Consider the following 57,671-nt stretch of genomic DNA (forward strand, 5'->3'; position numbering starts at 1 on the left):
AATAACATAACTTTTGTATTCTCAATTCCACTTGGTAGTTTAGAAAAATACTCTACAATTTCAAGTGTATTTTCATCTCTATAAAGTCCGATATGTCCTACTTTAGCACTAGGTATAACTTCTAAAATCCCATTTAACATTCCAAGACCTGCTCTTAAAATAACCACAAATGTTATATTTTCTTCCTCTATCATTTTACCTGACGTAAATGTTATTGGTGTTTCAATCCCTTTATCCAACATTTTAATATCTTTAAGTGCCTCATAACCTAAAAATACCCCAATTTCATCACATAATTTCCTAAAATCACATGTACGTGTCTCTTTACTTCTTAACTGTGTTAACTTATGCTGTATTATCGGATGCTTTATTTCAAAAACATTTTTCATTTTATCCTCCAAATTCATTTAATTTATCTAATACTTTGTTTAATAAATAATCAAGTTTAAGTAATGTAGCCCTATATATCTCTATATCACCCATGTAAGGATCAACTATATCACAACATTCATCAACAAATTCCGAAATTGTAAATAATTTATTATCCTTTACACAAAAATTGCTTTCTATAAACTTTTTATGATCTCTTGTAACTGCTAAAATAATATCACAATTATCTATAATTTTACTATCTAATAATTTACTTTTTCTATTACTATCAAATTTCTTATTATAAAATTCTTCTAAAACCTTATTGGCATTAGATGAAATATAAGTTGATTCATCTGCCATAATACCTGCAGATTCAATTCTAAATGATTTCAAATCATTTTCACCAAATCTATCCATAATTTTTTCTCTAAGGATAATTTCAGCCATAATACTTCTACAAGTATTTCCAGTACAAACAAATAATATATTCATCAAATACCACCCCTACAAAGTAATTAACCTATGTCCAGCCGCCTTAAGAAGTCTATTCATAATAGCATTAGAAAAATCATCGCATAAACATTCACTAACTATAAAGTCACATTCTAAATCATCAAACTTCCTTATACTCTCAAATAAATTCCTACTTAATTCTAAATAACTATCTCTACTTCCAACAACTACAACTTTAAGAATATAATTTAATGTTTTATTTAATTCATCATAAAATTTATAATTTTCTCTTAAACACAGAACACCTATAATCTTATAAGAATTTACTCTCTCTTTTATATACTTACCTATACTATTTAAATCTGATTTTAGAATAATCATCTCTCCCTTAGGTGCATAATGCCTATACTTCAATCCTGGAGATATAGGTTTATCCTTAATAAATTTATCATTAATTTTACCATATAATTTTGCATTAGGTATAACATCTTTTATATCATTAATTGTAACATATCCTGGTCTTAAAACTACAGCCTCATCATTAACCATACTAATAACAGTAGATTCAAGTCCTATATAACTTTGCATACCATCTATAATAAAACTAACCTTTCCATTCAAATCATCAAAACATCTTTTTGCACTAGTTCCACTAGGTTTCCCAGAAATATTTGCAGATGGTGCTGCAATTGGAAATCCACTTTTCTCAATTAAATCAAGTGCAATTTGATGATTTGGCATCCTAAGCGCTACAGTATCAAGTCCTCCAGTAGTTTCATAGGGCATTATTTCCTTTTTTTCTAAAATTATAGTTAATGGTCCCGGCCAAAATTTATCTATAAGTTTATACGCACCATATCCTATATTCTTTGCATACCTTGAAATCTCCTTATCTGCTATATGTACAATCAAAGGATTATCTCTTTCCCTACGCTTAATGTCAAATATTTTTAATACTGCATTTTTATCTAATGCATTAGCTCCAATCCCATATACAGTTTCTGTTGGAAATACAATAATCTCACTATTCCTTAAAGCTTCTATGCATAAATTGTATTCCTTCTTATCATTATAAAAATCTACAATCTTAGTTTCCATACAAACACCCATATATGTATATGAATTTATCGCCATAAGAAAAATCTTATGGCGATAAATTCAAATACTATATACTTTCTCCCATTTGCTTCATTTTTTCTGATTGATCCTCTGTTATAAGTCCTTCAATTATTTCATCAATATATCCATCCATAAAACTATCTAACTTATAAATTGTTAACCCTATTCTATGATCGGTAACCCTACCTTGTGGATAATTATATGTCCTTATCCTCTCACTACGATCTCCAGATCCAACCTGACTTTTCCTATCTTCAGCAATAAGCTTTAATCTCTCTTGCTCCGCAATTTCAAATAATCTAGCTCTTAAAAGTTTCATTGCCTTTTCTTTGTTTTTTAATTGAGATTTTTCATCCTGACATGATATAACTATTCCACTTGGAATATGAGTAATCCTAACAGCTGAATCTGTCGTATTTACTGACTGACCACCATTACCAGATGATCTAAATACGTCTATCCTCAAATCATTTTGATTTATTTCAACATCAACATCATCAACCTCAGGTAAAACTGCAACTGTTGCAGCTGATGTATGTATTCTACCAGAAGCTTCAGTATCAGGTACCCTCTGAACTCTATGTACTCCACTCTCATATTTAAGCTTACTATAGGCCCCACTACCTTTGATCATAAATACAACTTCCTTAAATCCACCTATATCAGTATCATTTACACTTATCATTTCTATTTTCCAACGTTTATTTTCTACATATTTAGAATACATCCTAAATAAATTCGCAGCAAATAGAGCAGCTTCATCCCCTCCAGTACCTGCTCTTATCTCAACGAACACATTTTTTTCATCATTTGGATCTTTAGGGAGAAGTAAAATTTTCAACTCATTTTCAATAGTTATCTTATTATTTTGCAATTCTTTAATCTCTTCCTGAGCAAGTTCTCGAAACTCTTTGTCTTCTTCATCATCTAACATTTCTTTACTATACTCTATATCATCCAAAACTTTTTTATACTCTCTATACTTTAATGTAATAACCTCAAGTTCCGAATGATCTTTACAAAGCTTTTGCCATTCTTTCTGATTAGACATAACCTCGGGATCGCTTATTTTGATAGACAATTCTTCATATTTTTGCTCTAAAAAATCTAACCTTTGAAGCATTTAACTTTCAACTCCATGATCTTTATTTCATCTAGTTAATTATTATAAGTTTTATTTGTATAAATTTCAACAATAAATGATATTATAACCCTACTCAATTTTAGATTTATAATATCCAATTATAACCCTATCATGCTCATTAATATCTTTATAAATATCTATATTTACAAAATTATTATTAGTCATTATATACATAATATCAAACGCCTTATTATATGGTATTTCAAATGCAATAAATCCATTATCAACCAAAACTTCCTTAGCTTGCTCACAAATTTTTCTATAATACGATAAACCATCATCACCACCATCTAAAGCTTCATGAGGTTCATAATCCTTAACATCCTTCATTAAATTCTTTATATCTTTACTTTTTATATATGGAGGATTTGACACTATACCATCAAGCTCTAATCCATTTTTTATAAAAAATTCTAACAAATCACTCTTAACAACATAGCTCCTATCCTTCAAATCATGTATATATATATTTTCCTCAGTAACTTTTAGAGGAATTTCGTAATTATCTACGTATGTACAATTCACATTCTTATTATTTTTTTGTATAGATATCCCAATAGCACCACTCCCTGAACACAAATCACATATACTTAAACAATTCTCATTATTATTTAAAATTTCTAAAACTTTATCTACAAGTATTTCGCTGTCAGTTCTAGGAATTAAAACACCCTCTTTAACTATGAAATCTATTCCATAAAATTCTTTCTTTCCTACCATATAAGCAATTGGTTTCCCATTTTTTCTTTGATCAATTAAATCTAAATATTTCTTCTCATCTTCCTTAGAAACCTCAACCTCACTCGTAAATACTTGTGTTGGCGTAATACGCAAACAATATTCAATTATTAATCTAGAATCTAATGAATAAGACTCTATATTCGCATCTCTTAATATCGATCTACCCATCAAAAACAATTCTTTTATAGTATTTTTCACTTTTATACCTTCTGATATTTTCAATGCAATAATTGCAACTTCTATCTCATCATCTTTAGGTTCCTTAGTCGTAAATTGTTGAATAAGCTTTGAAATACTAAAAAGCATAGATGAAAAAATACTTTCGCTTCTTTCCATATAATCTAATATTTCATAAGATATCCCAATTACAATTGGAAAAATTATTAATTCTATCAATATATTAATTAAAAAATTATATCTCGGTATAATAAAAAACAACATTAAATAACAAATCAATATGTAAATTATAAAATTAGTTCCACATCTCTTATGAAATCTTGATGATTTTTTTACATTTTCTACAGTTAATTCACCCTTACTTTCATAACAATTAATAACCTTATGCTCAGCCCCATGATATCTCAAAATTTTAGATAATTCAGAGCTTGATGATATTCCCATAATATACGCAAATATCAAAATCAATCTAATTATAAATTTAATAAAAGATATCAATTGAATATTTTTAATAGATGGAATTATAAATACAATAAATTCAGGCAAAATAAAAAAAATAAACATCAAAAATATACTGCTTAAAACAAACATTAATACTCTATTTCTTGTAATTACCTTTATAAAACTATTGGAAATATTAGATTTACCATTTTCACTACTAATCTCCCATAAATTTAAATTTTTCACACTATCTCTTATAGTATTTATAAAATTAATCATACCTCTGATAATAAATATTTTTTCAATACCAGAAGGTTCTACAATACGTTTTTCTCTAGTTTCTATATCTATTCTCCCGCTTAATTTCCTTCGAACAATTGCACTACATTTTCTTCCAATCATGATTATTCCGTCTATAAGTGCTTGTCCTCCCAATCTTTTCAACTGTCACACCCCAAACTTTCAACAATATTAATATTATATATCATAAACTTCTCTTCTTTTAATAAAACACTTACCACACAATGGTTCATAAGTCACATCTTTTTCACCATCTATCGCACACTGATCTCCTGAAAAAACAAACTTTCCGTTAATTTTTCTTCCATTAGTTATAGCCTTTTTCCCACATTGACATATTGTTTTGAGTTCCTCTATAGAGTGAGCTATAAGTAATAATCTTTCACTACCTTCAAACCCATTCATCAAAAAATCCGTTCTAAGTCCATAACAAATAACTGGTATATCCCAAATAATACTTATCTCAAATAATTCATCAATCTGGAATTTCTTCAAAAATTGAACTTCATCTAAAATAATACAATCAACATTATCTCTAAATGGTTTCAATAAATTCTTTAAACTCTCTGTCTGTGAAATTAAAAAATCAACCTCTCTATCTATTCCAAGACGAGATACAACTTTGTTATCTCCCTTTGTATCAATGCTCGGTTTTAACAATAAAACTTTCATTCCTTTTTCTTCATAATTATGTGCTACTTGAAGCATAGCTGTAGTTTTTCCTGAATTCATTGCACCGTACCTAAAATATAATTTCGCCATAATTCATACATCCCCTCCTATAATGTTAATTATACGTACAAATCAAAATATTTAAAGAATAATTTTAAATAAATATTTAAATAAGAATACCTGCTCATATAAAATTACTTTTGCTCTTATTGACTAATTTTATTTATATATGATAGAATACAGAAAGGTGTATAATGAAACGAAAGAGGTATATGTAATGAAACAAAGTATTCACCCAAATTACAATAACAATGCCGTGGTTAAATGTGCTTGTGGAAACACATTCACAACAGGCTCTGTAAAAGACGAATTAAAAGTTGAAATTTGTTCCAATTGCCATCCTTTCTTTACTGGCAAAAATAAAATTGTGGATATTGGTGGTAGAGTTGAAAAATTCAGGAAAAAATTCAACATCAAATCTGAAGATAACTAAAAAACCAAAAGGACCTTTCTTAAAAAAATTAAGAAAGGTCCTTTTATTTATTATCATCTTTATCAATTATGGCTTTATAATAATCAATAAATTCTTTATTATTCCTAGTATTCTGGAATACCTTTATTAAACTCTCTATTATATTTTCAGAGTTCCCCTCCCTATGCATTATTCTTCTAAGATAGAAAGATATTTCCCTTTCATCATTTGTAAACAATAAATCCTCTTTTCGAGTTCCTGATTTATATATATCAATACTTGGAAACAATCTTCTTTCTTGCAATTTCCTATCTAAATGAACTTCCATATTACCTGTACCCTTAAATTCCTCAAATATCATATCATCCATCCTAGATCCTGTATCAACAAGAGCTGTCGCAAGTATCGTAAGGCTCCCACCTTGTTCAAAGTTTCTTGCAGCACCAAAAAACTTTTTAGGTATTCTCAATGATCCAGGATCAAGCCCCCCTGATAGAGTCCTACCTGTAGGTACAATTGTTAAATTACATGCCCTAGCAAGTCTCGTTAAACTATCCATTAAAATAAACACATCTTTCCCATGTTCAACCATACGCTTAGCTCTTTCAAGTACCATTGTAGCAACTTTAACATGTTGATTCGGTTCCTCATCAAAAGTAGAATAAATAACTTCCCCACCTTCAATTGTTCTTTGCATATCAGTAACTTCCTCAGGCCTTTCATCTATAAGGAGAATTATTAATTTTATATCTTCATTATTTTTCAAAATATTCTGTGCTATTTTTTTTAATATACTTGTCTTACCAGCTTTAGGTGGTGCAACAATCATACCACGTTGTCCTTTACCTATAGGACATATTATATCCATTAATCTAGTCGATAAATCACTTCCATCTCCACTCTCAAGTTTTAATCTCTCATTTGGATAAATAGGAGTAAGTTCCTCAAAATTCTTCCTCTTTATCGCCTCGTCTGGTAAAAATCCATTAATCCTCTCGACATATAAAAGAGCTCTATACTTTTCACCATCTTTAGGATCTCTAACTTTACCTATTATATGATCCCCAGTTTTTAAGTTAAATCTTCTTATTTGAGAAGGAGAAACATAAACATCTTCCATACTAGTCAAATAATTCTTTCCTCGTAAAAATCCAAAACTATTATTATCATTTATTTCCAAAACACCATTAGCATTCTCAGAATTTAAAATCATATCCTGAAATTTATCTAATTTATCCCCACTATTTTCAGTGTTAATATTACAATCTTGTTCAGTAGATTTAACCATCTTCGACTTTATTTTTTCAACCAAAATAACACCATCTTTTTCAATTATAGTTGGAGATAATTCAGAAATCCTATGAATAAGATCATCCTTTTTTAATTTAGAATAATTTTTAATATCAAGAGTCCTAGCGGATTGTCTAAGCTCTGATAAAGACATTTCTTCTAATTTCAAAATATTCATATATTTAAATATTTTACAATAATAAATTTATTGTAAAATCCTCCTCTCAATTTAAAAAATATGTCTCTAAAAACAAGGTAATTTTATAAGAAAAGATTCAAGAAAGGCATTTCTAAAAGGATATATTTTATAAAATATAATTATAAAATTACTTAAAATTTGTCAACAAATTTATCTTAAATCCTTATATTCTTTACTGTATCTTATGAAATCTACAAATAGTGGATGTGGATTATTAGGCTTTGACTTAAGCTCAGGATGGAACTGAACTGCAACAAACCACGGATGATTCTTAATTTCAACAATCTCTACCAAATCATTATCAGTATTTATACCAGATAATATCATACCATTATTTAAAAACAATTCTCTATACTCATTATTAAATTCATATCTGTGCCTATGTCTTTCGTATATTATTTCAGAATTATAAGCACTATAAGCTTTAGAATCTTTGTATAACTTACACTGATATGATCCGAGCCTCATTGTACCACCAAGATTTTCAATATTAACTTGATCAACCATTATATCTATAACTTTATGTTTTGAATCCTTATTAAACTCAGATGATGTAGCATCTTTAAATCCTAAAACATTTCTTGCAAATTCTATAACAGTACACTGCATGCCTAAGCATATTCCTAAAAACGGTATATTATTTTCCCTTGCATACTTTATTGCAGAAATTTTACCTTCTATACCTCTATCCCCAAATCCTCCAGGAATGAGTATACCATTAACACCCTTTAAGGAATCAAAAACATTTTCTTCTTTAACACAAGACGCATTAATCCACCTTATTTTCACATTAACTTTATTTAAATATCCTCCATGATTTAAAGATTCAACTATAGATATATACGCATCATGAAGCTCTACATATTTACCAACAATTGCAATTTCAACATCATCTTTAATTGACTTTATATTGTCAACAATACCAATCCACTCAGAATTATCTATGTCCTTCGTATGAATATCTAGTGATTTACAAACCTTCTCATCAAATCCTTCCTTATGCAAAAGAAGAGGTACTTCATATAAATTACTCGCATCTAAATTTTGAATAACATTTTCTTGAGATACATTACAAAATAAACCAATTTTTCTTTTAAGATCACTAGATAATTCCTTCTCCGTCCTGCAAACTATAATATCTGGCTGAATACCTATACTCCTTAATTCTTTTACTGAATGCTGGGTCGGTTTTGTTTTAAGTTCTCCAGCTTTTCCTAAAAATGGTACAAGTGTTACGTGTACATAACAAACGTTATCAGAACCTATATCAAACTTAATTTGTCTGATACTTTCCAAAAAAGGAAGAGATTCTATATCTCCAACAGTACCTCCAATCTCTATAATAATAACATCATATTTATTATCTTTAGATAAATAATAAACAAAATCCTTTATTTTATCTGTTATATGTGGAATTACTTGTACAGTTCCTCCTAAATAATCTCCTCTTCTTTCTTTTGATATAACCTCCCAATAAATTTTACCGGTAGTTATATTATTATCTTTTGTGAGACTTTCATCAATAAATCTTTCATAATGCCCTAAATCTAGATCAGTCTCAGCCCCATCATCAGTCACAAAAACTTCCCCATGTTGATATGGACTCATAGTTCCAGGATCTATGTTTAAATATGGATCAAATTTTTGAATAGATACCCTAAGACCTCTATTTTTTAAAAGTCTTCCAAGAGATGCTGCTGTTATACCTTTCCCCAAAGATGAAACAACTCCTCCAGTTACAAATACAAATTTACAACTCATAATTTCCTCCTAAAAAACTACATTTAAATAAAATAATTTGTAAGATGTATATAAATGTTTTATTTTAATTAAAATAATCTCACTACAAAAATAAAATAAAGCTATAACAATCCTAGTTTTACATTTTAATTAATTATATTGAAACTTAAATAAAATATCTATATAATTAAGCATAAAAAAGTATTTTTTTAGTGTAAATATCAAATAAACGATGCTTATAAATTATATTTTTTGAGGGATATTAATAAAATGAATATTTTAATTTTTACGTCAGATATAGGTGGTGGCCATATAAAGGCTGCCGAAGCGATTTATGAACACATTAAATATAAAAATTTAAACTATACTGTAAAAACACTAAACACAATAGATAATATTAATCCATCGTTTAACAAATTACTAACATCCTCTTATAGTGAATGTATTAAGAAATACTCAAATTTATATGGAAAAATCTATTATTATGCTGAAAAAAATCATACTCCCTTAGACGTTTTTTATTCAATTTTAAAAAGTTTATCCAAAAAACTACTTCCAATTATATTGGATTTTAAGACTGATATAATGATTTCTACTCATCCATTCTCAACTCAAATGGTATCATATCTAAAAGAGCTTGGAAATATACCCGAAATTAAATTAATTAATTTATTAACTGATTATGGACCACATAGATTTTGGATATCTAACAATGTAGATGCATATATAACGGCAAGCGAACAAATGACTGATGATATGGTACAAAGAGGAGTGGATAGAAATATAATTTATCCGATTGGTATACCTGTTAGTGTTAACTTTTTAAAACCCTATGATAAAAAAGATGTTCTTAATACTATAGGTTTTAATGAAAATTGTTTCACCATACTAATTATGTCAGGTAGTCTAGGAGTTGACTATGTAATTAAAATATTTAAGCTTCTAATAACAATAAATAGAAACCTCCAAATAATTATCATAGCCGGACGTAATGAATATTTATATAAAAAATTTAAGCGTATTATTTCAAATTATACCGGAAATTCTATAAAATTCCACCTACTTGGTTTTACTAAAGAGGTCAGTAAATATATGAGTGTTTGTGATGTCATAGTTACAAAACCTGGTGGACTTACACTTACAGAAGCCATTTCTTCAAATCTTCCTATAGTATTTTTTGATGCTATGCCTGGACAGGAAGAACTAAATGCTGATTTTATCATAAAAAATAATATAGGTATGAGAATAACACAAAATCAAGAAAGTATTAACAAATTTGTTGAATTAATAGATAACTCTGAAATTTTAACCTCACTAAAAAATAATACTAATAAGATTAAAAAATTAAATTTCATAGAGAACTTATCATCTATAATAAATAATCTTAGATAAAATTTAAGCTATACTTATTTAAATAGTGTAGCTTAAAATATTTTTTTAAAAAACCCTTTTACGATCTCAATTATTTTAAAAGATACCTTAACTTCATTCACACGACTTACCCTTGATTTATCATTTGAGCTAAAAACTTCAGAATCCTTTTTATTACTTTTTATTATAGATGGAATAGAATCTATCTTTTTATCATCACTTTGTATAAAACCTATGCTCGAAAATAACAAACTCCAAAAATTTTTACCAGATGCCTGTCCTATATTCAATATAAAATAATCATATATGCCTTCAGGAATTATATAAGATCCATACACTCTTTCATCAAAATATTTTTTACCAATATCTATGGTAACCTCATCATACACTCTATAATCATTAAGAACATTTATAGCAATTTCCCTTATTTTGTTTAAATTTCCCTTTAAATAGTCAATATTATCAGATTTACTTGATTTTAATTTTGAATCTTTTTCAAGATAATCCATAATTTCATCCTTAACAGCATTTTTAACATATTGATCAAAATCTAAATCACTATTAGCTATAAAATGAAATCTTATTATATTTTCACTCAATTCTTCATAATCAAGCTCTATTAAATTCTCTCTTGACTTAACACATACCTTGTCCATATTTAAAAAATTTAAGCTTAAAATAAATAACATAAAAAATAAAAATTTGATAAATTTCATAATTACACCTCAAGGTAATTGTTACATTTATCAAATTTTTTATTCATTAAAACGATATATTTTCTGTATTTGTTATATTATTTATTATGTTTAAATTTATACTAAAACCTTCTATCCAATTAGGATTTCTCCTAATCTCACTTCTCCAAATCTTTGGACTAAATTTATAAAAATAATTCTCTAAATTTAATATATCTATACCATTTTTATAAAATCTATCTAATAAATTCATACAATCTATTTTAATAATATTATCTAAATTATTATTTAAATCATCCATGATATTATATGAAAATATATGATTAGGATCCAAACAATTTTTTATAGTTGTATTCAAATTCAATTCCAAATTCATATTTTTATGACTTATAATATTTATTCTTCTCTTGGTACTCTCAGATTCATAATCTATATACCTGCTTTTAAAAGGAATACTATATATAATTTTATCATTATCTCCTCTTAATAAGTTAATTACCCTAGTATTTTTAAGATTAAGCTCATCTATATAACTTTCATTATCTAAAATATAACTTCCTTTTATACTCATTACATTCTTATCATTATTTAATCTTAAAACAGGTATTAATATATTCTTATTTTGAGAAAAATAATCCAACATATTACTTAATGTCACAGACTTAATTCCATTTTTCTTACTATTATATTCAATTAATTCCTCAATAAATATTTGAGAGTCTTCACCTGACTTAGATTTAAAATTTATAAAATCTTTTGAATCTCCATCTCCTATACACATGAAAATCCTCCTACTAATTTGAGGATTATGAGATAAATAGTCCAATACTTCACAAAAACTATTATTATTTTTAGCTAATTTAGAAGATATAACAACTATCTTAACATGATCAAGATCAATATTTTTTTTAGTTTTACTTACAATATCATACATAGCTTCATAAAACGTTTTACCAAACCCATCGATGCTACCTGCCCCTTTAATTTTTGAAGATTCAGGAGAAAATTCTGATATATCAGGATAAGATAAATACAAAGAATAATCACCATCATCATTTATATCAACACCTATTCCTGATACAAAAAGTCTTGTATCAATACTCTGAGAATATGTACATGATTTCATAATAACACATATAAAAATACCCCAAAATACAAACATTAATTTTTTCATTTTACACCCTCTCCTTTTACAATGCTCCTCTTTATATAAGTCGCTAAAAAAAGAACTACAGGTACAAAAAAAACTAGAATTAAAGATATATAAAATACCCACGTATTTATTATAAAATCAATATCCTCAACTCCTTTAGGAATCAAAGTTAAAATATATATAATAGGTATAAACATTGTCGATGAAACTTTATGCCTAAATAATCCTAAAGATTTACTATTTACATAACTAGCATAAAAATATAAATTTATAAAATTTACTATAAAAAATATAGTGGCTATAGTTATAACAATTCCCTCAACTCTCTCAATAAATCCTCCAGGAACATCTATCGTAGTAAATGCTATGATTATAGGCCAATTAGATTTCACAGTTTGATTTATATTAAGTATTCCAACACATGTAAGAAATAATAATGATAAAAATACAAATGATAAAATCGTCGACTTATAATTTACATTTACCTTCTCATTACCCTCACTCCTGTATCTTGGAAGAATATAATAAAGCATCATAGATCCAATAAAATAACTACTAAAAGTTAAAAACCCTTTTAAATATATATACCCACTTTCTATGTTCATAGGTAACATATTATCTAAATTTATATTTTTGCATACTATGGCAAACGTTACAAAACAACATATCAATAGAAACACGAACATTATTTCATTAATACCAGTTAGAACTTTATCCCCAAATCTAACCACATAATAACAAATTATAAGCGTCGCTCCTATCATAAACTCACTATTTATTTCTGGAAATATATATAATTTTATAGAATCAATAAAGATTCTAAGCTGCATTGATATCAAAAATATGATGCCTATACTAATTAAAAATAATAATATTCTCCCTATAAACTTCCCAAATAAATTTTCCACAATAATATTCAGTTCATTGTTATTATTTATCTTAACAGTATTATAAATTATATAAATAACAGCTAAATAAATAATTCCATATATAATGGTCGGAAAAAAAGCGTTGTTACCCAAAATTTTGCCTATATTCTTGGTATAAGTAAAAACTCCAAATCCAACTAAACTTAAAAAAAGTGTTGAAAAAACCCCAAAACTTCGTATAACCTTACGATCTGCATTATTTCTCATATATAACTCCTTTATTTCTGTCTCTTTTTATCCTGAGTATCCATATACTTAGGCCTATCCTTAAATAAATAAAGAGGATATTTCACAAATATATCTTTAAAATCCTTTTTTCTCATATTAACAATTGGTGATAAATAAGGAATCCCAAAACTATCCATTTTCAATAAATATGTAAGAAAAACAAACGTTCCTAAAATTATTCCATAAAATCCAAAAATACCAGATATTATTATATACATTATCCTAAATAATCTAATAGACAGCATAACCTCGTAGTTAGGCGACATAAACCCACTTATTATTGTTAGAGCAACAATAACTATCATAACAGGACTAACAAGACCCGCACTTACAGCTGCCTGACCTATTACAATTCCACCAACAATACCAATCGTTGATCCTATAGCTTTTGGTAATCTAACAATTGCTTCAAGCAAAAATGCTAAAAAAACTTCCATTATAACAGCCTCAAAAATCGGAGGAAATGCAATCCCTTGACGAGAACTTGCTATAGAATAGGCAAGTTTTGCTGGAATAATAGACGTATGAAAACTAGTCACCGAAACATATAATGATGGAAGTACTAAAGATATAATAAGAGCAAAAAATCTTATTAATCTAGAAAATGTACTATAAATCCATCTAAGATTATAATCATCTGGAGTTTGAAATAAATTAGAAAAAGTTGCTGGCGTTATAAGAACAAAAGGGGAATTATCAACTATAATACAAACCTTACCTTCATAAATTGCAGATGATACAACTTCTGGTCTCTCAGTTGCTTGAACCTGTGGAAATATAGACCATTTATCATTCTCAATCAATTGTTCAATATATCCACTATCTAATATTGCATCTATATCTATACTTTCTAACTTCTTTTTAACTCTTGTTAAAACATCTTCATTAACAATATCATCTATATAAACAATAGCAGTATCAGTTTTAGATCTAACCCCAACTTTAATAGATTCTATCCTAAGCCTTGTATCTCTAACTCTTCTCCTAATAAGAGCTGTATTAGACCTTATAGTTTCTGTAAAACCATCTCTAGATCCTCGTATTACAGACTCACCCGAAGGTTCCCCTACACCACGATTTGGCCATGACCTTGTTGCAATAATATAACATTCACTTTTCCCTTCGATAAAAAGAAGGGTTTCTCCAGATAATAAGTCGATAATTGAATCTCTTAAATTAGAAGATTTTTTCATATCAGAAGTAGTTAGTATATCGAATAATTGTTTTTCACTTAGATTAACTAAACTATTGTTATCTAAAAGAGTTTCCATTACAAAATTATTTGTTAAGTTTTTATCCGATATACCATCTATACAAACAAGTAAACACTTCTTACCCGACACATTAAATTCTCTAAATACAACATCTGAATTATCCTTAAGCAATTCCTTTAGATAACTATTAATTTCATTTACATTCGGTGAAATTATTTCTTTAATTTTCTCTTCCATATATACCTCCTATTTCAAAATATTGATAATAAAAATACCTAAAGTTCCAAAAGAATAAATCCAAATTAATGCTTTACATACATTTTTATCATTCTTTAATTGATTTACCTCCCTTAATTCAATAAAAGCTAATATTCCAATTACAATTATCATTAACCAATAAAAATTTTTATTCATAACATTAAGTAAATTCATCATATTAATTCCTTCCAAACTAATTAATAATTTTATTATTTACTATTTTTTTGTAATTATGCACAAAAATAAGGCATGTAAATTAAACATCTACACACCCTACTCATTAATAGTTTTTGTTAAAAATACTTCATTAAATTCTTTTTTAAATATATCATACGAGCGTTGAGCTAAATATAAATTATCAAAAACTCCATATACTGCTGACCCGCTACCACTCATAGAAGCATTAATGGCACCACTATTTATTAATCTATATTTCATATCTCGTATAACATCCATATTCTCTACATCCGAATATTCCAATATATTTGAAATATTATTACAAACATCGTAGAACTTATCATTATTCAAATAATTAATGATCATATCCTTGTTTATATTATATTTTATATTATATAAATTAAATTTATTATAAACATCTTTAGTAGAAAAACCAAAATCAGGTTTTATAATTAAAATTATTTTATCTTCAAAAGATTTTAATTTCGTTACTTTCTCTCCTATACCCTCACATAAAACACTTCCTCCTAAAATACAATAAGGAAAATCAGCACCTAATACAATACTATCCCTACATAAAACATCTATAGGAATATCTAATTTATATATATAGTTTAAGGCTTTTATTATTTCAGCTCCATTACTTGTCCCACCACCAAGGCCTGAACATACGGGTATATTTTTATGTATTTTTATATATATTTTCCCCTTCAAACCATACTTTTCTATAAACCACATACAAGCTTTATAGCACAAATTCCTATGATCTATAGGTATTTGATGATTATCACATTCGATTTCTATGTATACTCCTTCAAACTCTTTATCTACTTTTAAATATATATCATCAAACAAATCAATTCTCTGAATCAATGTTTCAATATCATGATATCCATCTTTTCTTTTCCCCAAAATATTTAAAAAAATATTAATCTTGCCATAACTCCTTAGTTTCATATAACTCTCCCATTTCTCGTATAACTTATTAAATTATATAAAAAAGAGTATTTAAAATCAAAAAATAATCAGGGATACAAAAGAAACCCTGATTATTTTTTAAGCTAATCCCTTTTTAGGAGTTATATTCTGTTTATCTAAAATCACCTTATACAACTTATCATAATCCTCATAAAAAGCTACTATTAAATCACCCTGCTTAGCATTATCAATAGCCTCACTCAAAGCTTCTCCCTCATCGAGTATTATTTTAAAATTACTGTTATTCCCAAAACCTTGTCTAATAATATTTGCAACCTCATTCTCTTGTCTTCCTCGTTTATCGCTATCTTCTTTTATATAACTAAAACTTAAATATTTAGAACAAAGTTTTCCAATTTCAAATCCAACACTATCATTCCTATCTCCTGGTATTCCTATAACACCAGTTACTTTACTATACCCCATATTCTTTATACTACTAAAAATAGCATTAAACCCTTGAATATTGTGAGCATAATCTAAAATTACTTTTACTCCTCTAACATCAAACTGATTAAATCTTCCTTTATTATGTTTATCATCACACTGAAAACTCTTAAGCCCTTTAGATATTATGCAATAATCTATTTCAAGTCCCACTAAAGATGCAGTTGCTGTAAGAACATTTTCTATATTATGAGTAAGAGCCCCATTAAAGGTAATAGGTATATCTCTTAAATCAGCAATATGAAATATCCTTCTATTTTTCTCTACATAAATAGAATTATTAGATATATATATTCCATAGTTTCCCTTATCTAAATTTTCTCTTAAAAACTCATTATCTTTATCCTTAGAAAATACTATCAAATTACCTTTTGCTCTAGACGATATCTTCCTACACATATCATCATCACCGTTTATTATTGAATATCCATCAGGTTTAACTGCTTCTATAACTAAAGACTTTACATGTGCTAATTCCTCTAAAGTGTTAACACCATCGATACCCAAATGATCATCACTTATATTTGTAATTACTCCAACGTCAGCTAAATCATAAGCCAAACCATTTCTTATAATTCCTCCACGAGCAGTTTCTAACACAGCCACATCAACATCTTTGTTTAATAATATACTCCTCGCACTAAAAAAACCAGTCATATCTCCTTTAACTATACATTGATCATTTAAAAACACTCCACTAGTCGTAGTCATACCAACAGTATAACCAAGTCCTCTCAATGTATGAGCTACAATCCTAGTTGTAGTTGTCTTACCATTAGTTCCTGTTATCGCAATCAATGGTATACTCTTAGGAGAATTCTTAAATAACGCAGAAACAATAACATTAGCTACATCCCTTGGTGTTCCCTCACTTGGATAATGGTGCATTCTAATACCAGGAGCTGCATTAACCTCAACTATAACTCCATTATCATATAAAGGCTTTGAAACATCCATACAGCAAAGATCTATACCACAAATATTAAGTCCTATAGCCTTAGAGGCTCTAATACAAATATCAATATTTTCTTTACAAATTTTATCTGTACAATCTTCTGAAGTACCTCCAGTAGATAAATTTGAATTCTCCCTTAATACCAACTCCTTACCATCCTCTAAAACACTATCTAAACTATATCCACTTTTAGATATACAAAAAATCAGCTCATTATCTATCTTAATTTTAGTAAGTGGTTTCTCATGCCCATCCCCTCTAGATTCATCAGAATTCAGAATTTCTATTAATTCCTTAATAGTAGAGACTCCATCTCCTTTAACCATAGGTGGATTCCTCCTAGATACTGCAATAACATCTCCATCCACAACACAAACTCTATAATCATATCCTTCAATATATTGTTCAACCATAATATCCTTATATTTTGACTTAATTTTATTATAAGCTTCTATTAACTGTTTTTCATTTTTAATGTTTAAATATACTCCTTTACCCTGATATCCATATCTTGGCTTAAGAACAACTGGATATCCTATAGCCTCAGCTTCTATCAATAATTCTAATTGGCTATTGATCTTATCTCCTTTTGCCACAGGTAAAAACTGCATCTCTAAAAGTTTTTTAGTTAAAACTTTATCACTTGCAATATCCACACTAATAGAACTTGTATTTGAATCTATTGTCGCTTGAATCATCTTACTATATCTTCCATATCCAAACTGAAACATTGAATCATCATCAAATCTTATAATAGGTATGCCCTGTTTTTTTGCAGCTTCACAAAGAGCCAAAGCACTTGGTCCTAAATTTTCATATTCTAATATATTTTTAATATCTCTTATCCTTGATTGTAAATCTATATATTTCTTCGATATCAAAGAATTTATCAAATCTATGGCGAGCCTGGCTATAGCTAATGCCGTTTTCTTGTAAATGTATTCAAAAACAACATAATAAAGATCTCCTTTTATCTCCCTAGCCTTACCATAAGCTATTTCTAATCCAACTCTACTATGTAACGCAATAATAGTATGCTCACATACGTGAGCCAAATAAGTTCCTTCTCTCAATCTCTTTACAAACCCATGGTCCTCATCTATTCCACATCTATGCTCCCAAATTTCCGGCAATAACTCTATCAATTTATCATTGAATCCATCTATGCACTTACTAGGTGTTTCGCAATATCCTTGTAAATCTACATCCATTCTGACCACTTTTCTATGAGAATAAATATTTTTACCCTCATAAGCTCTGTAATTTAAAATTTTCATTATTTTACTCTTTCCTCCTCAAGTGGTTGCTTTCTATTTAAATCAAAACAATTTCCACTTTTTAAAACATGCATTTTAACATTGAATAAACTCAAAGGAACTTCATTTTCTTGCTCTAACAAACTACTATAAGTTAAATATCTACCATCTATTATATAAACAGCTCCAGAACCTATAACACTAAAATAACCTTCTTTCTTATTCACTACTATTGCCGTATCTTCATCTATACCAATACCTAGAACACTTGGATTTTCTGCAATAGCACCTAGTAGTCTTCCTATTCTTCCTCTTTGGGCAAAATGTTGATCTATCATAACTCCTTGCATAAATCCAAATCCTGGACATTTAGATAAATTATTCTTTCTTGGCGACTCTTCATCAGGTCCTCTAACAATCATAGTCTCACTCATAACCGATGCCCCCGCGGAAGTACCTGCAAATATACCTCCATTATCATGAAATTTCCTCATTTCTTCATATAGAGGTGTACCCCCTACCAAACTAGTTATTTTGAGCTGATTACCACCCGTAAAAAATATTAATGAGGCTTTTTTTACCATATCTAATAAATCTCGATTATCACATTGATCTCGAGAGGAAATATCTAAAATTTCAATATTTTTAACTCCAAGTTCATGAAATAAATTTTTATAATCATATCCAACTTCTCTACCTAAATCAGAAGCTAATGTAGAAACTATCATAGTATCTTTTTCTTTATCAATCATATTCGCAACTCTTCTTAATATTTCTCTGCTTCCACTCTTGTCTTCCGCTCCACCAATAATTATAAGTTCACCCTTAATACCATAACTCATTAACTTCTCACCTCATACACTTTAATATTTTTAACCACTATAAAAAATAATATTCATAATTTTCTAATAATCCTTATATACCATTCTTTAAACAAGCCATATTTATTATGTACATTTTTTTTATAAAAATTCATTGCAAAAAAAGAGCGTAGCATCGCTACGCTCCTACTTAAAATATAGCTTTAGATGGTATTAATAATTTATACCCAGCTATTTCATCTTCTTGATCCAAATTATTAATCCTACATATATCTTCTATTGAAACACAATATTTCTTAGCTATACCCCAAAGAGTATCTTCTTCTCCTACAATATATATTATAACACTACAATCTTTAACAGGAATTTCTTCCTGAGTTTTATACATATCAACCAATATATCTTTTTTAATTTCAGAATTAATATAAACTCTTATATTTACAACCGCTTTTATACCTATAGTCTTAGCTTCAATAAACGCTTCAATATTTTCTAAATTCTCATTAAATACTGAATCCATATCTATTTTAATATTTTCATTCTCAAAATTAGTGTTAAATGGAAATGCTTGTTTTACATTTAAGAATTCTCCATCACTATTTTTATATATAATTTCAGCATTAATAACACCTTCTATTACAAGCTTACCCTCTAAGATTTTTTTATTTAATATGCTACACCTACCGGTAGTATAAATTATAGAAACCGGTACATCTTCTACGTTTATATTATCCTTAATTATTGTATCTATATTGCCATATGCCTCTACATTATTAATTTTATAAGTATTTTTAACTAAATTAACTAAAGAATTTTTACTATAAGCATCATCTATTATAGACAATATGTTCTTACTTAAAACTTTAAGATTACATCTTATGTTAATATAACTATTTATAACTCTACTTTCTCCAGACTCATCTTCATCTATCATATATTCAAATCCAATTATATCCCAATTATGTACTGGGATCATACTAGAATCTATATCATCCACATCACAATCTTTAGTTAAATATATATCCTGCTCTAAATAATTTAAATTATCAGAATTAACTTCTTTATACAATACCTTCACTTTACAATAAGCATTATATGTTATCTTATTATCCAATAATTTACACTCTGTTTTATATATATATGAATCGCATATTAATACCTTTCCAATAGCACCTTTATCTAAAGGTACATTTATTGATGTTTCATTCATTAATTCCTCAGTAAATGTACCTTTTAGTTCACATATCTCCAAATCTTTCATTAAAAGCTGTATATCATCTTGATCCTCAAGATCATTCATAATATCTATATCCAATATTTCATTTGAATTCGAACTAAATTTCAAATGTGCCTCTATACTAATTTTCCTCTCATTTAACAACAATGATTTTTTATCCGAAATATCTACTTTAATATTATATAAATTTTCTTTTCTCATCCCAAAACTTTCAATATATAGGTTAAATTTATCAGAATAAGAAACATTGTATGTATTATTTTTCCCATCATCTACTGCAACATAAACAATGCTGTATATTAACTCTCCCTCTACAAATATCTTATCCATAAATGCTTCAGTATTAATAATCTTAGGTTTTACATCTATCATTAATATTTTATCTACATCTGGATGAGTATCTGGAATTAAATATTCACCTTTAACTACAAAATCATTATGTCCCTCTATATTTTTACATTCATAACTAATTTTTTGTTTTACTAAATTTATCTCTTCCACTTTATTACCTCCACGACTTAATTAATATATAATTATTAATGTAAAAATAAAAATATTACATATTTAATAATAAAAAATTTAGGTTTATCTAATCAATGATAAACCTAAATTTTTAAACTATCATATGTTTAACCTATATATTCTACAAGTACTAACTAGCATAAACTATCTGAACAGTATTAGTTAATACATCAGAATAACTATATGTTACTATTCGTTGGGTGTCATTCTTTAATCTTATTAAAAAAATACTATGATATGTTTTTTCTATAGTACCCTCATTTATAAAGACCTTTCTTCTTCCTCCGCTAGCTTTTAATGTTACTTTATGACCAACGTGATCCTCTATGTCCTTTTTTATGGATGCTAGTGTCTTAAAACCATCCAAAATCAACACCCTCTTTCCAAATACAATTATATCATAAATACATACTATTTGTCAAAATTTACCAAGCAAATAGTATGTAAATACTAAAATGATCTATTTCACATATAGAAAGATTTAGGAAACCCCTCCCTATATTTTCCTCTTGTCTGTATTCCTCCAATACCATTAAATCCAGTTATAGTCTCACTAATAACATCACTTATCTTGATTGTTTTATCAATAGATGTATTAAAAATTTTTGAACACACAAGAACCGGATCCAAGCAATGCACTAAAACTCTACCAGGAGAAGTCGCAAAATTAGCACCGGCTCCAATTAAAGCTTCATAACAACTCTGACAAGCACCTGCAAATATAACTAAATCATCCAAATTTTTTTCATAAGAACGTAATTTACAAACGCTTTCCATAAAATATTTAGAATTTTTATAACAGTTCAAATCCATATAATCAACTATATTCTTACTCATACTATCATGCCCTGTTAAAACCACAATATCTGGTTTATAAAAACTTACTAAATCTAATATAACATCAGGTTGTTTACTTTCATCCACACATTCACCATATACATTGACAAAAAGTTCCTCATAAACTTCTATACATTTATTTAAATATTCAAGATCTCCATCTACGTGTAATATCTTACCACTTTTCCCAAATGTAAGACCTTTTTTTTTATTTGCCTTAAAACTTCTATTTTCATCATTTTTTATATCATTACGATAATTTTTATCACTAAATCTGCAATCTAAATTTTTATTATTACTCAATGCCTGTTTAAGTTTACCTTTGACTAATTGAGATAAATTGTCATCATATTTGTTATCTACAATCTCTAAGTCATCCTTTAAAGCATCGGCTATAATCCTTATACTTTTTCCCTTTAGTATAAAAATAACTTCTCCATTAATATCTTTAATATCTGCTATCTTAAATTTTATATCCTTATCATAAGATTTTCTAACTACTATATCTCCTATTTTCATAAATCTTCCATAACAATAAATGTTTACTTCAATTTATTCACTAGGTATAAATTTTGATACAATTTATATAGTATTTCTTCCACCTAAAATATTAAATCCTGAATCTACATGTATTATTTCCCCAGTTATACCCCTTGATAAATCACTCATCAAAAATAGTGCTGTATCACCAACCTCTGATGGATCAGTTAAACGTCGAAGTGGAGACTGTTTCTCTATTTCATCTAATATTAAATTAAAATCAGACACTCCCTTAGCCGATAACGTTTTTATAGGCCCTGCCGAAATAGCATTGACTCTTATATTTTTACGTCCTAAATCATTAGCTAAATACTTAACACTCATATCAAGCGAAGCCTTAGCTACACCCATAACATTGTAATTCGGAACAACTTTTTCACTTCCATAATATGTAAGAGTAACTATACTACCTCCCTCAGTCATATACTGCTCAGCCTCTTTTATAACACCTGTCAATGAATAAGAACTTACATTTTGAGCCAATAAAAACCCATCTCTAGTTGTATTTAAATACTCCCCTTTTAATTCATTCTTATTTGCAAATGCTATAGAGTGAACTATGCCGTGTATTACTCCAACCTTTTCCGATATAACTTTAAAACAATTACGTATACTTTCATCATCTGTCACATCACATTCAACTATTAAATAGTTATCATTAAGTGATTTAGATAATTTTTCTATATTATCTCTAAATCTATCATTAACATATGTAAATATTATATTAGAATTTGCATTATTAAGAGATTTAGCTATATGCCAAGCTATACTAAAATTATTCGCAACTCCCATAATGACTATATTTTTATTATTTAAATTTAACTCCATAATAATCCTCCCTAAAAATAAAGTTAATAACCCCCTATTTTACTTACTAAAATAGTACACTTAATAATAATTAAAAGTCAACAAAAAAAATTAAAACGTGTAAAACTCTACACGTTTTAATTTACTTTTATTAAAAACTCCCTCTCAAAATTATCTATAAAATTCATATAACTTTCGCGTTCATTTACTAACTTTTCTAACTGACTTAAAAATACATTTTGCCTTATTAATACATCATTATAAAAATATCTGTTGCAAACCCTCCAAAACCTTTGAGGAAATAACAAAAAACCATATATTAAAAATATATCTTCATATCTTAATTCTAAATTACTATTATAACTCTCAATTATACTCTTGCAGATATTTATATCCCAATTATTCTTTTTTAAAACTCTTATTATATAATTCGCTATATCATAGCTTCTTACTTCTCTTTTACAATAATCAAAATCTAAAATATTTATATTATCATGTTTGTCTATCACTATATTATGATGTGTATAATCATGATGACAAAAACTCTTCTCATTCTCAATTTCTCTGCAAATATCATAATAATTAGATTTTTCAAAAATATTATACGCCTTTTTAGCTATATCTTTATAAAACTCATAATTTTTAATATATATCATATCTACATCGTTCTTTAAACCCTTTTTTCTAACTAAATCTCTCATCTTATCAAATGATCTTATCCTCTTATCCATAATACTTGGCCATCTATCCAAATCACTTTTAAGTTTTGAATGCTCAGGTGGATCATATCCTTTAGATGATATATGAAGATTCGCAAGAACTTTTGCTGAATTATTAACATCATCAATATTTAAAAAATCACATTCTCGCCCATCTATCCAATTCGATAATGTATAGATATCTTCATTTACTATAGCATATGGATTTCCCTCTATGTTCAAATAAAATCTATCTATATTTTCAAATCCATTCTTTATTAAATGTTCCTTTGCTCCATATATAAAAACTAATTTTTGTATTCCATAAGATACCTTTTTTAAACACATTTCTCCCTTATTGGTCTTCAAAAAATAGATTCCTCTATTAGGTTTAATTTTCTCTATTTTTAAATCAAATTGTCTCTCTATTTCAAATTCTCTCATCATAATACTCTCTTCACCTCCTTTATATCATTATGACCAAGCATTAATAATTATTATTTGATTAACAATTTAAATTAAATTTAATATTATAAAACTATAATTTTTCAGAAGGTACTTATATGAAAATATCAATAGATGGACGCTCTGCACTATTTTATAATGGTAGTGGCATAGGTAATTACTCATCAGAAATAATAAATAAATTACTTAAAATAAATAAGGAAGATTCTATAAAAATCCTCCCAAAAAATACTAATATACCTAAATTCTCATCTTTTTGGGAACTCTCAAAAAATCCCATAGAATTAAATGATAAATGTGATGTTTTCTTCAATCCACACAATGGAATAGGACTCCCAAACAAAAATGCAAATAAAATAGTGACTACATTACACGATATCATCCCTTCAAAACTTCCCAAAACCGTTAGTGAATCATATCTAAAAATCTATAATGAAAATATATACAAAATACTTAAAAAAAGTAATTATATACTTACAGTATCAAATTTTTCAAAACTAGATATCATGAAAACATTTAATATAAATGAAAATAAAATATTTGTAACCCACCTATCTCCATCCAAAATTTATCGCCCTATAAACCAAAAACTTGCATTAAGTTTTTTAAAAAAAACCTTCAATATAAATTATAATTACATTTTATATATTGGAGGTTTTAGTCCAAGAAAAAATATCACGAGACTAATTGAAGCATTTTCAAAAGTACATGATCACAATAAAAAAATTAAATTAATCATAGTTGGAACAAAAGGTAAATCATATAATGATTATCTAAATCGTTGTATTAAATTAAATCTAATAAATAATGTAATTTTTACTGGTTTTGTTAAAACATTATATCTCCCTCTTTTATATAATTGTGCATCATGTTTCATTTATCCCTCATTATATGAAGGATTCGGTCTTCCCCCACTAGAATCTATGGCATGTGGAACACCAACTATAGCATCAAATTTAACATCTATCCCTGAAGTATTAGGTACCGCTCCTTTATATATAAATCCTTATGATGTAGATGATATATATGAAAAAATCAATTTGATATTAAATAACAATAAAATTAGGAGTTCCATCATAATAAATGGTCTGAATCATGTCAAAAATTTTTCATGGGAAAAAACATCTCTAGAAACCCTTAAAATAATTTATAAAGCAAAAGAGTGCTAATTTAATTAGCACTCTTTTTAATAATCTTTTAAAATTAGTCAAAATATTAAATTTTTTATTCTGCACCCTCTATATACTTTTCAGCCATGATTGAAGCTATCGCTCCGTCAGATGCAGCTGTAACAATTTGTCTTAAAGGTTTTTGCCTTAGGTCTCCAGCAACAAATACTCCAGGTATATTTGTTTTCATGTCTTCTCCAGCTATAACATATCCTGCATCATCCAAATTAACCTTATCTTTTATAAGATTATTTATAGGATCCAATCCAACAAACACAAAACATCCTGCTACATCTAATTCACTTTGTTCATTTGTAATTTTATTTCTTACAACTAATTTCTCTAAAACTCCATTCCCTTGCGCTTCTTCAACAACACTATTCACTATAAATTCAATCTTCTCATGCTCTTGAGCTCTATTAAGCAATGATTTAGCCGCTCTAAATTCATCCCTTCTGTGAATAATTTTTATTGATTTTGCAAATCTTGTAAGAAATAATGCTTCTGTTATAGCAGAATCTCCTCCTCCTATAACAGCTATATCCATTCCTTCAAAAAACGCCCCATCACAAGTTGCACAATAGGATACTCCCATACTCCTAAATTTAACTTCGTTCTCAAATCCAGCAAGTCTTGGTTTTGCACCCATAGCTAATATAATAGATTTAGCTCTAAATTCATTCTCATAAGTTTTAACAATTTTTATTTCAGAATCCAAAGTTAAATCATCAACATTTTCCTGTATTATTTCAACTCCAAAACTTATAGCTTGCTGTTTCATATACTCAGATAACTCAGGTCCTGTTACTTTAGCTATACCAGGATAATTCTCAACTTCATGAGTTGTAGAAACCTGACCACCAAAAGATTCCTTCTCAATTAAAAGAGTCCTAAGTTTCGCTCTACCAGCATAAAGAGCGGCTGATAATCCAGCAGGACCAGCACCAATAATTATAATATCATAAATCATCAATCATCACCTCTATATACATTTTATAGAAATACCTAAACTCTTACTTCCGCTATAGGCTCCAACTACACAGCCTGTATTTATACTATAATATTTATATTGATTTTTTTCAAGGTAATTTTTAAGAAGTCCTGTTAACTCATCCTCATCAGAATGCGCTATATAAATAATACTACTATCATCCAAATTTTCTAACTCTAAAAAATTAATTAAATAGTCTAATATTTTCCGTTTCCTAATTATTTTTCCTATAAAAGTAACTTCCCCATCTACAATTCCAATAATAACTTTCATACGGGTTAATTTAGAAATTTTACCTAATGTTTTATTAACCTTTCCTGAAATAATCAAATTACTCATATCATTTACTATAGCTATAGATTTTACATTAGATATCCCATATCCAATATTCTTACAAATTTCTTCAAATTCACATCCATTTTTAACCATCTCAGCTGCTTCCACAACAATCATTGCAAGACCACTACTTAAATTCAAACTATCGTAAATATATATATCCTGAGTTTCTAATATATCCTTTGCAATAAACGCCGACTGACAAGTAAAACTAAATTTACTTGATATATGAATAGAGATAATTTTATACCCCTTTGTTAAATATTTCTCATATACTTCTTTAAAAACGTCAGGATTAGGGGGAGATGTAGTAGGAAAATCTCCACATTCCAAAATAATCTTATTTAATTCTTTAAAATTTATATCAACTCCATCTACATAAGATTTAGAATCTATATTAACCGTTAATGGAACAACTTCAATATCTAGTTTTTCTATAATATCCTTAGATAAATCACATGTACTATCTGTAATAATTTTTATCTTATCCACGATATCCTCCACTTACTTCATATTAGGAAATCCAACTTGCCTTAAGGCTTCATACAATACTATATTAGCTGTGTTTGCTACATTTAAAGATCTAGTCGTGGTATTTATCATCGGAATCCTTATCTTATTTTCATCCTTTATTATATCCATTATTTCCTCAGGCAATCCTTGTGATTCCTTACCAAATAAAAAACAATCCCCCTCCTTGAATATTGACTCAGTATAAAATTTCTTACCCTTAGTTGTGCATATATAAATGTTATGTTCTCTATATTTTTCATAAAAATCATAGAAATTTTCATATAAATATAAATCTACTTCCTTCCAATAATCTAACCCTGCTCTCCTAACATTTTTATCATCTAAAGAAAAATTAAATGGCTTTATTAAATGCAACTTTGAATTCGTAAGTACACATGTTCTTCCTATATTTCCAGTATTTAAAGGTTTCTCAGGTTCAAATAATACTATATTAAAATTCATTTTCTACTTCCTTCCGTAAAAATAGAGGATTATATTTACAAATATAATCCTCTTTAAATCAATATTAAATCTATTTTGTTCCAACTCTAACAACTTTATCCTGCGGAGCATAGTAATCATTCCAGACATGTTTCTTCTCTATAACTTTACCAGTCTTCTTATCCTTAGAAACAAGATATACTTTAACTTTACTTCCATTAACTCCATTTTTTTGAACAACTTGAGTTCCTTTAGCTAATGTATTATCATTAACGTATTTAGTAGAATAAGGAATTGACTCCTGAGTTTCAGCAACAGTTGAATATGTCTTATCTACAGCTGTTACATCTCCATATATAGATACAGTAAGATTTCTTCCTTCTGTTGATATATCAATTAAGATTGGAAAACTATATGTATTTTTAAATACATAATCAAGGCTTCCCCAAGCAACAGCAGCATCAAATCCAAGAGGCATATAAGACGTAGGAAGAGAATGATTTCTCCTCTGAGTAGGTATTATACCTGCTCTAACAACAGCTTGATGAAGAGTGCTAGATGTTTGACAAATGCCTCCACCTAAACCAGATTCATAAACATTGCCAACTATTATAGCCGCATCCTTAAATCCTCTCTCTCTAGTTCTTTGTCCAACTATTCTATTAAAACTAAAACTTTCTCCTGGCATAAGTATAGTTCCATTTATAAAGCTCGCAGAAAGTTCAACATTAGTTGCCCTCTCAGAAGATGAACTTTTATATGATGTGGAATAAGATGAAAGTTTTCCATTTATTTTACCAAGAATATCAGATGTATATTTGGAGTTTAGACTTTTCGCACTTAAATTCATACCATTTTGAAAAGCCGATGATGGATCTGTATCACTTATCATACTTATAAGTGATTCCTTATCAATTTCAATACTACTATAACTTTCCTTAACGATAACAGGTTGTCCATCTACTATAGATATCTCTGCATTAATGGGATCTACATTAAACCTATTTGATAATTTGTTATACAAACTCTCCACTTGATAATCAGAAATATCAAATATTTCATTCAACTTAATATCTTTAATCTTTTGAGGATTCAAGATTTGATTTACTTTTTGAGTATAAGTTAATCCATCTGAAAAACTAAATGCTTCATCTATAGCTCTATCATAATCATAAGTTATACCTAATTCATTACTCTGTATATCTATTCCTTTTCCATTTAATCTAAATTCAACAATATCGTTAGTTATACTACCAGAAAATTTTTCTACCAAAAAATCTTTAAGAGCCGATCTACTTAATCCACTTACATCTACATTATTAATTGTTACACCACTATAAACCTTACCTTCCCAACTGTTAACAAGACTTGAAATCCTATAATTTACAAAACTAATAGGAAAAACAATACTTAAAATAATCAAAATAGTAAATATAACCGATGAGATACTTTTTTCTAATCGTAAATTTTTATATGTTTTTAGTATTTTATACATCCTTATACTCCTAGATCTTAAATTAATTTACAAATATGTTAGAATGATATCACAAATTAAATTATAATACTATAAAAAATACAAACCATTAAATGATTTGTATTAAATATATTTATTATTAGAATTTTCTATTATATTATCTAATAATGATTTGAAATCTAATCCTATAAGCCTAGCTATTTTAGGAAAAAGACTTCCTTCAGTCATTCCAGGTAATGTATTAATTTCAAGAAAATATGGAATTCCATCTCTCAATATGAAATCTACTCTCGAATAAACCCTACAATTCAAAACACTGTGACATTTTTTTGAAATTTCCTTAATCTTATTATCTAACTCAACAGGTAAATCTATAGGTTCCTCAATAGTTGTATTATCATACTTAGACTTATAATTAAAAAAATCATTATTCCTAGGAACTATTTTAAGTATTGGAAGCGACTCCCCATTTAATATTCCACAAGTTATTTCCTGTCCTCCTATAAATTCTTCAATTAACAGATGATCATCATATAAAAAGGACTCCTTTACATTTTCAAATAATTTATCTTTAGTTTTACAAATAACTACCCCAACACTAGATCCTCCAATATTTGGTTTAATAATAACTGGAAAATTTAAATCAATATTTAATAAATCATAATCCCTATCTACAATAATTCCCTTTGCCATAGGTATATCATAATCACTCAATACTTTCTTAACTAAATATTTATTCATACATAGTGAACTAGTTAAAAAGTCAGATCCATTATATCTAATCCCCATAGCATCTAAAATACTCTGAACTTGTCCATCTTCACCAAATTCTCCATGTAAAGCAATAAATACAAAATCAAATCCCTTACATTTAAACACATCCTCTTTATTATTTAACAATATCCCTTCAACATCATACTTTTCCTTATTTAATGCATAAATTATTTGTTTCCCTGTATTTATAGAAACTTCACGCTCAGATGATATCCCTCCATATAGAACACCTAATTTAAGTTTTTTACTCATCCATACTCTCCCTAATTATTTTGTTTATAATATTTACAATATTCACTTATTTTACATTCTCCACAATTTGGCTTCCTAGATGTACAGCATCTCCTTCCATGAAAAATAATAGTATGATGGCAAATTGTCCATAAATTTTCATCAATATTTTTCATAAGATCTAACTCGGTTTTCTCTGGAGTCGGTGAATTAGCTATACCTATTCTATTAGACACTCTAAATACATGTACATCAACTGCAAAAGCTTGTACACCAAAACAGTTAGATATAACAACATTTGCAGTTTTACGCCCTACACCAGGTAAAGTTATCAATTCATCTCTAGTTCTGGGAACTTCGCTATCGAATCTTTCCTCTAAAATCCTACATAAATTTATAATATTTTTACTCTTCATCCTATATAATCCAATAGATTTTATCTTGTCTTGAAGCTCCTTCTCGTCTAATTTTAAAAAGTCTTCCAATCTTGGATATTCTATAAATAAATTCTTTGTCACCTCATTTACTTTTTTATCTGTAGTTTGAGCGGATAAAACCGTAGCTATAAGTAATTGAAATGGACTCTTATATTCAAGTTCACACCTAGCATCAGGATAACTCTCAATCAATTTATCTACTATAATCTTAAACTTCTTCTTCATATACCCCTCTATACTCTCTAGGAAGCATAATTGCTATCTTATGCATCAATGTATTTATAAATCTCCCTTCAAACTCTTCCTTAGTTTCACTTTTAATTTTCTCTGGAATATCTACTTTGTCCCCAATACTAACATATACATCGGCATTATTGAAAGTCTCATTATTCATATTACCATCTTTATCTATTGGCATAAATTTTTCACTTCCATAAATAGCAATGGGGATAATTGGAACCTTACACAATTTCGCTATTAAATATATACCTTTTTTAGCTTTTATCATTTTCCCATCACGACTACGTGTACCCTCTGGAAAAATTAAAATATTATTTCCGCTTTTAACATGTTTTACTAAATTAGAAATTGCATTTTTATCAGGAGAAGAAGGAGTTATTTGTATATTTTTAACTATCTTACATCCTAAATTTGTCATCGGATCTTGCGTTAACTTAACTCCCATTATAAAGGTTACATCCTGATCTTTTAATACTTTATTTAATATAAGTCCATCTGCATTACTCAAATGATTGCAAATAAAAATAACAGGTTGTTTTATTTCTCTAAGTTTATCTTTACCTATAATTTTCAATTTTGCATATTTGTTTATGTATACATCCACACCAAAATTTACTATTTTCTTCATAATACTATCTGGTATTATTTTCTCTGAAAATAATATTATATTTATCAAAATTTTCATTAAAGATATCTTCTTCATTACCTATTCCTCAAAATTATTATCTAAAAATAAATTCTTATAATTATTTAATTCATCATTATTCTCGAGAGATAATCTGCACAAAAAATCTTTATTATATCTATTTTTAATCAAAGAGTTCCTCTGCAAAATCTTTTTACCCCTCCATGAACAAGCAACTTTTTTAAAGTTTTTTTTAAAAAAACTATTATTCATATTTACAATATCTTCATCACTTATATTCTTAATAAACTCTAAAGCATCGAATCTATCTATACTAGAATACTCTACATTCTTATTTTTAGGACACTTATCCTGACATATATCACAACCAAAAATCATACCATTTAAACCCTCTATATCATGGAGTCCTAATTTCTTCTGCTGTGTTAAATTAGATACACAACATCTAAAATTTTTATCAAACAACACTTTATTTGGACATCTATGTAAGCACTTATTACATATACCACATTTTTCAAATAATCCTATATCATTAAATTTTTTTTCATAGTATTCACATGAATTTTTCATACTTAACTTCGCATTTGTTATAATTTCTCCTAAAAAAACATAAGATCCATATTTACTTGTATAAACCATACTATTTCTACCAATATGACCAATACCACATAAATACGCTATATACCTCTCAGGTAAATTATTAGTATCACAAAATAATCTATATTCATATCCACTTAATTCTATAAAATGAGATATCTTTTCCAAATACGACAAAACTACCTTATGGTAATCTTCACCTTGAGTATATTTAGAAAACATTTGATTATAAGATGAATTCTCTCTGTAATACGGTACAGCAATGGAAATTATTGTTTCCCCATTTTCTAAATATAAAAAAGGGTTTATTCTATCTTCTATATCCAAACTCTCAAACTCTGTTAAATATCTCCTATCACTTTTAATTTTTAAATAATCATATAATTCTATAAACTTTCTACACTCAGTAAAACCATACAAAATATCTAAAGAATTCATATAATCTATAAGTGTTTTTCTTAATTCATTATCCATTTTATTTATAATCAACCTAAATCCTTAAAAATTCTTTCGTTAATATATCATGTATAAATAATGATCCCCTTAATTTTCCAGAATTATCTATGACAGGAACAGTAACTAAATTATATTTTAAAAAAACTTCTACAGCTAGTTCTAAATCATAATCATCATATACATATATAAATTCTTTATTCATTATTTCAAATACATTAACATTTTTATCTACAAATATTAGCGACTTAAAATCAACTACTCCTTTTAAAATATTATTTTCATCAAGTATATAGATACTATATAAATACTCTTCTCTAACTTTGGTATTCCTTATAATATCAATTATCTCACCAAGTTTTAAATTTATATTAAAGCCTATAAACTCAGTATTCATTATACTTCCAACCTTATTTTCAGCATAAGACATTATATTTCTTATATCATCGATATCACTTTTTTCCAAATTTATAAGTATTCTTTCCTTTAAAGATTCATCAACTTTCTCTAAAATATCAACAAGCTCATAGTTTGGAATATAATTAAGTATACTTATAACCTTAGAGTCACTTAAATTTTTTATTATATCAATTCTCATATCTAAATCTTCCATCTCTTCTAGTATCTCACTAGCTAAATTATCATTAAAACTCTCAAATAATTTTTTTCTATCATTATCATCTAAATCCTCAAGAATTTCAACAATATCAGCTGGATGCATTTTAGAAAGTTTAGACTGCGGTACTGATATAAGTAAACCATTTTCAATAAACTGAATTGATTCCATATCTTCCCACTTTATAACCGTATCTTCAAGATTCTTAAATATTTTATTTGTAAGTTTTTTAATAAATTTTGGAACATATTTTATATTATACTTCCTTAAAAAAGTTGTAACCCCACTCTCAATGGCAACAACTCTAAGCTCATTTCCTATACTTGCTATATGAACATCTATTATTTTAACAACTTTTTTACCATTTATATCTATAATTTGTTTATTTAATATTTCTTTAGAAAGTCTGTACTTATAACTCTGAGGTATTATGTTAAAAACCCCCAATACTTTTATTATAATATTGCGTTTATATCTATAGAATTTTATCTGTTTAAACTCATAATAAAAGTCCTCTCCATCCCTTAAAACTTTATATCCTATAGATAAAGGATATCCCTTCTCAGTTGAAATATAAATATCTTTTAATTTTCCTAAAATATCCCCAAACTCATCATAAATTTTTTTATTCAAAATATTCCTAAAATAAACTAAATTAAGTTTCTCCAACAAAATCACTCCGTACTAATCTAATTAAAAATAGTAAATCAAGTAATTTAAATATAATTTATCATAAAATAAATAGGAATCTCAGCTAAATAAAAAGATTCCTATTTTTAAAATTTTTTATATAGAAGACATCTATAAATTATTTTCAGATTTAATCAATGATACTGAATTATCTTTAGGTGAATATATACTTAAAAATTTATGCTTAAAATCAGTATCCAAATTAAGTAATAGTTCCTGTTCAATCTCAAGTTTTATAAAATCCCAATTTATAATTTCACACAAAACATCGCATTTCATCTTTACATATCGCAAATAACATTGTTGAGCTTTACATATGGATTCAAGCAACGCATCTATTATACATCCCAGTTCCTCAACTTGCTTTATAGCTCTCCTCTTTTTCCTCTTAGATATCAAAATATTTAAATTAATATCATTCAAAGTTGATACTAAATTCCTATAATTTATCACATAAATATCAAGCATTTTTAACAAATTCACCAAATCATTATGATAAATATCTACGGCACTTTTATAAGACATAAGCCTAAATAATCCTTTAACACTCTTTGAATCTAAAGTATTATATTTACCCTATTATATAAATGTGATACATAACCCAATAATAAATCCTATATATAGATTTGTTTATATACTTACATAATAATCTTATTTAAGACAATACTAATTTAGATTAATAATTTAAATATACGGAGGATAAACCTAAAGATGCTTATAGTACTATCGCGAACTATAATAATTTTTGTCGTAATGTTTTTTACAATGAAGATGATGGGAAAAAGATATATAGCACAATTAGAACCCTATGAATTTGTCGTTTCCATAATGATTGCAGAACTTGCAACCCTTCCTCTCGAGGATGTATCAATTCCTCTTTTGTATGGGATTATTTGTATTTTCACAATATTATTTATTGAATTTATTATTTCTCAAATTCAACTTAAAAATATAAAACTCAGAAAATTATTTGGTGGTAAATCTGTTATTTTAGTCAAAGATGGCAAATTTATCAAAGAAAATTTGAAAAATGAAAAACTAACAATAAATGACGTATTAGAAGACTTAAGATCTGGTGGAAATTATGATCTATCTAAAATAGGTTTTGCTATACTAGAACGTAGTGGAAAAATAGCAGTTATACCAAAAAATAATGAAAATGAAAAAGTATATCTCCCAACCTCCATAATAATAGATGGAGAAATTGTGAAGGAAGGACTTAAATACATAAATAGAAATAATGACTGGCTTATGAAACAACTTAAAGAAAATAAAATAAAATCTCCAAAAGATGTACTCTATGCATATACAGACTCTAATGGTACATTTAAATACCAATTAGAAACAAAATAATAGTTTGAAAAGGAAAATGCAGTATGAAATTTAATATAAAAAATATATCAGTATATGGATCATATACCTTACTTATATTACTTATAATCTTTTCATTTTTGTATGTTAAGCAATCAACGTACCAGATAAATAAAAAACTTGATGTTATCAAAATATCTCTAGAAAACGATGACTGGGATTCTTCGATAAGTTTATTTAGTGAATTTGAACTAATGCATAAAAAAGAACTAGAGTGTTTCTCATTATTTTCAAATAAAAACGATTTACACGAAGTCTTATTATCAATTAAAGATATTTCTACAAATATGGCAATGAAAAATAGGGATATTTGTTTATCAAAAATTGAAATCCTAAAATTTTATATCGAACACATATATGATTCACAGATTCCTAAGATTAGAAATATATTATAAAAATATTAACGATTTTTTAAATAATATTATTTAATTTTGTAATAATATTGTATGATAAAATTTTTACTTATCAATAAAATTTGGATTTTTTCTATTTTGATATTATAATAAATAAGTAGATAATTTCATATACAAAGTTATAGTAATTTTTATTAGGGAGTGATTATATGCCATTAGTTACAACTAAAGAAATGTTTAAAAAAGCCTATGAAGGCGGTTATGCAATAGGTGCTTTCAATATAAATAACCTAGAATCTATACAAGGTATTATTGAAGCATGTAAAGAGAAAAATTCAGCTGTTATACTACAGTGTTCTACTGGAGCAATAAAATATGCTGGTATAGAATATTTAATATCACTTGTTAAAACAGCTGCTAATGAGAGCGGTTTAGATATTGCTCTTCACTTAGACCATGGTCCTGATTTTGAAACTTGTAAGAAATGTATCGATGCAGGATTTACTTCAGTTATGATAGATGGTTCTCATCATAGTTTCGAAGAAAATATAAATCTTACTAAAAAAGTTGTTGAATATGCACACTCTAAAGGTGTATCTGTAGAAGCTGAGCTTGGTGTACTTGCTGGAGTTGAGGATGATGTAGTTGCAGATAGTCATATATACACAAATCCAGATGAAGCTGTAGAATTTGTTAAACAAACAAACTGCGACTCATTAGCTATAGCTATAGGAACATCACACGGTGCATTTAAGTTCCCTAAAGATTTCAAACCTTCTCTTAAATTTGAAATTCTTGAAGAAATCCAAAAAAAGTTACCTGGTTTCCCTATAGTATTACATGGTGCATCCGCTGTTGATTCAGAGAGTGTACAAACTTGCAATAATTATGGCGGAAAAATTAAAGATGCCGTGGGTATACCTGTTGATATGCTTAGACGTGCATCATCTATGGCTGTTTGTAAAATAAATATGGATACTGATTTAAGACTTGCTATGACTGCAAATGTAAGAAAAGTATTTGGAGACACTCCTTCTGAATTTGATCCTAGAAAATATTTAGGAGCTGCAAAAGATGGAGTTAAAAAAGTAGTTCTCTCTAAAATTGAAAATGTACTTGGATGTCAAAACTCAAGCTCAAAATAACAAAGAAGCGTAGAATATTTCTACGCTTCTTTGTTTAAACTCTTTATTATTCTATTTAAAGGCATACATGACATAACTATAGATGTTAATAATACTTCAATCCCAATGCTCGAAAAATTATATACAAGAGAATATATCCAGACATTACATCCTTCTGGTGCAAATTCACTAAAAAATAAAACTCCTGACACAACATTAAACATAACACATAAAATTCCACTAAATAAACTTCCTAAAAATATCATTATCCTATTTTTATTTCCAAAAATATTCGAAAAACCTAAACACATATTAGATAATAAATAATCTAAAATAAATTGAAGTGGATTAACAATAACCAATCCATCAAATGTTTTTAACACCCCCAATAAAAATCCTGATGTAAGTCCAACACATCTACCACGTATGAACGTAATCATCATAACAGGAAGCATTGAAAAAAATGTAATAGATCCACCCTGAGGCATCCTTATAAATTTAAACAAATTAAGTACATATCCAAGAGCTGAAAAAACTCCTATGGTAATTAATGTTCTTGTATCAAACTTACTCCTTCTTAATTCAAATGCATAAATCAATATAAATATAATTATCAAAATCAAAACTAGAAAATACATTTTCAAGTCATCTCCCATAATAATAATCATAAAAAAATGACTATGCTCAATACTGAACATAGCCACACATTATTCGTATATTAACGCTTTCCTACGCTGGCATTATCCAGTTCAGGTTTAAGGGTTGACAATATATCTCATACCATCTCTCAGCTTAAAGCACCCCTAGCAAATATTCAATTACAAATCCATTATATATCTAAATTAATCACATTGTCAATTATATCTGTATCTTGGATAATTCTTGATAAGCTTCTACCATTTTATTCCTAATTTCAATAGCTGTCTGAAGTGTAAGTCTAGCTTCTTGCATAGCTATCATAACATTATGAACTTCACTCTCATCCCCTTTTATAAAAGACACAACACTATTATCAGCTCTCTTTTGATAACTATCCAAACTATTTATATAATTGTTTAACATTTCAGAAAACACATTTGGTCTACTACTACCTACGGTTAAAATTTCTTTATTAAAATTATTAAATCCACTAATAGAATTTATCATCTATACATACCTCCCTATTATCTTGTATCTTCCATCATCCAAGATTTTATAATTTCAACTACTTGGCTTGGTTTATTTATTGCATAATTCTTAATAGCATCTTCAAGCATTTTATTCTCTGGATTTGTATCTTCTATACCATTTTTCTTAATATTTTCTTCAACATTTTGTTGTATCATCTCTTTAGCATCTGAAATCGATTGTGGTAAATTCTCATTTTTGGATGCAGGCACTGAATCCTTATTCTTCTTAAATATCTTTATTAAAAATAAAATGACTATTAATGCAACAACTGAAACTATTATAGGAACAATACTTCTTCTCTTTATCTGAGAAATTTCTTGTTTAAGTCCATTAAATTCCATTCCAACTACTGAAATTGAATCCCCTCTTTCAGCATTAAAACCAATAACTCCATTAATTAAGCTCTCTATATTATCTCTCATATCTTGAGTTATATTTCCATCATATACAAAAGATGCTGTAATCCTTTTTATCTCGCCTGGAGCATATATAATAGTCGATTCCTGTTTAGAAAGTTCATAATTGGTTATACTCTCTTCTCTACTTGACCTATCAGAAGAATTATCTTCTTCAACATTTGACATATTATTATCAATAGGTCCACCTCCAGCGTTTGAAGAAGTCCCATTATTTTCTTTTATGAGATGTTCACTTATAGGAACCTTATTATCATCTACTATTATTTCAGTTTTCTTTTTTGAATCAAAATCTAATTCTGCATTAACACGAACTCTAACCTTATCATATCCAAGTACTGGCTCAATTATAGATAAAATTCTACTCTCAAGTTCATGTTCAAATTTCCTCTCTAAATTCATTTGAGTATCTAAATTCCCTGTAAAATTCACTTCATTACTTCCATCATATATTCCTAAAGATAATAAATTCATCCTTGCATCTACTACCTCTACATTCTCAAAAGGTAAATTATTCCAAGCTGCTGATACTAGGTGAATTATGGATTTAACTTGCTCTCTTGATAAAGATTCTCCAGGATTTAACTTTAAATAAACAGATGCTTTAGCAGGATCTTTCTCAGTCATAAAAACACTAGTCTTAGATGGCGAAATATGAACTCGTGAGTCTTTAACCTGAGAAAAATTTCTTATGGTTCTCTCAAGTTCTCCTTGTACAATTCTCTGTTTTTGTATTAAAAATTCCTCATCTGTATATCCAAATCCGCTGCTCTTATCTAAAAGTTCAAATCCTTTACTACCACCTTTCAACTCTGGAGAAAAAGTAAGTCTTAATTCATCAACCCTATCTCTTAATACATAAATCGACTTCCCTCTTATTTTAACATCTAAACCCATATCTACTAATTGTTCATGTATATACTTGCTATCTGCAGGATCCAAATCTGAATATAAAAGTCCATACTTAGTAACATTAGAGTACACTAAGAAAAAAGAAAGGAACAAAACTAAAATTATAAATGCAGTAATTATTATCTTTTTTGTTTTAGAAGAAAGCTTTTCTATAAAATCTTTAACTTTTTTAAGTATTTCTTTTAATTTCCCCATAGTATACTCCTTTCTCTCTTATTATTACCAAATAATTTTAAAATAACCCCTTAATTATATTAAAAATGCAGGATAATATTATATAAAAATAAAAATGTTGTAAACGCTACAACACTTTAAAAATAATATTAAAAAATATATTCACAAAAAAACAAACTATAAATGCTACACAAGTTGGAATTAAAAAAGCCAAAAATGTCCACTTATTACTACCAGTTTCCTTCTTTATAGTCCATAAAGCAGTAGAACAAGGAAAATGCAAAAGAGAAAATAACATCATATTTATCGCTGTTATTATAGTCCACCCATTATCTCTTAAAATCATTCCAAGAGAATTTGCTGTTTCAAAATCAATTAAAGATCCCGTAGACAAATAACTCATAAGTAAAATAGGCATAACAATTTCATTTGCTGGTATTCCTAAAAAGAATGATGACAATATCGCTCCATCAAGACCTATTAATTTACCTAAAGGATTAAGAAAATTTATTATATGGTTTATTATACTTACGTCATTTATAAAAATATTTGCAAGTATCCATATTATAATCCCAAATGGCGCTGCAATCATTATAGCTCTACCTAATACAAAAATTGTCCTATCAATTAGTGAGGTGTATAATATAGTTCTTATCCTAGGCCTCCTGTATGGTGGAAGTTCCAATGTAAATGATGATGGTTCACCTTTTAATAATGTCTTAGATAAAATATAAGATACTAAAAAAGTAACACCAATTCCTATAAGAACGATAATAGTTACAACCAATGTAGTAATTATAGAGTTAAAAAATAAACTCGTTGTAGATGAAAAAAATATTGTGGATAATACTATCATGGTAGGGAATCTTCCATTACATGGTACAAAATTATTTGTAATTATAGCTATTAATCTCTCTCTCTTGGATTCTATTATTCTAGTCCCAATAATACCTGCACAATTACATCCAAATCCCATACACATAGTCAAACATTGTTTTCCATGACATCCCGATTTTTTAAATAAATGATCCATATTAAATGCAACTCTAGGTAAGTACCCTAAATCTTCTAAAAAAGTAAACATAGGAAAAAATATTGCCATAGGAGGTAACATTACAGATATAACCCATCCAGTCACTCTAAAAAGTCCATAAACTAACATGTCATGTATCCATATCGGAAATCCTAAATTCATAATAAATATAGATAATTTACCTTCTAAAAAATTAAACATACTCGATAATAAAGAGGATGGAACATTTGATAAACTAATTGTTATAAATAATACCAATCCTAAAAGTATAAACATTATAGGGATACCATATTTCTTTGAGGTTACTATATCATCAATTTTTCTATCCCTTGTATACTTATCTCCTAATTCTTTTACACACTTTTCCTTTACTTTCTTGCATCTTTTGTATACACTACCAATTATTCTCTCTCTATTTTCCTCTACTTTATAGCTATCAAAATTGCTTTTAAAATTTTCTATATAATCTATATCATTTTCATTCAAATATTTATACATAAATTCAAAAAAACTAATATCGCTATCTATAAGTCTAAGAGCAATCCACCTTTTATTTAAAAAATTTATAGAATCATCCATTTTATCTAAAATTTCGCTAACATTATTCTCAACTTCATCATCATATTCTGTATCTAAAGTTTTAAAAGTATACTTTCCTTTTATAACATCATTTATCCTATCTTTAAGTTTATCAAGTCCTATATTCTCTTTCGTAGATGTTATTACAATTGGAACTCCGAGCATTTTTTCCATCTTATCAACATCTACATGTATATCCTTCTTTTTTGCCTCATCATAGAGATTTAAACATATGATTATCCTATTATTAATTTCAAGCATTTGAAAAAATATATTTAAGTTCCTCTCAAGAGAAGTCATATCACAGACTAAAACTAAAACATCATATTTCCCAAAACATATAAATTCACGAGCAACTTCTTCTTCTTGAGAATACGAAAGTATTGAATATATACCTGGAAGATCTATAATACCATACTCATTTCCCGCATGAATATATTCTCCATATGCATTTACAACAGTTTTACCCGACCAATTCCCCGTATGTTGATGCATACCTGTTAAAGAATTAAATATACTACTTTTCCCCGTATTTGGATTTCCAACTAAACATACAATACTTCTTGATTCATTATCTGTGTTAAAAATATCTTTCATAAATTCCTTCTTCGAAGATATATTAGTAAGTCCCATAAACCCCCCTAAACTTTTATTCCATAAATAAATTTAGATTCTTCATCTCTAAGAGCAACCATTATACCCCTGACATCAAATAATACAAGTCCTCTTTTATAACCAAATCTTAATACTTCTATGACGGTTCCTTTTGTAAATCCCATGGAAAGTATCCTCTCTTTTTGATACTTCAAAAGATCAATATGATGTATCTCTATAAAATCTCCTACGTTAAATTCACAAATACTCTTCATATATTGGTGCACCTCAAAAATTAAATTTTAACTATAGCTAATCTTTATAAAATTATATGTATTACTTTTAAAAATAGTTCTAACTACCTATAAATACCCAGTTTATTATTCGTACAATCAAAAATACGTATAATAATCTTTAATCTCAAATTTACAAAAATAATTTTCGATAAAATTATTCATAAAATTCTATATTTTTTTTAAAAAATTGTTATTAAAAAATATAGTGATTTTTATATAAATATTAAAATTTAACTGTTTTTTTCGATAATTAATATGTATATTTTAATTTTTGGAATTGGTAAGTTTTATATATTTTCGGAGGTACCTATGAAAAGAAATTTAAAATTATTATATGGTATATTAATGGCATCTTTTATATCAAACTGTGCAGTTAGTCATATAAATATAAATTCTGCAAAAGCTAGTCGTACATCTAGACCAGTTGTAGTGAATAATTCTTCAAATGAAAAAACTACAAACAATACAAACGAAAATACTGAAGATGATGCATCTTCTACTACTAATTCATCAAGTTCAAATAACAGTTCATCATCAAATTCAAGTAGTAGTTCATCATCAAATTCAAGTAGTAGTTCATCATCAAATGGAGATTCCAATTCTTCACAAAATACTACTTTAATGCAAATGCTAAACTCTAATAAAGATTTAACAGTAGAAGAAATAGCAGAACTAGCTTTATCAGCATCACATTCAATAGGATTTATAGAGGAATTCAAAGAAACTTTTCCAGAACTTAATCCGCTTAGACAAATCACACCTATAAATAACAACTTAAATAATTATTTGGATGTAAATAATGGGGAAATTAGCAAATTAACTCAAATATTAAATACATCAAATTCTCCTATTTCTCCTTATGCAGATCAAAATAGCTGTAACCTATTATTAAATGAAATTTCAATAACATTATCAGAACTAAAAGAAGCAGTAGAAGAAGAACTACCTTCAACAATTTTTTCATTAGTGCCAACTATAACAGTATTTAATGACACATTCAAAATATTATCTGAACAATATTCAAATATAGTTCAAAGCGACTATAAAAACCAAATAACATTAAATATATTACTTGATGAATTAAAACCAAAGTTAACTTCACTTCTTAGTTCTATACAAGAATTTAAAATTCAACTTCCTGATCTTATAGATACATTAAATGAATTAGCTAAAGAACTAGAAGATAAAGATGATGATATAAATGAAGATACAGAGACACCTAGTGATACAACAGATAAAGAAGAAACACCTTCTGATGATATAGACTCTGAAAACACAGATTCTGAAACCTCAAATCCAGATAATAATGTGAATTCAGGAAATACAAGCTCAGGAAACACAAACTCAGGAACTTCATCAAAAGAAGACAGTACTACAAATGAAGACGTTAATTCTACAGAGGAAGAAATGATTTACTTAGGTGAAAATGGACAAGAGCTTATTTATAATCCAGATGATGATAAATTCTACGAACTTAATCCAGAAGATCCTGAATCAGAAGAATTTATAGAATACACAGGAGAAGTATTATCAATGCCACTTAAAGAATATCTTCAAACTGAAGTATATTTCGATACAGATGGTAACGAATTATTATACGATATGGATACAGATTCATTCTTAAAATACGATGAGGAAACTGGTGAATATGTGCCATATGAAGGAGAAATAACTACTATGACTCTCGGAGATTATTTAGACCTTCTAGAACAATAAAAAATGGGTTGGACTCAAAAAGTTCAACCCATTTTTTTATGCAAAAAAACAAAATTAAAAGATAGAGTAAAATTACTCTATCTTTGAGCTATTTCTTCTATTAAACTTAAACCAGCACCATAATATTCGTCACTTATATCCCCATTATCGTACATAATATCAAGAATCTCTCCTGTTATAGCTCCACTTCTTATAGCAAAATCAAGAAGTATTAAATCTTCAGCACTCAAATATCCATCCTTAACTAAATGATGGTTTTCGGCATCTTCTGTTGACATAAGCATATCATCGCTTACTCCTACTTCAACTCCGTCATATTTATTTTTATTAGTTCCTGAGTTTATTAAAATTTCCTCATAAATAATTCCGTCATCATCTTCTTTTTCATTTATATCAAACCTTATAACATTAGAAGGTGAATCATCCTCATCATCTAAAGAATTTCCTATATCTATACTTATTCCATTATTACTTACATTCGTTTCTACCTTTGTTGGACTCTTCTTATTACTTTGAATTAAACTGTTCTTATTTAAATTAATTTTCTTAGTAATAGTTTCTGTTTTTTTAGTCTCTACTACCTCATCTTCATTGGACTCATATGATTCGTCAACTGAATTATCAACATCAAATGATTCTTGTAATGACTCTTCAACCACTTCATCATGAATTTCCTCTACAAAATCATCAACTATTTCCTCAACATATTCATCTGAAGCATCTTCTTCTACTATATTTTGAATTTCATCATTCTCTTCTACTTCGTCACTTGCTCCGAATCCTCCAACATTTATCCCTTTAGGTGGTGAGCTTGGCTTCTGCAAACCTCCCTTAGATCTCATTGCATGACCCAATGCCTGACTCTCTTGAAGTGATGAGTTATCGGCAATAGATATATTTATCTCTTTAGAGTCACTAACCTCTTGTTCTGCTAATCTAACATTGTGTTCAGCAGATGTTTCAAGCTGCTCTCTCATCCTTTCTTGTCTTGCTTGCTCTTCTGCCTGTCTTCTTGCCTCTTCCTCTGCTCTTCTTGCTTCTTCTGCTGCCTTCTGTTGAGACACAATATCTGCAGCAGTCTGTCCAATTCCAGTAGCAACACCTATAACTGTAGATACAATACCAATTATAGCTCCTATTAAAGCCTCAGACTCTTTTGGTTTTTGGTTACCTATAGCAGCTGCGCTAGTGATACTAGCAACAGTTGCAAGTAATGCAGCCTTCTTTAAAATACCCTTTCTTTTACTTTGATCAGCCTTTGTGGATACATTAACATTTCCCATTTTTTCATCCTCCTTGAATATCAAATCCTTAAATATTAAAGTTTACCACTTGAATTAAAAGTATCTAATAGTTGATTTATAACTTCTATTTGAGCACTTGTAAACGCTCCATCTTGTCCCATCTTTTCAACCATAGATTTGTTAAGCTTTGAAGATATAATTAAGTTAACTACAGCATCATATTCCCTTGCAGTAAATATACCATCTGTAACACTTTTATGAGATACCGCTTTCTCTTGTGCTCTATCATATTCATCTCTACTATATGCCTTATATCCATAGTTCTCACTCTGTGCGATTACAGACTTACCTCCAAATTTAGTATCTGTATACATTCCTCCATATCCAGCACCTGTGGCCATTCCAACTATTTGATTCATACTTCCTGATGACACAAAGTTACCATCCTTATCAAAATATCCTGATCCATCTTCTAAAACCAAATTACCATCCTTATCTATAGTACCTACGCCATTTATATCAATAGATCCATCTGGCTTAATAACTCCACTTCCATCTGGTAGATGTAAATTACCATTTTGATCAGTCCAGCTTCCATCTGGATGAGTAACTATTCCAGTTATAACATGTAATTTACTTCCATCTGGAAGTATTATAACTCCAGCCTCAGGGTCATATTTACCACCTAATTGAGCTGCCAATTTCTCATATTCTTGTGTTTGTTGATTTTTCATTAATTCTTCCTGAGCTTTTATAGCTTCTTGTTGAAGCTTAACTTGCATTTCCATACTCTGTTGTCCTTGAATTATACCAGCTATGGCTGTACCTAAAAATGCAACAGTACTTACAAGACCAATTGCAGTCATAAGTTTACCCGTTTTACCACCACTTGAGCTACTTGGTTGCATATTAACATTTCCAACTCTATTTGTATTTACATCTGCATCACCACTAGTTTTTAAAGAAGCTGATTTAGTACTTGGAGCCTTTGACTTTATACTTGCATTTCCATTTGAACTAGCTGTACCACTTCCTGATCCGTTATTTCCTCCAGTTGGTTTTAAGCTTCCACTAGTTCCATTTTGCGTACCTGCTCCATTTGTTGTACTTCCTTGACCTTTATTTCCAGTTGTACTTGCATTAGTTGTACTTCCTTGACCTTTATTTCCACTTCCTGTTTGAGTTACAACAGGTTGTTTTTGAGAACTTGATCCAGAGCTAGTATTTGGCTTTAATCCATTTTGATTCGAAGAAGTAGGTCCATTAGGTTTATTTTGTGAGCTTCCGCTTGAAGTGCTTGTATTTGGCTTTAATGATGACGAACTTCCTGCACTTGAACTAGTCCCAGTTGTTGGTTTTTTACTACCATTATTTTCAAATTTACTAGTTAAATTAGAAGTATTCCCTGGTTTTATTCCTGTACCGCTTGTACTACTTCCACTTGTAGTACCTGTACTAGGTTTTTGCGTGCTCGTACTACTACCATTATTTTCAAATTTACTAGTTAAATTAGAAGTATTCCCTGGTTTTATTCCTGTACTACTTCCACTTGTAGTACCTGTACTAGGTTTTTGTGTAGTAGTATTATTATTTGATGTTGGTTTAGTTGGTGCTGTCACAGTACTTCCAGCATTTGGCTTAGTTGGTGCTGTCACAGTACTTCCAGTATTTGGTTTAGTTGGTGCTGTCACAGTACTTCCAGTATTTGGTTTAGTCGGTGCTTTTACACCACTACCTGTACTTGATGTATTTCCTGACTCAAATCTATTAATTAAATTAGTAGTATTCCCTGGTTTTATACCTGTAGAACCTGTAGTTGGTTTTGTTGTTGTAGTAGTATTACTAGGTTTAACTACATTATTTGGCTTAACTGTTGAGGACACTCCAGTATTTGGCTTAACTACTGAAGACACTCCAGTACTTGGCTTAAAACTATTTATAGCTCCACTTACAGGTCTTTTAAATCCATTACTACCTACAAAAGTAGGTGCCTTAATTGGCGATGTAAACTTATTTGGAATCTTCATCATCGCAGATGCTTTCTTCGCAGTTCCTATCTGATGACCTGCTATACCAGTAACACCAACTAGTGCTGTAGCCATAGCTACTCTATTTAAAAATTTCTTCCTTGATGAATTAAAATCAACATTAACTTGATTCTGTTTTTTATCATTTGAATCCATAATTCTTCTAACCCTCCTTGGACTTATAAATAATCCTCAAACCATTTTATTTAAAACTTCCATTACTTTGGAAATACTCAAGCATCTCTAACGCAGCATTCGATTGATCTAAAGTTAATATATCTTGCTCATACATATACTCGATCATGAAGAAATTCATCCTACCTCCCTCGATATTTTCTTTAATAGCTTGAAGTTGCCTATAAGTAAGAATTCCTTCATCAATAAATTTTTCAAATCTGTCTTTATTTTTAAGCGTTCTAGCCTCAGATACACCTGTCTCAAATTTAGTAATATCATTATTATCGTAATCTACATCCTCATAATACATAGCATAAGTACTTCTTCTTTTACTATCTTCATTTTTTTCAAGTAAAACTGCATCTTCAAATCTTTCATCAACAATCTCATCTTCGTCAATATTATTTCCACCATCTTCGGAAGGAGTAAAATTACCATCTTTATCATAAACTCCAGATCCATCTGAAGGATAAAAATTACCATCTTTGTCATAATATCCTGATCCATCTGAAAGGAAATAATTACCATCTTTATCTAAATATCCTGATCCATCTGAATAATAGAAATTCATATCTTTATCATAATATCCTGATCCATCTGCTAAATGAAAATTACCATCTTTATCTAAATATCCTGATCCATCATTAAAATGATAGTTACCATCTTCATCATAATATCCATCTGCATCTGTTTGCTCAGAACCTCCTTGTGATAAACTATTCATCGCTTCTTGAGCTCTTAACATTTCCTTCTCATGATCCATTTGTTTTTGCTGCATTTTCTCCTGGGCAGCTATAGACTCAGCCTGAAGCTTTTCTTGAAGTTTCATACTTTCTGCAGTTTGTATAGCACTAACTACACTAGATACCATAAATCCTGCACTCATAAGATTCCCAGCAATACTTGAACCTATTTGAATTTTATCTGTAGTAGTTGGTTTCAAACTCTGATCTAAACCTGGTTTTTCATCAGTACCAGGTTTTTTATTGCTTGAGCTTGACTCTCCAGAAGATGGTTTTTTGTTACCTGTATCATTAGAACTCGGTTTATTAGAGCTTGATGAACTATCAGAACTTGGTTTATTGCTACTTGAATTACTGGAATTTGGTTTATTAGAGCTTGATGGACTATCAGAACTCGGTTTATTGCTACTTGAATTGCTAGAATTTGGCTTATTAGTACTTGAACTATTAGAAGAAGTATTCCCACTACTTGGCTTATTAGTTGAACTTGAATTTGATCCTGTACTCGGTTTATTAGTTGAATTTGATCCTGTATTTGAATTACTAGATGCCGAAGTATCTGTTTTATTACTTCCAAAACCTCCATTTTCACCATTCGATGGTTTACTTGTACTATTTGATGTATTATTAGTTGGTTTTTTTGTCGTGCTCGTACTACTACCTGTGTTTGATGTCGGTTTACTAGGTGCTGTAACGGTATTTGATGGCTTATTAGTACTTCCTGTAGAAGTATTCGTAACAGGTTTATTATTACTAGTAACTTTATTACCAGTTCCACTAGAAGACGAGCTAGAAGAAGTTGATGATCCCTTATTTGATGTAATAATATTTCCAGAACTTGAACTACTTGATCCACTTGAAGGTTTTGACGTTGTACCACTTGGTTTACTTGAAGTACTTGACCCTCCTACAGGTTTATTCGTTGATGTTGTACCACCTGGTTTACTTGAAGTACTTGACCCTCCTACAGGTTTCAGCGTCGAACTGCTTGAACTACTTGATCCACTTGAAGGTTTTGAAGTTGAAGTAGGTTTCTTAACAGGATTTTTAAGACTGGGTTTTTTAAAACTTGGAAGTTTAAATTTAAGTGCTTGAACCTCCTTAAGGGGAAGTTCTGAAATTCCAATACTCGTCATCGTAGCGAGAGTCGTTGCGATTCCTAATGATTTAATAAGTTTCTTTTTAAAATTTTTATCATTTTTAACGTTATCTGTATCCCTACTCACTAATTTCTCCCTCCTTGAAAACGCATGAATAACGAAAATAAATTATCTATTTCTCTAAATAATCACTTTTATTCCTATTATCGTAACATCAAAAATTTTTTAAATAAAAAAAATGAAAACTTTAATCAAAAAGTTTTCATTTAATCATTTTTATTAATTTTAGATAAAATAATTTTAAGAAGCACATAACATGCAATTAATACAATCAAAACTATAGCTAGAGTTTTTATTAACATTTCATTTTTACTATCGTCTTCTTCCTCATAATCACCCATAACTCCAGAGGAATAATCAAATAGAAGCTTTTTAGCTCTAATCTCAAACTTACTATTCTTAATATCTTCTCTCACTGAATTATAATTATCAGTAAATTCTTTCCTATAAGTGTAAGTTACAATCTCATCATTTACAAAAACAAATTTACCATTTAAATCACCTTCAAAATTAAAATCAAATTCCTCTATATCTTTCAAAAATTCAATTTCCTTTGGACAAACAACCTTAACAGTATAATTTCCTTCATCCAAATCTTTAAATTCAGTTATTAAAGTTTCATCTAATGAAATCTCTTTCAACTTTTTATTTCCACTATAAAGTTCATATTTTATCTGAGATATCTTATCAATATTCTCTTCTGATAACTGAGTAATTATTTTTATACTTCTATCTTCTCTAACCAAATAATTAAACACAAGTTCTACAGAATTAGATAAATTTTTCTCAACATTATCAATGAAATTATTCATCACATAATCATAATTATCATTACTGCTTCCCTCGATAATTCCAACACCTTCTCCAGTAGGATCATCGGGCAACCCATACATCTCATCCAAACTTTCAAGGGAAGTAGCTTCAATTTTACCAAATGGAACATTACTATATTTAAATGCAACATGATCACCTATATCATTCCAAACTCCAAATGGAATACCTTCTTCCAAATTTCCCTCAGGTGTAAAAAGATCAATTTTCAAATCTTTAGATAATGCTAATAATTCATCCCTAACAAATCCCTTATTCCCACTATTACCATAAATATATAAATTTTTACCACTACCAAGAGATGTTATATCTAAAAAATACATTATATTATTCAATTCATCTTGAGATCTAGTTGAAACATAATGTGTTGGTCCTATCTCTCCATTTTTTCCACTACCAAACAACACAAATTTCAAAGTAAATGGGAAACTCATATCCTTAACTCTCTCAGCAATCTCTAATAAGACAGATACACCAGTTGCTCCCTCAAATCCTGTTGATCCATTAACATCTTCAGAGTCATAAGAGGTACCAATTATAACTTCCAAATCACTTGCCCCTTTTTTAGTTGCAATAATATTGTGAGATAAATAATAGCCCTGAGTAAAATTCAAAACCGTATCATCTGGAAAAGAAATCTCCTCAAATATGGTATCATATCCAAAATCTCTCAATAGTCTTCCTAAATAATCTGCCGTATAAACCTCTCCGTCACTAAAGGAAACCCTAGGTATCCTAGATATCTGTTCTAAATAATAAATGGCATATTCTCCAAATCCACTAGCTTGTACATTAAATTTAAAAGTAAATAAAAACAAAGCAATAAAAACAAATATCTTATATATTCTCTTCAACTACTATCACCCTCTCCAACCATTAAAAACTTAATTCCCAAATATATAATCTATTAATTATTTTAAAACTTTTCGTTAAATATTATACTTCATATTTAAATTTTTAGTAAATATATTTAAAAAAATAAAAAGACGATTAATTAATCGTCTTAATTTTATATATTTTTCTCTAAAATATCTAAAAGCTGCGAAAATCTACTTAACACATTTTCCATTGGTTTTTTAGTCGTCATATCTACTCCAGAAGATTTCAATATCTCTATTGGATAGTTAGATCCACCCTTCTTTAAAAAATTATTGATATAATTTTCAACAGCATTCTTACCATTTTTTAATATGTCTTGAGAAAATGAAAAACTAGCTGCATAACCTGTTGCATATTGATATACATAAAAACAAGAATAAAAATGTGGTATCCTGCTCCATTCGTAAATTATACAATCGTCCAATACCAAATTATCTCCATAATATTTCTTATTTAATTCTCTCCATATTTCACAGAAATTATCACTAGTTAATGATCCACCCTTTTCAACCTCCTCATGTACAATAAGCTCAAACTCTGCAAATAGCATTTGTCTAAATACAGTAGTCCTAATATTTTCAATTTCCTTATTTATAAAGTATAAATACTCATCTCCAGTTGAATTGTCCTGCATATATCTATTTAATAAATGTTCATTGCAAGTCGATGCAATCTCTGCCAAAAATATTGGATATCTAGAGTTAAAAAACGTCTGAGTCCTATTTGAATAATAAGAATGAATTGAGTGTCCCATTTCATGAACTAAAGTTGATACATCATTAAATGAATTTGAATAGTTTAAAAGTATATATGGATCAGTATCATAACTTCCTGATGAATACGCCCCACTTCTCTTACCTTTATTTATATAAACGTCTATCCATCTGTTTTCTATTGCCTCCTTAAATATCTCCAAATAATTCATACCAAGTGGTTTAAGCGCATTTAAAGATATCTCTAGAGCTTCCTCATACGGAATGTCTTTAATTGGATTTTTAAACAAAGGTACATATAAATCATAACTTCTCAGTTCATTTAATCCCAACATACACTTCTTTAAATCTATATATCTATGAATCTTATTAAAATTTTCATGCATAACTTCAATTGCATTTAAATAAACAGACTTATCCACATTATTACTAAATAAATTTCCCTCAAGTGTAGAATTGAATCTCTTTGCTTTAGAATACAAAACATCATTTGTAATTGATGTAGATAAACAAGTTGCTAAAGTATTTTTGTAATTCCTATATGTGGAAAATAATTTTTCATATGCATTTCTTCTTACTTCTCTATTATATGATGTTAAAAAAACTCCATAATTTCCTTCATTTAGCTGAACTTCCTTACCATTATCGTCAATTACATTTGGGAACTTCAAATCTACATTTTTAAATACAGATACTATATTATCTGGAGCATCGATAGATGACCCAAACATACTCAACACTTTTTCTGCTTCTTCAGATAAAATATGTTTCTTTCCTCTTATCAAGTTTTGTATTCTAAATCTAATATCCTTAAGATCATCATCTTCTATAAGAGACTTTAAAAATTCATCATTTTGTGAAATAAGTTCTGTATCTACAAAACTACTCATAGATAAAAATTCATAATAAAGTTGCTCAACCCTTGTATATATACCCTGATATAAGGTAACAGATCCATCTTGATCTTTTTTCATATGAGCATAATTCATAAGTTTCATTACTACTCTTAATATTTTTTCAAGATCATTAAATAGATTTAATACCTCTACTTTATTATTAAGCTTACCTTTATAATCCTCAATTTTTCTGGAAAACTCTTTAATCTCCTTAAATTCTTTTTCAAATTCTTGTACATCTTTATAAATTTTCTCTAAATTCCAAGTATATTTCTCTTCTATAATATCTCTATTTTCAAAATACTTTACATTCATCTAATTATCTCCTAATTCTAAATTTGATAAAAATATTAAAATATCATTAAAGGCATCATACTTAACATCTTCAACAAATATTTCATGTCTCGCACCATCATAAATTATATGTTCAACATAAATTCCTATATCAGTTAATGACTTGCTCAATTTATTAGACCCTTTATTAAAAGAACAAACAGGGTCTAAGCTCCCAGTCAATAACAAAATATTTAAACTTTTTGGTATGCCTCCTAAAGATTTAGTACTTAAAGTACTTTTAATTCCACTAAATAAATCATGGTAGAATTTCAATGTATACTTCTTTATTCTTAAACTATCTTTATTATAATTATCAATAACCTCTTTATTTGACGTTGTAAATTCAAAGTCATCGATTTTTTTGTTTTTCCCTCTAAAACTCCTATTTAATGTATTGTAAAACGTATTACTTACAAATTTACTAGGTTTACTTGCATCCATAAATCCACACATAAATTTAGATACTAAATAACTGCCATATACATTTGTTTTACTCCCAATACCAATTCCTGACAATATGAGACCGTCTATAGAATCACCATAAACTTCAGAATATTTAAGTGACAAATATGCCCCCATACTATGTCCTATTAAAAATACTCTTTCATCCTTAAATTTACATTTAATAAATGAATTAATTGCCTTTAAATCTTTAACCATAACAGAAAAAATATTTTCTTCAACATTTGAGGTAAAGTACTCTTTACCTTCATTATACTTTCCATGTCCTCTATGATCGTGTATGACAACAATATAGGAATTATTAACCAAAACTTCTATTATTTCTTTATATGATCCACTGTGTTCTCCTTTACCGTGAGAAATCTGTATAATTCCCCTAGTTCTATTTGTGTATTCTCCATAAATATAGACATCTAAATAAAAGTTATCAAAACATCTAACTTTAATATTTTCCTTTTTTATAATAACCCTCTCCTACAAAACTAAATCTTTGTATTTATAATATTTATTTTTTAATATTTCTATAGATCTTCTAAAAAAGTCCTTATCACTTACATCAATATTAAATATTTCTCCTAAATCCTCTAAATTATTCTTCCCAGACTTACTAAGTAATTCTTCATATTTTACATGAAAATCATTACTATTATTCAAATAACAATCATAAATTCCAAGTGAAAAAAGTAATCCAAAAGCATATGGATAATTATAAAAATTATAATTAAAATCATAATAATGAGATTTATAAATCCATGCTTCCTTAAAATATTCATGATGCATTGAATCCCCGTAAGCTTCTTTTTGAGCATTTAGCATAATAGAATTCAAATTATCTGAAGTTAAAAATTCATTTTCACATCTCTCAAATACATCTCTTTCAAATAAAAATCTACTATATATATCAACAATTACTTGGGTAGCACTATTTAGTTCATATTCTAAAATAATAATTTTTTCTCTCTCATCTACACTATTAAATGCCTTATCACAAATTAGAGTTTCAAAAAAAATGGATGCTGTTTCGGCAATTGTCATAGGGTAATCTGTATTTAATATTCTCTCATTTTTAATAAGTTCTCCATGATAAGCATGTCCAAGCTCATGAGCAAGTGTAAATATAGAATCATATGAATTATTAAAATTCAATAAAATCCTACTCTCCTTAATAGAGTTAATATTTGAACAAAATGCGCCTCCAACCTTTCCTTCATAAATATCGGAGTCTATCCAATTATTATCAAAAGCATTCTTTACAAAATCACCAACCCTAGTAGAAAAATCATAAAAATTCCTTATTAAAAAATCCCTCGCATAAGAAAAGTCTATCTTATTTTTAGATTCAAGAGTCTGAACAAATAAATCACTATAATAAATCTTATTATGTTTATCTCCAATAATCCTTCCCTTAAGTTTAAGAAAATCTCTAAATAGTGGTAAACTCTCACGCATAACACTAATTAACGAATCAAAAGTTTTTTCAGAAATTCTATTATCCCTCAAAGATTTACTCAAAGGTGAATCATATCCCCTTTTTTTATTATCATATATAACACTTTTCTTAATGTTATTTAATGCAAACGATATTGGATCCTCCATATACCTATACAACTTTTTTTCTGCCTTTAATGCTTCAAATCTTAAACTCCTATTTGAATTTTCAAGCATAGCCCTACATTCTGTGAGAGGTATCTCTCTAATACAACCATCTATATTAAGTTCAACTTTATATTTAGATATCAATGTATCTTGAAGTGTAGAATAAGATATTGCACCATAATTTAAAAGAGATACCATAGTCTCCTCTACTTCATCTGATAATAAATATTTTGAATTATCAATAAGTTCTCGTATCAAAAAAGAATATTCAACTAACATATCGCTTTTATTCAGTATAGATAAAACATTATCACTAGTTGACAATACCTTAGTTATTATAAAATCTATTAAAGCTACATCAACATAAATATTTTTTAACACACAGTCATTATCCATAGCCTCTTTATTATTAGAATCACATGCCATATTTAAGAATACAAAAGATGATAGTTTCGTAAATAAAATATAAATTTCATCATATTCTGAAAATATATTCTCAAGAATGCTTATAATCTCGTCATCTTTTTTACATTTAAGGCTAATCCCTTTAAACCTCTTAAATCTCTCAATGCTTTTCTTAAGAAATAATAAATCACTTTTAAACTTGTCTGAAGAAAATCCTCCATATATACTGTCTAAATTCCACTTCATAAAATTATTACTCCTATTTCTCATTATAATTAATTATGTATTTAATAATCATATTAAGACTTCCATCACCATTTCTTTTAACCTCAAATCTATTTATATCATAAAAAGAATCCTTATTAATATAAAGATCTATGTCCTTATCTATTTTCAATCTGATTCTCTCATATTTTTTTAATACATAATTCTTATCAATCTTAATTTCTCCATCTATTCCATTATCCTCTGTAAAATCAATGAAACTCTCAAGACTACTCTTATCATCTTTAAAAATATCTATAGCTAAAGAATTTATATTTAAAATATCTCCATTTGATATTTTCTCCTTAAATAACTCCCTAATTCCAAATGCTTTATCTGCATCATCCTTTATATTTTTACGTGTCCATTTTTCCGTAAAATAAATTAAATCCTTAGTCTTTGAAAAATTAGAATATATCCTCTCACAATTTAAAAATTCATCCTTAAAATAAGTTCTCTCTTTTGTAACACTTGTAGATGACTTATCCAAAAAAAATAAATTAAAATTATCATCTGAATCTCTTAAGAAAATACACGCTTTATTCACTCTCTGAGATACACTTGGGAGAGTAATATATTGAGGAATTATATCTATCTTCATTTTATCATCAACATAATCAATCTTGTGTATATAATTTTTCATATAATCTAATTTTATCATACATAAGGCATTGCCAAACTCAGTTTTAAGCTTTAAAAATAAAAGATCACAAGAAATACCCCCACCATGCTCAACTAAAATATTAAAAAATTTCTCTGATATATCCTTTGATACCTCAATTAAACTAAATTCTTCTCTTAAAAATCTATAAACACCTAATATAAATTCAGGTTCCTTGCAAAATTGTCCCAAATCAAGCTCATCATCTTTTAAAATTTTTTCCATATGCTTTGTTAAAAATAAATTTATCTCTTCATTCGACAAATTTAAATAATTTTCATTTAAAATTGGATAATCACAGTTCACATCAAGAACATGTATTATTCCCTCTTCTATTTTAAATTCTTTAATTTTCAAATACCCATCCTCCAAGATTAAAACAATAAAATTAAGTTTAGATCATTTTACAATAAAATTTTTTCAAATTAAAGGACACTATAAAAATAGTCAAAAAACAAAAAAGAGCCAATAAATACGACTCATTATAATTCTAAATCCTTGTTGACTCTCTTTCTAATATATCACACTTTATTTGCATTTTACTTATACTATTTCCACTTACTATACTTTTAAGAGTAAAATATGACTTAACACCAAGTTCAAATTTATCATAATTAACAGTAGACAAAGATGGATTTAAACAATTAAAAATAAAATTATTATCAAATCCTATTATAGAAATATCTTCAGGAACCTTATATCTTTCTCTCGTCAATATATTTAAAATTCTATATGCTGTAAAATCATTATCTGCACATATAGCATTAACATGAATATTTTTTACAAACTCCACTATTTGTGAATCAAATTCTTCACTAGAAACATTTAAAACATTTTTAGGGTTATAATTTATCCCAAAAGAAGTCAATGCTGCAATATATCCTACAAGCTTATCTTGATAAATATAATCATTACCTTTTATATTAACAAAACTTATATCCTTATACCCTCTATCAATAAAATACTTTACAACTTTACTCATACCATCTATCATATCAATGCCAACATATCCTATGTTCTGTTTATCAATATTAAGATAACTATTTGCCATAACAAGAGGATAAGATAGTTTAAGTATAGACTTTCTTATAGAATCTGAAATATTATTTAACACCAATAGTGCTCCTGATAAATTATTAGATCTCATAATAGAATCTATACATATTTTTTTAGCACTACTTTTCAAATAAATTATTGACGTAGTATTTCCATCTTTAATAGCT

52 protein-coding genes and 1 riboswitch (2 of these 53 only partly in view) are annotated in these 57,671 nt (G+C 28.0%); of the genes, 7 read left to right on the forward strand and 45 right to left on the reverse strand.

Annotated features, from left to right (window positions below):
• The 6 genes from upp to SFBM_RS06610 form a co-directional block, all read right to left on the reverse strand.
• A protein-coding gene (upp, locus tag SFBM_RS06585) for a uracil phosphoribosyltransferase (protein WP_007439746.1) crosses the window boundary here: on the reverse strand, window positions 1-389 show its 5' portion. 241 nt of this gene lie to the left of the window's left edge; only the first 389 of its 630 coding nucleotides appear in the window; its start codon is at window positions 387-389; its stop codon lies off the left edge, out of view.
• A gap of 1 nt (window position 390) precedes the next feature.
• Window positions 391-864, reverse strand: coding sequence for a protein phosphatase (locus tag SFBM_RS06590; RefSeq protein ID WP_005805350.1), 474 nt, complete (start codon window positions 862-864; stop codon window positions 391-393).
• A 12-nt stretch (window positions 865-876) separates the two neighbouring features.
• The gene (locus SFBM_RS06595; protein ID WP_007441126.1) at window positions 877-1,959 is read right to left on the reverse strand and encodes an L-threonylcarbamoyladenylate synthase; all 1,083 of its coding nucleotides are present in this window, start codon (window positions 1,957-1,959) and stop codon (window positions 877-879) included.
• Between the two features lie 31 nt (window positions 1,960-1,990).
• A complete protein-coding gene (gene prfA / locus SFBM_RS06600) occupies window positions 1,991-3,067 on the reverse strand; it encodes a peptide chain release factor 1 (protein ID WP_005805347.1) in 1,077 nt (358 codons plus the stop codon).
• Between the two features lie 90 nt (window positions 3,068-3,157).
• Complete coding sequence (prmC, locus tag SFBM_RS06605) at window positions 3,158-4,891, reverse strand: peptide chain release factor N(5)-glutamine methyltransferase (RefSeq protein ID WP_005805346.1); 1,734 nt, start codon at window positions 4,889-4,891, stop codon at window positions 3,158-3,160.
• 33 nt (window positions 4,892-4,924) lie between these two features.
• The gene (locus SFBM_RS06610; RefSeq protein ID WP_005805344.1) at window positions 4,925-5,509 is read right to left on the reverse strand and encodes a thymidine kinase; all 585 of its coding nucleotides are present in this window, start codon (window positions 5,507-5,509) and stop codon (window positions 4,925-4,927) included.
• Between the two features lie 187 nt (window positions 5,510-5,696).
• On the opposite strand from SFBM_RS06610, the gene rpmE reads away from it, so the two are divergent.
• Entirely contained in the window at window positions 5,697-5,912 is a 216-nt protein-coding gene (rpmE, locus tag SFBM_RS06615) for a 50S ribosomal protein L31 (RefSeq protein ID WP_007440357.1), read from the forward strand.
• A 43-nt stretch (window positions 5,913-5,955) separates the two neighbouring features.
• On the opposite strand, the gene rho is transcribed toward rpmE, so the two are convergent.
• A complete protein-coding gene (rho, locus tag SFBM_RS06620) occupies window positions 5,956-7,359 on the reverse strand; it encodes a transcription termination factor Rho (RefSeq protein WP_005805342.1) in 1,404 nt (467 codons plus the stop codon).
• Window positions 7,360-7,530: 171 nt separating this feature from the next.
• A complete protein-coding gene (locus tag SFBM_RS06625) occupies window positions 7,531-9,141 on the reverse strand; it encodes a CTP synthase (RefSeq protein ID WP_005805341.1) in 1,611 nt (536 codons plus the stop codon).
• 249 nt (window positions 9,142-9,390) lie between these two features.
• Here SFBM_RS06625 and SFBM_RS06630 point away from each other — a divergent pair, with 249 nt between their 5' ends.
• Complete coding sequence (locus SFBM_RS06630) at window positions 9,391-10,512, forward strand: MGDG synthase family glycosyltransferase (RefSeq protein WP_005805340.1); 1,122 nt, start codon at window positions 9,391-9,393, stop codon at window positions 10,510-10,512.
• 32 nt (window positions 10,513-10,544) lie between these two features.
• On the opposite strand, the gene SFBM_RS06635 is transcribed toward SFBM_RS06630, so the two are convergent.
• The 13 genes from SFBM_RS06635 to SFBM_RS06695 all read right to left on the reverse strand — a co-directional run bounded on the left by SFBM_RS06635 (window position 10,545) and on the right by SFBM_RS06695 (window position 24,690).
• A complete protein-coding gene (locus SFBM_RS06635) occupies window positions 10,545-11,207 on the reverse strand; it encodes a stage II sporulation protein R (RefSeq protein ID WP_005805339.1) in 663 nt (220 codons plus the stop codon).
• 46 nt (window positions 11,208-11,253) lie between these two features.
• The gene (locus SFBM_RS06640; RefSeq protein WP_005805338.1) at window positions 11,254-12,360 is read right to left on the reverse strand and encodes a Ger(x)C family spore germination protein; all 1,107 of its coding nucleotides are present in this window, start codon (window positions 12,358-12,360) and stop codon (window positions 11,254-11,256) included.
• Complete coding sequence (locus tag SFBM_RS06645; protein WP_005805337.1) at window positions 12,357-13,475, reverse strand: GerAB/ArcD/ProY family transporter; 1,119 nt, start codon at window positions 13,473-13,475, stop codon at window positions 12,357-12,359. The genes SFBM_RS06640 and SFBM_RS06645 overlap by 4 nt, the downstream gene beginning before the upstream one ends.
• Window positions 13,476-13,486: 11 nt before the next feature.
• Complete coding sequence (locus tag SFBM_RS06650) at window positions 13,487-14,947, reverse strand: spore germination protein (protein WP_005805335.1); 1,461 nt, start codon at window positions 14,945-14,947, stop codon at window positions 13,487-13,489.
• A gap of 9 nt (window positions 14,948-14,956) precedes the next feature.
• Entirely contained in the window at window positions 14,957-15,145 is a 189-nt protein-coding gene (locus SFBM_RS06655) for a hypothetical protein (RefSeq protein ID WP_005805334.1), read from the reverse strand.
• A 96-nt stretch (window positions 15,146-15,241) separates the two neighbouring features.
• Window positions 15,242-16,102, reverse strand: a complete 861-nt coding sequence (gene ispE, locus SFBM_RS06660) for a 4-(cytidine 5'-diphospho)-2-C-methyl-D-erythritol kinase (protein ID WP_005805333.1) — start codon at window positions 16,100-16,102, stop codon at window positions 15,242-15,244.
• Window positions 16,103-16,201: 99 nt separating this feature from the next.
• On the reverse strand, window positions 16,202-18,802 hold the full coding sequence (cphA, locus tag SFBM_RS06665; protein WP_005805331.1) for a cyanophycin synthetase: 2,601 nt from the start codon (window positions 18,800-18,802) through the stop codon (window positions 16,202-16,204).
• Window positions 18,802-19,623 carry a cyanophycinase gene (locus SFBM_RS06670; protein ID WP_005805330.1) on the reverse strand — a complete coding sequence of 274 codons (822 nt, stop codon included), beginning with the start codon at window positions 19,621-19,623 and terminating at the stop codon, window positions 18,802-18,804. The genes cphA and SFBM_RS06670 overlap by 1 nt, the downstream gene beginning before the upstream one ends.
• 169 nt (window positions 19,624-19,792) lie before the next feature.
• On the reverse strand, window positions 19,793-21,340 hold the full coding sequence (locus SFBM_RS06675) for a DUF3794 and LysM peptidoglycan-binding domain-containing protein (RefSeq protein ID WP_014018055.1): 1,548 nt from the start codon (window positions 21,338-21,340) through the stop codon (window positions 19,793-19,795).
• A 151-nt stretch (window positions 21,341-21,491) separates the two neighbouring features.
• Window positions 21,492-21,728: a Veg family protein gene (locus SFBM_RS06680; RefSeq protein WP_007439875.1), complete on the reverse strand. Its 237-nt coding sequence runs from the start codon at window positions 21,726-21,728 to the stop codon at window positions 21,492-21,494.
• A 98-nt stretch (window positions 21,729-21,826) separates the two neighbouring features.
• Window positions 21,827-22,717 (reverse strand): sporulation peptidase YabG, encoded by an 891-nt coding sequence (gene yabG, locus SFBM_RS06685; protein ID WP_007439876.1) that lies wholly within the window; start codon window positions 22,715-22,717, stop codon window positions 21,827-21,829.
• Between the two features lie 63 nt (window positions 22,718-22,780).
• On the reverse strand, window positions 22,781-23,566 hold the full coding sequence (fabI, locus tag SFBM_RS06690; RefSeq protein ID WP_005805325.1) for an enoyl-ACP reductase FabI: 786 nt from the start codon (window positions 23,564-23,566) through the stop codon (window positions 22,781-22,783).
• A gap of 116 nt (window positions 23,567-23,682) precedes the next feature.
• Window positions 23,683-24,690, reverse strand: a complete 1,008-nt coding sequence (locus tag SFBM_RS06695; protein ID WP_005805323.1) for a CotS family spore coat protein — start codon at window positions 24,688-24,690, stop codon at window positions 23,683-23,685.
• A 116-nt stretch (window positions 24,691-24,806) separates the two neighbouring features.
• Between SFBM_RS06695 and SFBM_RS06700 the strand changes: the two genes are divergently transcribed.
• The gene (locus SFBM_RS06700; protein ID WP_014018056.1) at window positions 24,807-25,877 is read left to right on the forward strand and encodes a glycosyltransferase family 4 protein; all 1,071 of its coding nucleotides are present in this window, start codon (window positions 24,807-24,809) and stop codon (window positions 25,875-25,877) included.
• Window positions 25,878-25,932: 55 nt separating this feature from the next.
• On the opposite strand, the gene trxB is transcribed toward SFBM_RS06700, so the two are convergent.
• The 10 genes from trxB to SFBM_RS06750 form a co-directional block, all read right to left on the reverse strand.
• Window positions 25,933-26,847: a thioredoxin-disulfide reductase gene (gene trxB / locus SFBM_RS06705; RefSeq protein WP_005805320.1), complete on the reverse strand. Its 915-nt coding sequence runs from the start codon at window positions 26,845-26,847 to the stop codon at window positions 25,933-25,935.
• 12 nt (window positions 26,848-26,859) lie between these two features.
• Window positions 26,860-27,696 carry a DegV family protein gene (locus tag SFBM_RS06710; RefSeq protein ID WP_007442301.1) on the reverse strand — a complete coding sequence of 279 codons (837 nt, stop codon included), beginning with the start codon at window positions 27,694-27,696 and terminating at the stop codon, window positions 26,860-26,862.
• Window positions 27,697-27,708: 12 nt separating this feature from the next.
• Complete coding sequence (locus SFBM_RS06715; protein WP_005805317.1) at window positions 27,709-28,179, reverse strand: tRNA (cytidine(34)-2'-O)-methyltransferase; 471 nt, start codon at window positions 28,177-28,179, stop codon at window positions 27,709-27,711.
• A gap of 70 nt (window positions 28,180-28,249) precedes the next feature.
• The gene (locus SFBM_RS06720) at window positions 28,250-29,653 is read right to left on the reverse strand and encodes a VanW family protein (RefSeq protein WP_005805315.1); all 1,404 of its coding nucleotides are present in this window, start codon (window positions 29,651-29,653) and stop codon (window positions 28,250-28,252) included.
• Between the two features lie 102 nt (window positions 29,654-29,755).
• On the reverse strand, window positions 29,756-30,658 hold the full coding sequence (locus tag SFBM_RS06725) for a D-alanine--D-alanine ligase (protein WP_005805314.1): 903 nt from the start codon (window positions 30,656-30,658) through the stop codon (window positions 29,756-29,758).
• 11 nt (window positions 30,659-30,669) lie between these two features.
• Window positions 30,670-31,299: an endonuclease III gene (nth, locus tag SFBM_RS06730; RefSeq protein WP_005805312.1), complete on the reverse strand. Its 630-nt coding sequence runs from the start codon at window positions 31,297-31,299 to the stop codon at window positions 30,670-30,672.
• Complete coding sequence (locus tag SFBM_RS06735; protein ID WP_007440289.1) at window positions 31,283-32,017, reverse strand: lysophospholipid acyltransferase family protein; 735 nt, start codon at window positions 32,015-32,017, stop codon at window positions 31,283-31,285. The genes nth and SFBM_RS06735 overlap by 17 nt, the downstream gene beginning before the upstream one ends.
• Before the next feature lie 3 nt (window positions 32,018-32,020).
• On the reverse strand, window positions 32,021-33,031 hold the full coding sequence (locus tag SFBM_RS06740) for an epoxyqueuosine reductase (protein ID WP_041568933.1): 1,011 nt from the start codon (window positions 33,029-33,031) through the stop codon (window positions 32,021-32,023).
• 16 nt (window positions 33,032-33,047) lie between these two features.
• On the reverse strand, window positions 33,048-34,304 hold the full coding sequence (locus tag SFBM_RS06745) for a magnesium transporter MgtE N-terminal domain-containing protein (protein WP_050979190.1): 1,257 nt from the start codon (window positions 34,302-34,304) through the stop codon (window positions 33,048-33,050).
• 123 nt (window positions 34,305-34,427) lie between these two features.
• A complete protein-coding gene (locus SFBM_RS06750; protein WP_005805305.1) occupies window positions 34,428-34,841 on the reverse strand; it encodes a hypothetical protein in 414 nt (137 codons plus the stop codon).
• A gap of 186 nt (window positions 34,842-35,027) precedes the next feature.
• Here SFBM_RS06750 and SFBM_RS06755 point away from each other — a divergent pair, with 186 nt between their 5' ends.
• The 3 genes from SFBM_RS06755 (at window position 35,028) to fba (ending at window position 37,185) form a co-directional block, all read left to right on the forward strand.
• Window positions 35,028-35,669, forward strand: coding sequence for a DUF421 domain-containing protein (locus tag SFBM_RS06755; protein ID WP_005805303.1), 642 nt, complete (start codon window positions 35,028-35,030; stop codon window positions 35,667-35,669).
• Between the two features lie 23 nt (window positions 35,670-35,692).
• Window positions 35,693-36,082: a DUF4363 family protein gene (locus SFBM_RS06760; RefSeq protein ID WP_005805301.1), complete on the forward strand. Its 390-nt coding sequence runs from the start codon at window positions 35,693-35,695 to the stop codon at window positions 36,080-36,082.
• A gap of 167 nt (window positions 36,083-36,249) precedes the next feature.
• Window positions 36,250-37,185, forward strand: coding sequence for a class II fructose-1,6-bisphosphate aldolase (gene fba, locus SFBM_RS06765; protein WP_005805299.1), 936 nt, complete (start codon window positions 36,250-36,252; stop codon window positions 37,183-37,185).
• 20 nt (window positions 37,186-37,205) lie between these two features.
• On the opposite strand, the gene thiT is transcribed toward fba, so the two are convergent.
• From thiT to SFBM_RS06790, 5 genes are all read right to left on the reverse strand, one after another.
• On the reverse strand, window positions 37,206-37,802 hold the full coding sequence (gene thiT / locus SFBM_RS06770; RefSeq protein ID WP_007440642.1) for an energy-coupled thiamine transporter ThiT: 597 nt from the start codon (window positions 37,800-37,802) through the stop codon (window positions 37,206-37,208).
• A 71-nt stretch (window positions 37,803-37,873) separates the two neighbouring features.
• Window positions 37,874-37,979: riboswitch (TPP riboswitch) on the reverse strand.
• Window positions 37,980-38,022: 43 nt separating this feature from the next.
• Entirely contained in the window at window positions 38,023-38,310 is a 288-nt protein-coding gene (gene fliE, locus SFBM_RS06775) for a flagellar hook-basal body complex protein FliE (RefSeq protein WP_005805296.1), read from the reverse strand.
• A gap of 17 nt (window positions 38,311-38,327) precedes the next feature.
• A complete protein-coding gene (gene fliF, locus SFBM_RS06780; RefSeq protein ID WP_005805294.1) occupies window positions 38,328-39,857 on the reverse strand; it encodes a flagellar basal-body MS-ring/collar protein FliF in 1,530 nt (509 codons plus the stop codon).
• Window positions 39,858-39,963: 106 nt separating this feature from the next.
• Window positions 39,964-42,081 carry a ferrous iron transport protein B gene (feoB, locus tag SFBM_RS06785; RefSeq protein ID WP_005805293.1) on the reverse strand — a complete coding sequence of 706 codons (2,118 nt, stop codon included), beginning with the start codon at window positions 42,079-42,081 and terminating at the stop codon, window positions 39,964-39,966.
• Window positions 42,082-42,089: 8 nt separating this feature from the next.
• Window positions 42,090-42,317 (reverse strand): FeoA family protein, encoded by a 228-nt coding sequence (locus SFBM_RS06790; RefSeq protein WP_005805291.1) that lies wholly within the window; start codon window positions 42,315-42,317, stop codon window positions 42,090-42,092.
• Between the two features lie 330 nt (window positions 42,318-42,647).
• Between SFBM_RS06790 and SFBM_RS06795 the strand changes: the two genes are divergently transcribed.
• Window positions 42,648-44,054, forward strand: coding sequence for a hypothetical protein (locus SFBM_RS06795; RefSeq protein ID WP_007442640.1), 1,407 nt, complete (start codon window positions 42,648-42,650; stop codon window positions 44,052-44,054).
• 77 nt (window positions 44,055-44,131) lie between these two features.
• Here the strand turns inward: SFBM_RS06795 and SFBM_RS06800 are convergent, their stop codons facing one another.
• The 9 genes from SFBM_RS06800 to SFBM_RS06840 form a co-directional block, all read right to left on the reverse strand.
• On the reverse strand, window positions 44,132-45,337 hold the full coding sequence (locus SFBM_RS06800) for a hypothetical protein (RefSeq protein ID WP_014018059.1): 1,206 nt from the start codon (window positions 45,335-45,337) through the stop codon (window positions 44,132-44,134).
• A 35-nt stretch (window positions 45,338-45,372) separates the two neighbouring features.
• Window positions 45,373-47,481, reverse strand: a complete 2,109-nt coding sequence (locus tag SFBM_RS06805; RefSeq protein ID WP_014018060.1) for a hypothetical protein — start codon at window positions 47,479-47,481, stop codon at window positions 45,373-45,375.
• A 46-nt stretch (window positions 47,482-47,527) separates the two neighbouring features.
• Window positions 47,528-49,471: a hypothetical protein gene (locus SFBM_RS06810; RefSeq protein WP_014018061.1), complete on the reverse strand. Its 1,944-nt coding sequence runs from the start codon at window positions 49,469-49,471 to the stop codon at window positions 47,528-47,530.
• Between the two features lie 140 nt (window positions 49,472-49,611).
• A complete protein-coding gene (locus tag SFBM_RS06815) occupies window positions 49,612-51,090 on the reverse strand; it encodes a M28 family peptidase (RefSeq protein ID WP_005805281.1) in 1,479 nt (492 codons plus the stop codon).
• A 155-nt stretch (window positions 51,091-51,245) separates the two neighbouring features.
• Window positions 51,246-53,039, reverse strand: a complete 1,794-nt coding sequence (gene pepF / locus SFBM_RS06820; RefSeq protein WP_005805280.1) for an oligoendopeptidase F — start codon at window positions 53,037-53,039, stop codon at window positions 51,246-51,248.
• Window positions 53,040-53,987, reverse strand: a complete 948-nt coding sequence (locus SFBM_RS06825; protein WP_369727704.1) for an alpha/beta fold hydrolase — start codon at window positions 53,985-53,987, stop codon at window positions 53,040-53,042. It abuts the gene before it with no gap.
• Between the two features lie 9 nt (window positions 53,988-53,996).
• On the reverse strand, window positions 53,997-55,769 hold the full coding sequence (locus SFBM_RS06830) for a M3 family oligoendopeptidase (protein WP_007439767.1): 1,773 nt from the start codon (window positions 55,767-55,769) through the stop codon (window positions 53,997-53,999).
• A 13-nt stretch (window positions 55,770-55,782) separates the two neighbouring features.
• A complete protein-coding gene (locus SFBM_RS06835; protein ID WP_007439768.1) occupies window positions 55,783-56,805 on the reverse strand; it encodes a nucleoid-associated protein in 1,023 nt (340 codons plus the stop codon).
• Between the two features lie 133 nt (window positions 56,806-56,938).
• A protein-coding gene (locus SFBM_RS06840) for a LacI family DNA-binding transcriptional regulator (RefSeq protein WP_014018062.1) crosses the window boundary here: on the reverse strand, window positions 56,939-57,671 show its 3' portion. 251 nt of this gene lie beyond the right edge of the window; only the last 733 of its 984 coding nucleotides appear in the window; its start codon lies off the right edge, out of view — the gene reads right to left on this strand; it ends in the stop codon at window positions 56,939-56,941.

The sequence above is a fragment of the Candidatus Arthromitus sp. SFB-mouse-Japan genome (assembly GCF_000270205.1).
Classification (GTDB): Bacteria; Bacillota; Clostridia; order Clostridiales; family Clostridiaceae; genus Dwaynesavagella.

Bases quoted from the DNA above. Each gene is read 5' to 3' on its own strand.
- SFBM_RS06670 (WP_005805330.1), bottom strand. From the start codon at position 19,623: ATGAGTTATGGTATTAAGGGTGAACTTATAATTATTGGTGGAGCGGAA.
- SFBM_RS06700 (WP_014018056.1), top strand. From the start codon at position 24,807: ATGAAAATATCAATAGATGGACGCTCTGCACTATTTTATAATGGTAGT.
- SFBM_RS06610 (WP_005805344.1), bottom strand. From the start codon at position 5,509: ATGGCGAAATTATATTTTAGGTACGGTGCAATGAATTCAGGAAAAACT.
- fliF (WP_005805294.1), bottom strand. From the start codon at position 39,857: ATGGGGAAATTAAAAGAAATACTTAAAAAAGTTAAAGATTTTATAGAA.
- thiT (WP_007440642.1), bottom strand. From the start codon at position 37,802: ATGTATTTTCTAGTTTTGATTTTGATAATTATATTTATATTGATTTAT.
- SFBM_RS06625 (WP_005805341.1), bottom strand. From the start codon at position 9,141: ATGAGTTGTAAATTTGTATTTGTAACTGGAGGAGTTGTTTCATCTTTG.
- nth (WP_005805312.1), bottom strand. From the start codon at position 31,299: ATGAAGAAGAAGTTTAAGATTATAGTAGATAAATTGATTGAGAGTTAT.
- trxB (WP_005805320.1), bottom strand. From the start codon at position 26,847: ATGATTTATGATATTATAATTATTGGTGCTGGTCCTGCTGGATTATCA.
- SFBM_RS06695 (WP_005805323.1), bottom strand. From the start codon at position 24,690: ATGATGAGAGAATTTGAAATAGAGAGACAATTTGATTTAAAAATAGAG.
- cphA (WP_005805331.1), bottom strand. From the start codon at position 18,802: ATGAAAATTTTAAATTACAGAGCTTATGAGGGTAAAAATATTTATTCT.
- prfA (WP_005805347.1), bottom strand. From the start codon at position 3,067: ATGCTTCAAAGGTTAGATTTTTTAGAGCAAAAATATGAAGAATTGTCT.
- SFBM_RS06795 (WP_007442640.1), top strand. From the start codon at position 42,648: ATGAAAAGAAATTTAAAATTATTATATGGTATATTAATGGCATCTTTT.
- SFBM_RS06590 (WP_005805350.1), bottom strand. From the start codon at position 864: ATGAATATATTATTTGTTTGTACTGGAAATACTTGTAGAAGTATTATG.
- SFBM_RS06735 (WP_007440289.1), bottom strand. From the start codon at position 32,017: ATGAAGAAGATATCTTTAATGAAAATTTTGATAAATATAATATTATTT.
- yabG (WP_007439876.1), bottom strand. From the start codon at position 22,717: ATGAAAATAGGAGATATAGTAGTTAGAAAATCTTATGATAAGGATATA.
- SFBM_RS06760 (WP_005805301.1), top strand. From the start codon at position 35,693: ATGAAATTTAATATAAAAAATATATCAGTATATGGATCATATACCTTA.
- ispE (WP_005805333.1), bottom strand. From the start codon at position 16,102: ATGAAACTAAGGAGTTATGGCAAGATTAATATTTTTTTAAATATTTTG.
- SFBM_RS06755 (WP_005805303.1), top strand. From the start codon at position 35,028: ATGCTTATAGTACTATCGCGAACTATAATAATTTTTGTCGTAATGTTT.
- feoB (WP_005805293.1), bottom strand. From the start codon at position 42,081: ATGGGACTTACTAATATATCTTCGAAGAAGGAATTTATGAAAGATATT.
- SFBM_RS06720 (WP_005805315.1), bottom strand. From the start codon at position 29,653: ATGTATAAAATACTAAAAACATATAAAAATTTACGATTAGAAAAAAGT.
- SFBM_RS06790 (WP_005805291.1), bottom strand. From the start codon at position 42,317: ATGAAGAGTATTTGTGAATTTAACGTAGGAGATTTTATAGAGATACAT.
- SFBM_RS06640 (WP_005805338.1), bottom strand. From the start codon at position 12,360: ATGAAAAAATTAATGTTTGTATTTTGGGGTATTTTTATATGTGTTATT.
- SFBM_RS06595 (WP_007441126.1), bottom strand. From the start codon at position 1,959: ATGGCGATAAATTCATATACATATATGGGTGTTTGTATGGAAACTAAG.
- SFBM_RS06740 (WP_041568933.1), bottom strand. From the start codon at position 33,031: ATGGATAATGAATTAAGAAAAACACTTATAGATTATATGAATTCTTTA.
- SFBM_RS06635 (WP_005805339.1), bottom strand. From the start codon at position 11,207: ATGAAATTTATCAAATTTTTATTTTTTATGTTATTTATTTTAAGCTTA.
- SFBM_RS06830 (WP_007439767.1), bottom strand. From the start codon at position 55,769: ATGAAGTGGAATTTAGACAGTATATATGGAGGATTTTCTTCAGACAAG.
- rho (WP_005805342.1), bottom strand. From the start codon at position 7,359: ATGAATATTTTGAAATTAGAAGAAATGTCTTTATCAGAGCTTAGACAA.
- SFBM_RS06655 (WP_005805334.1), bottom strand. From the start codon at position 15,145: ATGATGAATTTACTTAATGTTATGAATAAAAATTTTTATTGGTTAATG.
- SFBM_RS06800 (WP_014018059.1), bottom strand. From the start codon at position 45,337: ATGGGAAATGTTAATGTATCCACAAAGGCTGATCAAAGTAAAAGAAAG.
- SFBM_RS06630 (WP_005805340.1), top strand. From the start codon at position 9,391: ATGAATATTTTAATTTTTACGTCAGATATAGGTGGTGGCCATATAAAG.
- SFBM_RS06645 (WP_005805337.1), bottom strand. From the start codon at position 13,475: ATGAGAAATAATGCAGATCGTAAGGTTATACGAAGTTTTGGGGTTTTT.
- fliE (WP_005805296.1), bottom strand. From the start codon at position 38,310: ATGATAAATTCTATTAGTGGATTTAATAATTTTAATAAAGAAATTTTA.
- SFBM_RS06650 (WP_005805335.1), bottom strand. From the start codon at position 14,947: ATGGAAGAGAAAATTAAAGAAATAATTTCACCGAATGTAAATGAAATT.
- fabI (WP_005805325.1), bottom strand. From the start codon at position 23,566: ATGGAGTTAAATTTAAATAATAAAAATATAGTCATTATGGGAGTTGCG.
- SFBM_RS06725 (WP_005805314.1), bottom strand. From the start codon at position 30,658: ATGAGTAAAAAACTTAAATTAGGTGTTCTATATGGAGGGATATCATCT.
- fba (WP_005805299.1), top strand. From the start codon at position 36,250: ATGCCATTAGTTACAACTAAAGAAATGTTTAAAAAAGCCTATGAAGGC.
- SFBM_RS06805 (WP_014018060.1), bottom strand. From the start codon at position 47,481: ATGGATTCAAATGATAAAAAACAGAATCAAGTTAATGTTGATTTTAAT.
- rpmE (WP_007440357.1), top strand. From the start codon at position 5,697: ATGAAACAAAGTATTCACCCAAATTACAATAACAATGCCGTGGTTAAA.
- pepF (WP_005805280.1), bottom strand. From the start codon at position 53,039: ATGAATGTAAAGTATTTTGAAAATAGAGATATTATAGAAGAGAAATAT.
- SFBM_RS06715 (WP_005805317.1), bottom strand. From the start codon at position 28,179: ATGAATTTTAATATAGTATTATTTGAACCTGAGAAACCTTTAAATACT.
- SFBM_RS06750 (WP_005805305.1), bottom strand. From the start codon at position 34,841: ATGTCTTATAAAAGTGCCGTAGATATTTATCATAATGATTTGGTGAAT.